The sequence below is a fragment of the Candidatus Regiella endosymbiont of Tuberolachnus salignus genome (assembly GCF_964020115.1).
Lineage (GTDB): Bacteria > Pseudomonadota > Gammaproteobacteria > Enterobacterales > Enterobacteriaceae > Regiella > Regiella insecticola.
The window spans coordinates 3,226,549-3,284,219 of sequence record NZ_OZ026542.1 but is presented as its reverse complement, the minus strand read 5'-3'; the positions used below and the strand labels follow the sequence as shown (position 1 = coordinate 3,284,219).

General features: G+C 43.5%; 61 protein-coding genes, 3 tRNA genes and 4 pseudogenes (2 of these 68 only partly in view). 41 read left to right on the top strand and 27 right to left on the bottom strand.

Going from position 1 to position 57,671, the window contains the following annotated elements:
* On the bottom strand, positions 1-694 hold the 5' portion of the coding sequence (gene istA / locus AACL30_RS16235; RefSeq protein ID WP_339056344.1) for an IS21 family transposase. Its footprint begins 485 nt before the window's first position; only the first 694 of its 1,179 coding nucleotides appear in the window; it begins with the start codon at positions 692-694; its stop codon lies beyond the left edge, outside the window.
* Between istA (AACL30_RS16235) and AACL30_RS16230 the strand changes: the two genes are divergently transcribed.
* From AACL30_RS16230 to AACL30_RS16175, 12 genes are all read left to right on the top strand, one after another.
* Positions 693-929 (top strand): hypothetical protein, encoded by a 237-nt coding sequence (locus AACL30_RS16230; protein ID WP_339057362.1) that lies wholly within the window; start codon positions 693-695, stop codon positions 927-929. The genes istA (AACL30_RS16235) and AACL30_RS16230 overlap by 2 nt on opposite strands.
* An 81-nt stretch (positions 930-1,010) precedes the next feature.
* Positions 1,011-1,694: an ATP-binding protein gene (locus tag AACL30_RS16225; protein ID WP_339057361.1), complete on the top strand. Its 684-nt coding sequence runs from the start codon at positions 1,011-1,013 to the stop codon at positions 1,692-1,694.
* Positions 1,691-2,284, top strand: coding sequence for a DUF669 domain-containing protein (locus AACL30_RS16220; protein WP_339057102.1), 594 nt, complete (start codon positions 1,691-1,693; stop codon positions 2,282-2,284). The genes AACL30_RS16225 and AACL30_RS16220 overlap by 4 nt, the downstream gene beginning before the upstream one ends.
* 3 nt (positions 2,285-2,287) lie before the next feature.
* The gene (locus AACL30_RS16215) at positions 2,288-2,908 is read left to right on the top strand and encodes a lambda exonuclease family protein (RefSeq protein ID WP_339057101.1); all 621 of its coding nucleotides are present in this window, start codon (positions 2,288-2,290) and stop codon (positions 2,906-2,908) included.
* 103 nt (positions 2,909-3,011) lie between these two features.
* A complete protein-coding gene (locus AACL30_RS16210) occupies positions 3,012-3,992 on the top strand; it encodes an Rpn family recombination-promoting nuclease/putative transposase (protein WP_339057360.1) in 981 nt (326 codons plus the stop codon).
* A 149-nt stretch (positions 3,993-4,141) separates the two neighbouring features.
* On the top strand, positions 4,142-4,951 hold the full coding sequence (locus AACL30_RS16205; protein ID WP_339057359.1) for a KilA-N domain-containing protein: 810 nt from the start codon (positions 4,142-4,144) through the stop codon (positions 4,949-4,951).
* A 240-nt stretch (positions 4,952-5,191) separates the two neighbouring features.
* A complete protein-coding gene (locus AACL30_RS16200; protein WP_339057358.1) occupies positions 5,192-5,977 on the top strand; it encodes a Rha family transcriptional regulator in 786 nt (261 codons plus the stop codon).
* A 281-nt stretch (positions 5,978-6,258) separates the two neighbouring features.
* A complete protein-coding gene (locus AACL30_RS16195) occupies positions 6,259-6,552 on the top strand; it encodes a transcriptional regulator (RefSeq protein ID WP_339057357.1) in 294 nt (97 codons plus the stop codon).
* Between the two features lie 352 nt (positions 6,553-6,904).
* Positions 6,905-7,327, top strand: coding sequence for a PAS domain-containing protein (locus AACL30_RS16190; RefSeq protein ID WP_339057356.1), 423 nt, complete (start codon positions 6,905-6,907; stop codon positions 7,325-7,327).
* 208 nt (positions 7,328-7,535) lie between these two features.
* Positions 7,536-7,676, top strand: a complete 141-nt coding sequence (locus AACL30_RS16185) for a hypothetical protein (protein WP_339057355.1) — start codon at positions 7,536-7,538, stop codon at positions 7,674-7,676.
* On the top strand, positions 7,663-7,851 hold the full coding sequence (locus AACL30_RS16180) for a hypothetical protein (protein WP_339057354.1): 189 nt from the start codon (positions 7,663-7,665) through the stop codon (positions 7,849-7,851). The genes AACL30_RS16185 and AACL30_RS16180 overlap by 14 nt, the downstream gene beginning before the upstream one ends.
* 447 nt (positions 7,852-8,298) lie before the next feature.
* Positions 8,299-8,538 carry a DUF4224 domain-containing protein gene (locus AACL30_RS16175; RefSeq protein WP_339057353.1) on the top strand — a complete coding sequence of 80 codons (240 nt, stop codon included), beginning with the start codon at positions 8,299-8,301 and terminating at the stop codon, positions 8,536-8,538.
* Here the strand turns inward: AACL30_RS16175 and AACL30_RS16170 are convergent.
* A complete protein-coding gene (locus AACL30_RS16170) occupies positions 8,530-8,682 on the bottom strand; it encodes a hypothetical protein (RefSeq protein ID WP_339057352.1) in 153 nt (50 codons plus the stop codon). The genes AACL30_RS16175 and AACL30_RS16170 overlap by 9 nt on opposite strands.
* Here AACL30_RS16170 and istA (AACL30_RS16165) point away from each other — a divergent pair.
* The 3 genes from istA (AACL30_RS16165) to AACL30_RS16155 are packed head-to-tail and all read left to right on the top strand — an operon-like array spanning position 8,681 to position 11,685.
* A complete protein-coding gene (gene istA / locus AACL30_RS16165) occupies positions 8,681-9,859 on the top strand; it encodes an IS21 family transposase (RefSeq protein WP_339056344.1) in 1,179 nt (392 codons plus the stop codon). The genes AACL30_RS16170 and istA (AACL30_RS16165) overlap by 2 nt on opposite strands.
* Positions 9,856-10,653, top strand: coding sequence for an IS21-like element helper ATPase IstB (gene istB / locus AACL30_RS16160; RefSeq protein WP_339058365.1), 798 nt, complete (start codon positions 9,856-9,858; stop codon positions 10,651-10,653). Before istA (AACL30_RS16165) ends, istB (AACL30_RS16160) begins: the two co-directional genes overlap by 4 nt.
* Positions 10,654-10,710: 57 nt before the next feature.
* Positions 10,711-11,685, top strand: a complete 975-nt coding sequence (locus tag AACL30_RS16155) for a tyrosine-type recombinase/integrase (RefSeq protein WP_339057351.1) — start codon at positions 10,711-10,713, stop codon at positions 11,683-11,685.
* 104 nt (positions 11,686-11,789) lie between these two features.
* Here the strand turns inward: AACL30_RS16155 and AACL30_RS16150 are convergent.
* The 19 genes and pseudogenes from AACL30_RS16150 to AACL30_RS16060 form a co-directional block, all read right to left on the bottom strand.
* A tRNA-Leu gene (locus AACL30_RS16150) sits at positions 11,790-11,876 on the bottom strand.
* A gap of 147 nt (positions 11,877-12,023) precedes the next feature.
* Positions 12,024-12,097 (bottom strand) — tRNA-Cys (locus tag AACL30_RS16145).
* Between the two features lie 45 nt (positions 12,098-12,142).
* Positions 12,143-12,218, bottom strand: a tRNA-Gly gene (locus AACL30_RS16140).
* A 200-nt stretch (positions 12,219-12,418) separates the two neighbouring features.
* Entirely contained in the window at positions 12,419-12,967 is a 549-nt protein-coding gene (gene pgsA / locus AACL30_RS16135; RefSeq protein ID WP_339057350.1) for a CDP-diacylglycerol--glycerol-3-phosphate 3-phosphatidyltransferase, read from the bottom strand.
* Positions 12,968-13,020: 53 nt separating this feature from the next.
* Positions 13,021-14,856, bottom strand: coding sequence for an excinuclease ABC subunit UvrC (gene uvrC / locus AACL30_RS16130; protein WP_339057349.1), 1,836 nt, complete (start codon positions 14,854-14,856; stop codon positions 13,021-13,023).
* Positions 14,849-15,536 (bottom strand): annotated as a pseudogene (uvrY, locus tag AACL30_RS16125) (UvrY/SirA/GacA family response regulator transcription factor). The gene uvrC and the pseudogene uvrY overlap by 8 nt, the downstream one beginning before the upstream one ends.
* On the bottom strand, positions 15,533-16,522 hold the full coding sequence (gpsA, locus tag AACL30_RS16120; RefSeq protein WP_339057348.1) for an NAD(P)H-dependent glycerol-3-phosphate dehydrogenase: 990 nt from the start codon (positions 16,520-16,522) through the stop codon (positions 15,533-15,535). Before gpsA ends, uvrY begins: the two are co-directional and overlap by 4 nt.
* 233 nt (positions 16,523-16,755) lie before the next feature.
* Positions 16,756-17,232 carry a protein-export chaperone SecB gene (gene secB / locus AACL30_RS16115; protein ID WP_339057347.1) on the bottom strand — a complete coding sequence of 159 codons (477 nt, stop codon included), beginning with the start codon at positions 17,230-17,232 and terminating at the stop codon, positions 16,756-16,758.
* 219 nt (positions 17,233-17,451) lie between these two features.
* The gene (locus tag AACL30_RS16110; RefSeq protein WP_339057346.1) at positions 17,452-17,886 is read right to left on the bottom strand and encodes a rhodanese-like domain-containing protein; all 435 of its coding nucleotides are present in this window, start codon (positions 17,884-17,886) and stop codon (positions 17,452-17,454) included.
* A 180-nt stretch (positions 17,887-18,066) separates the two neighbouring features.
* Positions 18,067-18,429 carry a 6-carboxytetrahydropterin synthase QueD gene (queD, locus tag AACL30_RS16105; protein ID WP_339057345.1) on the bottom strand — a complete coding sequence of 121 codons (363 nt, stop codon included), beginning with the start codon at positions 18,427-18,429 and terminating at the stop codon, positions 18,067-18,069.
* Positions 18,430-18,445: 16 nt separating this feature from the next.
* Positions 18,446-18,574, bottom strand: a complete 129-nt coding sequence (locus tag AACL30_RS16100) for a hypothetical protein (RefSeq protein WP_339057344.1) — start codon at positions 18,572-18,574, stop codon at positions 18,446-18,448.
* Positions 18,575-18,623: 49 nt separating this feature from the next.
* A complete protein-coding gene (folK, locus tag AACL30_RS16095) occupies positions 18,624-19,154 on the bottom strand; it encodes a 2-amino-4-hydroxy-6-hydroxymethyldihydropteridine diphosphokinase (protein ID WP_339058505.1) in 531 nt (176 codons plus the stop codon).
* Positions 19,155-19,236: 82 nt separating this feature from the next.
* The gene (pcnB, locus tag AACL30_RS16090) at positions 19,237-20,682 is read right to left on the bottom strand and encodes a polynucleotide adenylyltransferase PcnB (RefSeq protein ID WP_422389610.1); all 1,446 of its coding nucleotides are present in this window, start codon (positions 20,680-20,682) and stop codon (positions 19,237-19,239) included.
* Between the two features lie 389 nt (positions 20,683-21,071).
* On the bottom strand, positions 21,072-21,527 hold the full coding sequence (gene dksA, locus AACL30_RS16085; protein ID WP_339057342.1) for an RNA polymerase-binding protein DksA: 456 nt from the start codon (positions 21,525-21,527) through the stop codon (positions 21,072-21,074).
* Between the two features lie 743 nt (positions 21,528-22,270).
* Positions 22,271-24,160, bottom strand: coding sequence for an exodeoxyribonuclease V subunit alpha (recD, locus tag AACL30_RS16080; protein ID WP_339058504.1), 1,890 nt, complete (start codon positions 24,158-24,160; stop codon positions 22,271-22,273).
* Positions 24,160-27,750 carry an exodeoxyribonuclease V subunit beta gene (gene recB / locus AACL30_RS16075; protein WP_339057341.1) on the bottom strand — a complete coding sequence of 1,197 codons (3,591 nt, stop codon included), beginning with the start codon at positions 27,748-27,750 and terminating at the stop codon, positions 24,160-24,162. Before recB ends, recD begins: the two co-directional genes overlap by 1 nt.
* A 16-nt stretch (positions 27,751-27,766) precedes the next feature.
* The gene (gene ptrA, locus AACL30_RS16070) at positions 27,767-30,688 is read right to left on the bottom strand and encodes a pitrilysin (protein WP_339057340.1); all 2,922 of its coding nucleotides are present in this window, start codon (positions 30,686-30,688) and stop codon (positions 27,767-27,769) included.
* A gap of 112 nt (positions 30,689-30,800) precedes the next feature.
* Positions 30,801-31,127, bottom strand: a complete 327-nt coding sequence (gene bolA / locus AACL30_RS16065; protein ID WP_339057339.1) for a transcriptional regulator BolA — start codon at positions 31,125-31,127, stop codon at positions 30,801-30,803.
* Between the two features lie 102 nt (positions 31,128-31,229).
* The gene (locus AACL30_RS16060) at positions 31,230-31,985 is read right to left on the bottom strand and encodes a YciC family protein (RefSeq protein WP_339057338.1); all 756 of its coding nucleotides are present in this window, start codon (positions 31,983-31,985) and stop codon (positions 31,230-31,232) included.
* 317 nt (positions 31,986-32,302) lie between these two features.
* Between AACL30_RS16060 and pilW the strand changes: the two genes are divergently transcribed.
* The 8 genes from pilW to der all read left to right on the top strand — a co-directional run bounded on the left by pilW (position 32,303) and on the right by der (position 40,755).
* Positions 32,303-33,046, top strand: a complete 744-nt coding sequence (gene pilW / locus AACL30_RS16055; RefSeq protein WP_339057337.1) for a type IV pilus biogenesis/stability protein PilW — start codon at positions 32,303-32,305, stop codon at positions 33,044-33,046.
* Positions 33,036-34,040 carry a cytoskeleton protein RodZ gene (rodZ, locus tag AACL30_RS16050; RefSeq protein ID WP_339058503.1) on the top strand — a complete coding sequence of 335 codons (1,005 nt, stop codon included), beginning with the start codon at positions 33,036-33,038 and terminating at the stop codon, positions 34,038-34,040. Before pilW ends, rodZ begins: the two co-directional genes overlap by 11 nt.
* 179 nt (positions 34,041-34,219) lie before the next feature.
* Entirely contained in the window at positions 34,220-35,344 is a 1,125-nt protein-coding gene (gene ispG, locus AACL30_RS16045) for a flavodoxin-dependent (E)-4-hydroxy-3-methylbut-2-enyl-diphosphate synthase (RefSeq protein WP_339057336.1), read from the top strand.
* Between the two features lie 254 nt (positions 35,345-35,598).
* Positions 35,599-36,879 carry a histidine--tRNA ligase gene (gene hisS, locus AACL30_RS16040; RefSeq protein WP_339057335.1) on the top strand — a complete coding sequence of 427 codons (1,281 nt, stop codon included), beginning with the start codon at positions 35,599-35,601 and terminating at the stop codon, positions 36,877-36,879.
* 157 nt (positions 36,880-37,036) lie between these two features.
* On the top strand, positions 37,037-37,675 hold the full coding sequence (locus AACL30_RS16035; protein WP_339057334.1) for a YfgM family protein: 639 nt from the start codon (positions 37,037-37,039) through the stop codon (positions 37,673-37,675).
* Between the two features lie 67 nt (positions 37,676-37,742).
* Positions 37,743-38,951 carry an outer membrane protein assembly factor BamB gene (bamB, locus tag AACL30_RS16030; RefSeq protein ID WP_339057333.1) on the top strand — a complete coding sequence of 403 codons (1,209 nt, stop codon included), beginning with the start codon at positions 37,743-37,745 and terminating at the stop codon, positions 38,949-38,951.
* Between the two features lie 180 nt (positions 38,952-39,131).
* The gene (locus AACL30_RS16025; protein ID WP_339057332.1) at positions 39,132-39,254 is read left to right on the top strand and encodes a hypothetical protein; all 123 of its coding nucleotides are present in this window, start codon (positions 39,132-39,134) and stop codon (positions 39,252-39,254) included.
* Between the two features lie 25 nt (positions 39,255-39,279).
* Positions 39,280-40,755, top strand: coding sequence for a ribosome biogenesis GTPase Der (der, locus tag AACL30_RS16020; protein WP_339057331.1), 1,476 nt, complete (start codon positions 39,280-39,282; stop codon positions 40,753-40,755).
* A gap of 356 nt (positions 40,756-41,111) precedes the next feature.
* Here der and AACL30_RS16015 read toward each other — a convergent pair whose 3' ends face one another.
* Entirely contained in the window at positions 41,112-43,991 is a 2,880-nt protein-coding gene (locus AACL30_RS16015) for a hypothetical protein (protein ID WP_339057330.1), read from the bottom strand.
* Here AACL30_RS16015 and istA (AACL30_RS16010) point away from each other — a divergent pair.
* From istA (AACL30_RS16010) to AACL30_RS16630, 3 genes and pseudogenes are all read left to right on the top strand, one after another.
* Positions 43,990-45,168 (top strand): IS21 family transposase, encoded by a 1,179-nt coding sequence (gene istA, locus AACL30_RS16010; protein ID WP_339056344.1) that lies wholly within the window; start codon positions 43,990-43,992, stop codon positions 45,166-45,168. The two genes, AACL30_RS16015 and istA (AACL30_RS16010), sit on opposite strands and share 2 nt — an antisense overlap.
* Positions 45,165-45,962 (top strand): IS21-like element helper ATPase IstB, encoded by a 798-nt coding sequence (gene istB, locus AACL30_RS16005; RefSeq protein WP_339058365.1) that lies wholly within the window; start codon positions 45,165-45,167, stop codon positions 45,960-45,962. The genes istA (AACL30_RS16010) and istB (AACL30_RS16005) overlap by 4 nt, the downstream gene beginning before the upstream one ends.
* Before the next feature lie 187 nt (positions 45,963-46,149).
* A pseudogene (locus AACL30_RS16630) lies at positions 46,150-46,221 on the top strand (hypothetical protein); the annotation flags it as partial.
* Here the strand turns inward: AACL30_RS16630 and AACL30_RS16625 are convergent.
* The 3 genes from AACL30_RS16625 to AACL30_RS15990 all read right to left on the bottom strand — a co-directional run bounded on the left by AACL30_RS16625 (position 46,213) and on the right by AACL30_RS15990 (position 48,599).
* Positions 46,213-46,638, bottom strand: a complete 426-nt coding sequence (locus AACL30_RS16625; protein ID WP_422389609.1) for an NEL-type E3 ubiquitin ligase domain-containing protein — start codon at positions 46,636-46,638, stop codon at positions 46,213-46,215. The pseudogene AACL30_RS16630 and the gene AACL30_RS16625 sit on opposite strands and share 9 nt — an antisense overlap.
* 1,518 nt (positions 46,639-48,156) lie before the next feature.
* Complete coding sequence (locus AACL30_RS15995) at positions 48,157-48,465, bottom strand: hypothetical protein (protein ID WP_339057328.1); 309 nt, start codon at positions 48,463-48,465, stop codon at positions 48,157-48,159.
* The gene (locus AACL30_RS15990) at positions 48,456-48,599 is read right to left on the bottom strand and encodes a hypothetical protein (RefSeq protein ID WP_339057327.1); all 144 of its coding nucleotides are present in this window, start codon (positions 48,597-48,599) and stop codon (positions 48,456-48,458) included. Before AACL30_RS15990 ends, AACL30_RS15995 begins: the two co-directional genes overlap by 10 nt.
* Before the next feature lie 408 nt (positions 48,600-49,007).
* On the opposite strand from AACL30_RS15990, the gene AACL30_RS15985 reads away from it, so the two are divergent.
* Both AACL30_RS15985 and AACL30_RS15980 read left to right on the top strand, forming a co-directional pair.
* Positions 49,008-49,205, top strand: a complete 198-nt coding sequence (locus tag AACL30_RS15985; RefSeq protein WP_176487595.1) for a class II holin family protein — start codon at positions 49,008-49,010, stop codon at positions 49,203-49,205.
* A pseudogene (locus tag AACL30_RS15980) lies at positions 49,202-49,435 on the top strand (glycoside hydrolase family protein); the annotation flags it as partial. The gene AACL30_RS15985 and the pseudogene AACL30_RS15980, both read left to right, overlap by 4 nt.
* A 37-nt stretch (positions 49,436-49,472) precedes the next feature.
* Here the strand turns inward: AACL30_RS15980 and istB (AACL30_RS15975) are convergent.
* The gene (gene istB / locus AACL30_RS15975) at positions 49,473-50,270 is read right to left on the bottom strand and encodes an IS21-like element helper ATPase IstB (protein WP_339058365.1); all 798 of its coding nucleotides are present in this window, start codon (positions 50,268-50,270) and stop codon (positions 49,473-49,475) included.
* The gene (gene istA / locus AACL30_RS15970; RefSeq protein ID WP_339056693.1) at positions 50,267-51,445 is read right to left on the bottom strand and encodes an IS21 family transposase; all 1,179 of its coding nucleotides are present in this window, start codon (positions 51,443-51,445) and stop codon (positions 50,267-50,269) included. The genes istB (AACL30_RS15975) and istA (AACL30_RS15970) overlap by 4 nt, the downstream gene beginning before the upstream one ends.
* Between istA (AACL30_RS15970) and AACL30_RS15965 the strand changes: the two genes are divergently transcribed.
* The 13 genes and pseudogenes from AACL30_RS15965 to AACL30_RS15905 form a co-directional block, all read left to right on the top strand.
* A complete protein-coding gene (locus AACL30_RS15965; protein ID WP_339057326.1) occupies positions 51,444-51,569 on the top strand; it encodes a hypothetical protein in 126 nt (41 codons plus the stop codon). The genes istA (AACL30_RS15970) and AACL30_RS15965 overlap by 2 nt on opposite strands.
* Positions 51,545-52,033: pseudogene (locus tag AACL30_RS15960) on the top strand (DUF6651 domain-containing protein); the annotation flags it as partial. The gene AACL30_RS15965 and the pseudogene AACL30_RS15960, both read left to right, overlap by 25 nt.
* 30 nt (positions 52,034-52,063) lie before the next feature.
* Entirely contained in the window at positions 52,064-52,894 is an 831-nt protein-coding gene (locus AACL30_RS15955) for a DUF6651 domain-containing protein (RefSeq protein ID WP_339057325.1), read from the top strand.
* 30 nt (positions 52,895-52,924) lie between these two features.
* Positions 52,925-54,067 (top strand): P22 phage major capsid protein family protein, encoded by a 1,143-nt coding sequence (locus AACL30_RS15950; RefSeq protein ID WP_339057324.1) that lies wholly within the window; start codon positions 52,925-52,927, stop codon positions 54,065-54,067.
* A 14-nt stretch (positions 54,068-54,081) separates the two neighbouring features.
* Positions 54,082-54,252, top strand: a complete 171-nt coding sequence (locus AACL30_RS15945) for a hypothetical protein (RefSeq protein WP_339057323.1) — start codon at positions 54,082-54,084, stop codon at positions 54,250-54,252.
* A gap of 1 nt (position 54,253) precedes the next feature.
* Entirely contained in the window at positions 54,254-54,736 is a 483-nt protein-coding gene (locus tag AACL30_RS15940) for a DnaT-like ssDNA-binding protein (RefSeq protein ID WP_339057322.1), read from the top strand.
* Between the two features lies 1 nt (position 54,737).
* Positions 54,738-55,085, top strand: a complete 348-nt coding sequence (locus tag AACL30_RS15935; RefSeq protein WP_339057321.1) for a hypothetical protein — start codon at positions 54,738-54,740, stop codon at positions 55,083-55,085.
* Position 55,086: 1 nt separating this feature from the next.
* A complete protein-coding gene (locus tag AACL30_RS15930) occupies positions 55,087-55,542 on the top strand; it encodes a hypothetical protein (RefSeq protein WP_339057320.1) in 456 nt (151 codons plus the stop codon).
* Positions 55,539-55,823, top strand: coding sequence for a phage tail terminator-like protein (locus AACL30_RS15925; protein ID WP_339057319.1), 285 nt, complete (start codon positions 55,539-55,541; stop codon positions 55,821-55,823). The genes AACL30_RS15930 and AACL30_RS15925 overlap by 4 nt, the downstream gene beginning before the upstream one ends.
* A gap of 251 nt (positions 55,824-56,074) precedes the next feature.
* Positions 56,075-56,329, top strand: a complete 255-nt coding sequence (locus tag AACL30_RS15920) for an AbrB/MazE/SpoVT family DNA-binding domain-containing protein (protein WP_339057318.1) — start codon at positions 56,075-56,077, stop codon at positions 56,327-56,329.
* On the top strand, positions 56,323-56,676 hold the full coding sequence (locus AACL30_RS15915) for a type II toxin-antitoxin system ChpB family toxin (RefSeq protein ID WP_339057317.1): 354 nt from the start codon (positions 56,323-56,325) through the stop codon (positions 56,674-56,676). Before AACL30_RS15920 ends, AACL30_RS15915 begins: the two co-directional genes overlap by 7 nt.
* Positions 56,677-56,756: 80 nt before the next feature.
* A complete protein-coding gene (locus AACL30_RS15910) occupies positions 56,757-57,419 on the top strand; it encodes a phage tail protein (protein WP_339057316.1) in 663 nt (220 codons plus the stop codon).
* Positions 57,420-57,429: 10 nt separating this feature from the next.
* On the top strand, positions 57,430-57,671 hold the 5' portion of the coding sequence (locus AACL30_RS15905) for a phage tail assembly chaperone (protein ID WP_339057315.1). It continues 70 nt past the right edge of the window; only the first 242 of its 312 coding nucleotides appear in the window; it begins with the start codon at positions 57,430-57,432; the stop codon falls past the right edge of the window.

Here is a 57,671-nt window from a genome sequence, read left to right as displayed (position 1 = left end):
CGGTTTTGCCTTTCGTTTGCGGTCGATAAGGCTTACAGGCGCGAGGGCTAAACCCATAGTGATTAGCCAGTTGCAGGAAGCCCGCATTGAACTCGATGTGGCCATTTTGTCCATGTTTGATAACAGCGGCTTTTTGGTTATCTACCAAGACATTTTTTACGCTGCCACCGAAGTAATTGAAGCTGCGAACCAGCGATTCATACGTGTGCTCAGCATCTTGCTTAGGGGCAGCAAAGACATGAAAGCGACGCGAAAAACCGAGCGTATTAACGGCAAAATTAACCGTACAGGCAGAGCCTGCCACCTCAACGATGATTTCTCCCCAATCGTGTTGAAGTTGATAACCGGGGAGGGTTTCAAAGCGTACCGTGTTTTTCGAGGCCCTGAGCGGACGTTTGGGATGTATATAACGTCGGAGCATCGCACTCCCACCCCGGTAGCCTTTTTCACGGATTTCCTCAAAAATAACCGCCGCATTCCAAACCTGTTCACTCAACCTTGAATCGATGTAGTCTTTAAAGGGCTCGAGTTTAGCAACCTGTTTTTTACCGCGTTTTGCTGTTGGCGGCGCAGGATAGCTAATGTGCCGTCTCACCGTTTTTTCTGAACACCCTATCTGATGGGCAATATCAACAATAAATGCCCCCTGTTGATGGCGTTGTTTTATCATGTAGTGGTCCTCTCTTCTTAGCATGCTTATTTCCCTCATGGCTTTGTCACCACAAAGGAAACTGCATTCTGGCTTGAGTGGACAAATTAAATTAGCAATTTACGGTCTTTTATCATTAGCGCTGACAAACCAGCAGGAACAAAAAAGCGATCACCGCATCGGCTTAACACCCGCCATCAAAGATAACGTCTTGCTCATCATGAGCAACGGCGCGATCCCTTATTTTATTAACAATGCGTGGGGGATTCACAAATGTTGAGTCTGTACTGCCAAAGTCAGGGACGATGACGATAAGCAACGGACAGGCGCTTAAATTAACCACAACAGAAAGGAGTTAACAATGGGAACCGCCACATTAATACTCGGTGAATCGGGAACAGGAAAATCAACGAGCTTGCGAGCGCTCAACCCGAAAGAATGCTTATTAATCCAAACCATTAACAAACCGCTGCCCTTTCGCTCGACAGGGTGGCAACGGTGGGATAAAAACGTCCCTGAAACCGCGCTTTATGTCACCGACCAGTGGCAAGCTATTATTCTTGCGATTAAAAATGCGTCTTTATACGGCAAGAAAATCGTGATTATTGATGATTTTCAATACGTGATGGCAAATGAGTTTATGCGCCGTTCGCATGAAAAATCATTCGATAAGTTTACTGAAATTGGTCATCACGCTTGGTCAATTATCGATAACGCCATTAAAGAAACCCCGGCTGACCTGCGTCTTTATTTTTTATCGCACACCGAAGAAACCACCTCAGGAAAAACCAAGATTAAAACCATCGGGAAAATGTTGGATGAAAAAATCACCTTGGAAGGCTTGTTTACCCTGGTGCTACGTACTTTGGTTCAGGACGGAAATTATTTGTTTACGACACAAAATAGCGGCGCAGACACGGTTAAATCCCCTATAAACATGTTCGATAGCCATGAAATTGACAACGACCTTGCCAAGGTGGATGCCACGGTTTGCCACTATTACAACCTTGATAAGGTTCACCACACAGAAGGACAGGCAGCATGAATGACGTCATCTTTACGTATCACCAAGAAACTGCGCTCGCCGCAGGCCAAAGTGGATTTATCAGTGAGTCAGGTGCCTATATTTTCAGCATCACAGAAGCCAAATACATGAACAGCCCCAGTGGCGCCAAATCGATTGAATTTTCTGTTGAAACGGACGATGGGCGCAAAGCCAACTATCTGAACCTCTATTACGAAAAGAAAGACGGCACCGCTAATGCCTACGGTGTCAACCTGATTAATGCCTTAATGGGCTGTACCGGCATTAAACAGCTCACGCGGGTAATAAAGAGCAATCTCCTTCTGGCGCCGGAATTAAGGGGTAAAAAAGTGGGACTGGTGCTGCAAAAAAAGCTGAAAACCAAAAGCGACGGCAGCGATACCTACAGCTTTGATATTCAGCTGCCTTTTTTCGCCCAAACGAGACAAACCTTACCAGAAAAAATAGCAGGAAAACCCGCAACCCACATCGACAAACTTATCACGATGCTGAAAGATAAAGATGAACGCCTATCGCCTATTGCTCAGCAGACTTCAGCTGCCTACCCGGGGGATGATCAATTTTTTGGCGAATCGCAATTATCGAGGTGACACATGGAACAACGAACAGAAGCCTGGTTTGCTGCCCGCTGTGGCAAAGTGACCGCCAGCCGATTAGCGGATGTGATGACGAAAACCAAAACGGGCTATAGCGCGACCCGACAAAAATACCTGGCAGAGTTGATTTGCCAGCGGCTCACCGGGCAACGGGAAGACTTCTTTATTACCGCTGACATGAGACGAGGTACCGAACTGGAAGCGGTTGCCCGTCAGGTGTATGTGTTTAATGAATTTGCGTCCAATGTCACGGAGGTAGGGCTGATTGATCATCCCCGCATCAAAGGATTTGCCGCCAGTCCTGACGGATTAGTGAATGATGATGGCCTGGTCGAGATTAAATGCCCTAAAACCTGGACGCACTTAGAAACAGTGAGAACAGGGAAAATCAAAAATCAATATGTATTGCAAATGCACGCGCAAATGCTTTGTACTGGGCGTAAATGGTGTGACTTTGTCAGTTTTGATAATCGACTGCCCCCGGAACTGGCTTACTTCAAAACCCGCGTTCAGTTTGATAAGGCGCTGGGGAAGGAAATGGAAACCGAAGTACGCCTGTTTTTAGCTGAACTGGAAAAAGACATCGCCGCCATTCAACGTTATAGGCAGGTGGCGTAATTGCTGATGAAAAAATTCAGCGTCTATGAATCATAATGCGTGTAAAGTTATTCGGTGATAAATCGACACCGTAAGGTAACCATAATCAGAGAGAAAACACGGAATGTCTAGCATATCAAAGCCCCATGACGCCCTTTTCAAGCGGTCGTTACAGCATAAACAAATTATGGTCGATTGGTTGGTGCATCATCTTCCAAAGGAAACATTAGCATTGATTGATACTGCTACATTAGTGATGACCCCCAACGAATATGTCCCCAAATGGCCTGATACGCTGTACAGCGATATTGTTTACAGTTGCAAGATAGGCGGAAAGCCGGGCTATATCTACCTGGCGGCGGAGCACCAGAGCAGTGATGATGAGATGATGGCGTTTCGCATCCTGTGTTACGTTGTCGAGTTGATGAATAATCACCTGAAGCAAGGGCATAAAAAATTACCGATTGTGTTACCCCTGGTACTGTATCACGGAGAAAAATCGCCTTATCCTTACTCAACCAAGATATGGGATTGCTTTGAGAATCCCGAATTAGCCAAAGCGATAGCACTCAAGCCCTTTCAACTGATTGATTTAACGGTCATGTCAGATGAAGAGATAAATCAACACGGTTTAGCGTCAGTGATGGAAATCTTATTCAAACACTATCGCCAAAGGCAGTCACCTTTTAGCTGGTTAGGAGCCTTGTTATCGAAAGGCAAAATGACTACAATTTACACACAAGTGAGCCCAGATTATTTTAAAGATGTCCTGCGGTACTTTATTGAAATATGTGGTAAAGCCAATGAAACCGGCACAGATGAGCTCGATAAAGCATTGGCACTGTGGGTTCAATCCGTTCCAGAGCAGGCACAGGAGGACATTATGACATTTGCACAACAACTCGAAAAACGCGGTGAAGAGCGCGGTGAACAACGCGGCATGCAAAAGGGTATGCAACAGGGCATGCAACAGGGCATGCAACAGGGTCGTCAGGAAAGAAATGTAGAAATTGCCAAACAGCTTCTTGCCAGTAATGTTGATCGCTCCGTGATTAAAATGTCTACCGGGCTTTCGGATGAAGAACTTGACATGCTGTTACATTAAGTTTCTTTTCGTTCCCGCTACCTATTTCCTCAGCTAACCGATACCGCCTACGCCAGTACGCGGTTTTTTTACGCCTGTTGATTCAATTAGACCATTACTTAAACACACTCAATCCTTTCACGATAGGCAATAATCAAGGAGAACTCACTATGCCTAAAGAAAATCTTCCCATCGTGGCCGGCATCATTGTCACCACCGATGCAATCGACCGTTTTAACCTTAATGCCATTCACAAAGCGAGTGGCGAAGGTGAACATAAAAAACCTAGCCAGTGGTTGCGTCGTGAAGAAACCAAAGCACTCATCGCTGAATTAGACGCTAACTTATTGAAAAATAATCAAGGTGTAAATTCACACCTTGCTCATAACGTCATCGAAGTAAAACATGGCGGGAAAGATCCAGGTACCTATGCCCATGAAATCCTCGCAGTTGAATACGCTGGTTGGATTCGACCTGATTTCCGTATTAGGGTTAATCAGACGTTTATTGATTATCGCCGCGGAAAACTCACGAAAGAGACGCCAAAAAGTCAGCCACACCGTGATGAGGGCAGCGGATTACCGGAATTTCGGAAGGCCAAAGCGATGCAGATGGCGATGGAAGTAGCAGAAAAAACCTTTGCCTGGGCAACTTTACTTTCTCCACTATCCCGACAAGGGGTTATTGCTGGACTGATCAACCCATTAGCCGGGTGTGAGGTCGTTCCCCTGCCGCTACTTGTTGAAAAACTGTATACCGCAAGTGAAATTGGCAAATTGTTTGATGTCTCAGCGAATAAAATTGGGCGGATCGCAAATGATAATGATATGAAAACCGAGCAATATGGCGAGTATCATTTAGATAAATCTCGTCATAGTGATAAGCAAGTGCAAGCCTTTCGCTATAATAACCATGCCCTCAACACCTTCAGGCACATTCTTATTGCCGAGCAAGAGGCGAAAGAACATGCTTTGGTTTAACCAGTTGACGACAGGAACATGCTTGGGCTATATTCACTACAGGTGCTCAAAACATCCTACCAAGCGGTACCCGCTCCCGACAGAATGCGGATTTTTTATGTCCAAAATATTTTGATATGGTCGGGCGTGTGGCTAATACAATACCCGTAAGGGGAATATGCCCGCCGGCTTGGTACGGTTTTGAGCACCCGACCACCCTCTCAAAAGGGGTAAATCAAAATATTACCAAGGACATATCTCATGACTATTCAACTTCCTATTATTCCAGAAGTCATCATTCGTAACGACAAGGTTGTAACTACTTCTCAAGCTGTAGCAAATTACTTTGTTAAGCGTCATGATAACGTGTTGCGTGCTATTGCCGCCCTAGATTGCTCTAAAAAATTCACTGCCCTCAATTTTGAGGAGAGTGAATATACTGACGTAACAGGCCGTAAATTACCCGTGTACCAAATGACCAAAGACGGTTTCGTTTTCCTGGTTATGGGATTTACTGGAAAGAAAGCCGCAGCATTTAAAGAAGCCTACATTACTGAATTTAATCGTATGGAAGCTGAACTAAGTAGCGTACCAAAATACCACCCGCAATCCCCCGAACTGCTCAGCCATGACGATTTAAGCCATCTCACCCGCTTAGTGTGGTGTATGAGTAACGGCTTTCATTTTAATCAATCGTGGAGTAATGCCATTTGGTATGCGCTGCGTCAGGTGACAGGTATTCCTTCTCCTCAGAGGTTCGAGGTGCAAAAAATCCCGCTGCTAGCAGAAGAATGTCGCCGGATTTATACGATCACGAATCAATTTAAAGCAGTTATATTTGAAGCGGAAAAACAGGTTATCCGGCGTTGCCTCCGCAAGCGTGAGAATGCAGAAAGGGTCATCAGCGAAATGCAGCAATCACTCGAGGGGGCAGCACAATCGAACGTTTCTACGCTCAACTCAACACTGGCACAGTGGGAAGAACGTGAAATTAACTTATTCGCTCAACGTAGCCACTATCGTGTAGCGCATCATTCTAGTTATTAATTGATCTCTCCCCTGATAACTATTTCTGGGGTTTATTAATCACAATATATTTGTGGAGAATTTCTGCATGCAAAATTTACCCTTGGGACGAGCATTTCACTCACGGCAACGAATTTAATATCGCATCATCAACCCACGGAGTAATACATCATGAAAACATAAATATTCACAAACAATAACGGTGACGCAATCACCGTTGATATCAATTAACCTTAGCGCTAACAGCGGTGGCTCGAACCACCCCTGTCAGCTCACCATCACAACCTAGATAAGAGGTCATCATGGCTAACATCGATATTACCCAATTTTCCGAGTTTCGAAAAGTGTTTCCTGAGTTAACAGCGGTGCAATTTGAAACAGCGATGCTGTTTTCCTTGGGAATATCCCAAAAAGAAATTGCCACACTGCGCGCGGTATCCTATCCAGTGGTCAACGAAACATTGGAAGAGATAAAAGTGAAGATGCACTTTTGTTCACTCAGTAATTTGCTCTCTGTTTTTCAGATACGCCTCGTCTTTTTTGCGCTGCGGGGAGGCGTGCTAAAAAAACGTACTGAGACACGACAAACAACATAAAACCAAGCTGAAAAAATCCAAGCGGAGGGATGATGTTTGGATTTTTTATGTGTTTTCCAGCCTCTTACCATAAAAATAAAAAATAAACTACCCTCTATTTTTCAGGGTAACGCACGGTTTTTTTTTCAGGTAGCATCAGCACACCCAGGTATTTTGTGCAAAAAGACATCATGTTTAACCTTTACCTCAAGAGAGAAACACGTATGAATCCCTCGATGATGGAGAACCTGCTATTTTGGATAACATTGCCTTTTTTAACCGTATTTTTTCCGATTATTGTTATGTTTATTTTTACTTTTATTCGCGATGTCCGCACCCGGAAAAAAACTCAACACAATGGGTGGAATAAGGGATGAATACGATGACCCACAAATTATCTTCATTCCCCTTAACCGCGCTGATGGACAATAGTCAAGATAGCTGGGGAATCAAAGACAGGCACTCGCGTTTTATTTATACCAACCGCGCTTTTCTGGATTGTTTTAATTTACCGCCGGGAGTCGATATTATCGGCAAACGGCATGATGAACTGCCGTCCTGCGTGGCAGAATTTTTGGCTAATCTACGCCAGGAAGAAAAAAACGTCATTAAAAGCGGACAAAGAACGACGCTGATAAAAGTGCATTTATTGAGGCATAAGCAAAAACGCCACCCTTATTTATACGAAATCTTCCCACTGTATAATCAAGAAGGCCGCTGTGTGGGCACGGTTTTTTATGGCAAAAAGCCCGATACTTTTTCATTACCTCCCATCAGATATTTTTACGCTATCTGAAGGGCAGATTATCTTTTATTTATTACGCACTTTTAACACCAGGGAAATCACGATAATAAAAAATAGAATAGGTATTATCGACCCAAAGGCAAAAGTAAATTCATTGCGGGAATTTAAAACCTTTTGTCATCAAACTAATTTTAATCGTTATTTTTCCAAGACGTTATCTCACGTGAAATACGGTGTATTGAAGAGAGGAGAGATTGTAATGAGTAACAGACAAGGCAGAATCAGAAAACGCGCATTAAGGAATAAGCTATTAGCTGCCAAACGGAGAGAAAAAAATAAAACCTGGTTTACTCGATTAATGTGTTTATTTAAGCAGGAGAAAACGCATGTTATCTTCTGAGACGGAAAAGAAAATAACTATTTCCACCCCACTCTACCAAACACTGGAAAAATCCGCCGCTTCGGTGAGCGTTCATTGTGATTGCACGGTCACGCCAGATAATTTCATTCATTACCTGATCGAGCATTATGCTGAAAGCGCTTGCGATAATATTATTGCCAAGCTGGGAAATTAAAAACAGATCCCTATTTCATGACTATTTTTAATATAAAATAGAACAAATCGATAGAACAAATCGAATGCATTTCAATTCATTCATTGAATAGGTTTAATTAATTATATCAATTAACCAATTTTGATCACGATATCTCCAGTCACTTTATCCAGATAACATTTTTATCAGGCAATACCCCTATCTTGGCAGAGATAATTTGCCAAGATTTTTTATTTTTTAAATAAAAGTGAGGTTTATTGAATCTGACTCATTCCCACTGGCTAATAGCATTGCCTACCGAGAGGAACGATGGCAGACCTAAGAAAGATTATCAATGCTCAAATAATAAAGAATTGATACTAATTTTCACAGGAAGATGTAATGAAATAATAAAATTGGCCAATTTACCTCACGTTAACCGAAATTCCACTCTCACTTAATTATCTATCTCATAACAAGGATAAGGAAATGACCATGTTTCAACATGATGCCAATGAGATAATTAGTACTGAAGATTTAATAAAGCTGACGGGCTATAAAATACCCTCAAAACAATGTGAATCATTACGTTTAGCAGGAATATTTTTTATTACTCGCCGTGATGGACGTCCACAGACTACATGGGGACACTTCCAAAATCCACTCAGTTTACGGCCTCGAAACCCAATCAAAGAAACAATTGAACCTAATTTTGGAGCGCTAAACTGATGGGGAGAAAACGGAGCAAACCAGCAGATAACTGGATGCTGTCAGCGCTAATGATAAAAGACCGTAAATTGCTAATTTAATTTGTCCACTCAAGCCAGAATGCAGTTTCCTTTGTGGTGACAAAGCCATGAGGGAAATAAGCATGCTAAGAAGAGAGGACCACTACATGATAAAACAACGCCATCAACAGGGGGCATTTATTGTTGATATTGCCCATCAGATAGGGTGTTCAGAAAAAACGGTGAGACGGCACATTAGCTATCCTGCGCCGCCAACAGCAAAACGCGGTAAAAAACAGGTTGCTAAACTCGAGCCCTTTAAAGACTACATCGATTCAAGGTTGAGTGAACAGGTTTGGAATGCGGCGGTTATTTTTGAGGAAATCCGTGAAAAAGGCTACCGGGGTGGGAGTGCGATGCTCCGACGTTATATACATCCCAAACGTCCGCTCAGGGCCTCGAAAAACACGGTACGCTTTGAAACCCTCCCCGGTTATCAACTTCAACACGATTGGGGAGAAATCATCGTTGAGGTGGCAGGCTCTGCCTGTACGGTTAATTTTGCCGTTAATACGCTCGGTTTTTCGCGTCGCTTTCATGTCTTTGCTGCCCCTAAGCAAGATGCTGAGCACACGTATGAATCGCTGGTTCGCAGCTTCAATTACTTCGGTGGCAGCGTAAAAAATGTCTTGGTAGATAACCAAAAAGCCGCTGTTATCAAACATGGACAAAATGGCCACATCGAGTTCAATGCGGGCTTCCTGCAACTGGCTAATCACTATGGGTTTAGCCCTCGCGCCTGTAAGCCTTATCGACCGCAAACGAAAGGCAAAACCGAACGGATGGTGGGCTATGTTAAACACAATTTTTTCACTCGCTACCGTCAGTTTGAGAGTTTCGCTCATGTTAATCAACTGCTAGCGATGTGGCTGGCGAAAGTGGCAGACCAGCGTCATCTTCGTCAATTCAAGCAGACACCGGAAAATCGTTTTGCTGAGGAAAAAATAGCCTTGATGCCACTCCCTGCGACTGATTTCGATACCAGCTACTTCGACCTACGACAAGTGGCATGGGACAGCTATATCGATGTCAGAGGTAATCGCTATAGCGTGCCTTCATTCTGGTGTGGTCGTGCGGTTAATATTCGTATCGGTTTAGATAATACGCTACGTATTTACGGCGATGAGCAACTGCTCGCGACGCATCTCTTGCAGGAGGTAACGCAGGGCTGGCAAAAGGTGCCAGAACATCATCAAGCCCTTTGGCAACAGGTCAATCGAGTAGCGTCTCGTTCGCTCAGTGTGTATGAGGAGCTACTCTGATGGAAATGGAAAACTTGTTGATACGGTTAAAAATGGATTACCTGGGCGATGCGTTGGAGAGTTTATGTGAAGAAGCCACCAAGAAAGCACTGAACTACCGTGAATTTCTCCAGCAGGCATTAGCCCAGGAATGGAACGGGCGTCACCAAAAAGGCTTGGAATCGCGGTTAAAACAAGCACGTTTGCCGTGGATAAAAACCTTGGAGCAATTTGACTTTACTTTCCAACCAAGTATAGACAGGAAAATTATCCGCGAGCTGGCGGGGCTGAGGTTTGTCGAACATCATGAAAACGTCATTTTGTTAGGCCCACCTGGGGTAGGGAAAACGCATTTGGCGATAGCGCTGGCTGTCAAGGCAGCTACAGCTGGGCATCGGGTATTGTTTATGCCTCTGGATAGACTCTGCTGTACCTTAATGAAGGCAAAGCAAGAAAACCGTCTGGAACGCCAACTTCAGCAACTGTGCTATGCCAGGGTATTAATACTGGATGAAATCGGGTATTTACCGATGAATCGCGAAGAAGCTAGCCTATTTTTCAGGTTATTGAGCCGTCGTTATGAAAAGGCGAGCATCATTCTCACATCAAATAAAAGTTTTACTGATTGGGGGGACGTATTCGGTGATCACATTTTAGCAACTGCGATTTTAGACAGGCTTTTACATCATTCAACCACATTGAATATTAAAGGAGAAAGCTATCGACTCAAAAATAAACGCAAAGCAGGCATGTTGCCTATAAAAACGACTGATATTATCCAGGCGCCTGGAATAGAAACCCAACAGGAAAATTAGCAAAAACTGGACATTTTAAAGTAGCAAAAAGTGGTCAATCTAAAGTAGCGTTGACAGATGCCTCCTCGGACTTACAGGGGGCGTTCAGCCTATGAGTTTAAGCCCAAGTTAGGCGGCACCCTGAGACTGTGTGATTTGACAGCAACACCTTCACAAGTATGGACAGCTTATGAAGTGTTATTAAATCATAAGCAAGACGAAAATATTTTCTCTGGTTTGGTTGAACAATTTTTTAACTCAGGTGATTTTGCTGAATTGGCGGGGGAAACACAGAAAGATTACCGAAAATATGCCCAAAACGCGCTTGCTGTTTTCGGTAAGATGCCCGCTGATAAAATAAAACCCGAGCATATTAGAAAATACATGGATCGCCGAGGTGTAAAAAGTCGGATACAAGCGAACCGAGAAAAGGCATTTATCTCCCGTGTATTCCGTTGGGGTTATGAAAGAGGCAGAGTAAAAATGAATCCTTGCCAAGGCGTCAAACAGTTCAAAGAAATAGCGAGAACCCGGTACATCACACACAAAGAATATGAAGCATTATATCAGGTTTCACCTTTAGTGGTTCAAATTGCTATGGAGTTGGCTTATTTATGTTGTGCAAGGCAATCAGACATTCTTGCGTTAAGAAAAGAGCACCTACTTGAAGAAGGCATATTGCTGCAACAAAGTAAAACAGGGGTCGCACAAATAAAAGGTTGGACTGACCGACTTAGCGCTGCGATTGAACAAGCAAAGGAGTTGCCACTGAACACGGGAATGAGCAGCATTTTTGTTGTTCATCAGGTTTCAGGCGCACGGTATACAAGGGATGGATTTAACAGCCGGTGGCTAAAAGCAAAACAAGAGGCAAAAACGAAATACCCTGAATTGGCGTTTGATTTCACTTTTCACGATTTAAAAGCGAAGGGGATTTCCGATCTCGAAGGGTCATTGCATGAGAAACAGACTATTTCAGGTCATAAAAACGCGGCACAAACAGCGCGTTACGACAGGAAAATTAATGTGGTTCCGGTGGTGGGTGGTCAATAATATTCTGAAACGATATTCTGAAAACCCTGCTGCTGACTAAAAAACTCACTTTTGATGCCTAAAAATTTTACATCTAACTTATTGATTTTAAAGCTAAAATTTGATGGTGCCCGGGGCGGGACTTGAACCCGCACAGCCTTGAGGCCGAGGGATTTTAAATCCCTTGTGTCTACCGATTTCACCACCCGGGCTGAGAATTTTTTCAAAGTCTTTTGTGTAGGCTAATACGTTGACAAGAGAGGCGTAAGGAGAATTATTTACCTCATTTAGACAGCGCTTTTTACCTGTTTTTTCTCGTCTTAGTGTTGTTAAGAAACAAAAAATATCTTGAGAAAAATTGGAGGCGCGTTCCGGAGTCGAACCGGACTAGGCGGATTTGCAATCCGCTACATAACCGCTCTGTTAACGCGCCCGACATTCCGTGCTCTTGATTAGAGTTAACGATTTTTTAATAATTTGGAGCGGGAAACGAGACTCGAACTCGCGACCCCGACCTTGGCAAGGTCGTGCTCTACCAACTGAGCTATTCCCGCAATATTAGGCTGATTAAGTTAAAGGCATCAGTCTTTGCCGTTCTTTAGCAATCTATTTCGCCCTTTATCGTGCCGTGCATTTTACTTACCTGGTGCATCTAGTCAATAAAATTATCCAACTTAAGTGTTTGTTTGCTGCTTTTTAAGACATTTATACCCTTCTCCCTTGAAGCTGCCGCGTTGTTGGCTGTGGGTATAGCTCAAAGCTCGGCTAAATTTTTCCGTACTATATTTAAATATTGGAACATCGACCAGAAAGTTAGCACCACAGCAATATAAAGTAAGACAATACTTATCATTTCAATCATTGGTATTGGACGCCACAATAAACCAATGAGTGACAACATTTGTGCCGCCGTTTTTATTTTACCCATCCAGGAAACACCGACACAACTACGTTCTCCAATTTCCGCCATCCATTCACGTAATGAAGATACGATAATTTCACGTGCAATCATTGTCGCTGCCGGTAATGTGATCCACCAAACGTGGTAGTATTCAGTAACCAGTATTAATGCAATGGTCACCATGATTTTATCCGCAACAGGATCAAGAAAGGCACCGAAACGTGTCGTTTGTCCCCACCGCCTTGCCAGAAAACCATCAAACCAGTCTGTCATTGCAGCAAAGATAAAAATAATAGCTGACACCATAGGTGCCCATTCTAAAGGTAGGTAGAATGCTAAAACGAAAAACGGGATAAGTATGATACGCAGTAAAGTAAGCCAAGTTGGTATATTTAATTGCATGATGCAGGCCAATCACCTAATTTGGTGTGAAATATGATAAGTATGGTGCAACATTAACTCCTGTGTTTCAATGTATTGAAAATTCTTTTTGCTAATGTTTGCGAGATACTGGGTATTTTTGCAATTTCTTCGATGCTGGCATTCAATAATGGTTGCAGTCCCCCCATGTGTTTTAATAACATCTGCCGGCGTTTAGTACCGATGCCTTCAATCATTTCTAACACACTGGCCATTTTTACTGTTGATCGGCGCTTCCTGTGTCCTGTTATCGCATGGTTATGTGCGTCATTACGGATATGCTGAATGAGATGTAAGGCAGGCGAATCTGACGGCAATGAATCCCCTTTTCCTCGTGTAGATAAAAACAAAGTCTCTAATCCTTCCTTACGATCACTTCCTTTTGCAATACTTATCAGTAACGGTTTTTGTTTATTCCAGGAGACATTTAATGAAGAAAAAACGTTTACGGCTTGAGCTAATTGCCCTTTCCCTCCATCAATGAAAATAACATCAGGGATATTATTTTCATCAACGGCCTTGTCATAGCGTCGCATTAATACCTGTGATATAGCTGCATAGTCATCACCTGGTTTAATACCATTGATATGGTAACGTCTATATTCAGAACGTAGTGGGCCATTGCTGTCAAATACCACACAAGCTGCTACTGTCTGTTCGCCCATAAGATGACTAACATCAAAACACTCTAGCCGATTGATCGATGCAAGCTTTAGTACTTTAGCTAATTCTTTCATCCTTTGTTGTATGGTTGAACGTTGTGATAAACGTGTCTTTAGTGCTACAGCAGCATTAGTCGCTGCCAATTTTAAATAGCGAGCACGCGCCCCACGAGGACGGGTTTGTATTTGAATTTTACGTCCGTTAAGTTCACTCAACGAAGCTGAAAGTAACTCTTTTTCCGCCAAATGAAAATCCAGTAAAACGCCCTCCGGTAAGGTGCGTGATTGGTTACCTTGTAGATAAAATTGACCGATGAATGTCTGTACTATTTCGTTTAGTTCAGTCCCGCTGGGGATGTGAGGAAAATAGCTACGACTGCCTAATATTTTACCCTGGCGGATAAATAAAACGTGGATACAGGCTAAGCCCGTATTAAATGAGACGCCGATTACATCAAGATTTTCATCATTTCCGGAAACAAATTGTTTTTCTGTTACCCTGCGAATGGCTTGAATTTGATCGCGAAGCTTGGCCGCTTCTTCAAAATGCAATAAGTGGCTGGCTTTTTCCATCCGAGAAATTAAATTTTTTAAAACTTGCTGATCTTTTCCAGATAAAAATAAGCGGACATAATTTATCTGCTGTTGATATTCTTCTTCGCTAACTAAACCCGTTACACAGGGGCCTAAACAACGTCCAATTTGGTATTGCAAACAGGGACGAGAACGGTTGCGATAAACGCTATTTTCACATTGCCGTATTGGAAAAAGTTTTTGTAGCAGTGCTAAGGTTTCTCGCACAGCATAAGAATCAGGAAATGGCCCGAAATACTCCCCTTTTTCGTGCATGCTACCACGGTGTATCGCTAGACGCGGGTGAATATCGGCACTAAGAAAAATAAATGGATAGGATTTATCATCACGCAAGAGAACGTTATAGCGTGGTTGATGTAGTTTAATATAATTATGTTCGAGTAATAATGCTTCAGTCTCAGTATGTGTGATAGTGACATCAATCTGAACGATATTTTTAACCAAACTTTTTGTCTTAAGATTATTTTGTATACCAAAGTAGTGAGTTAAACGTTTCTTGAGATTTTTCGCTTTACCCACATAAATAACAGCACCCTCGGCATCATACATGCGATAAACACCTGATTGCGAGGTCACCGTTTTTAAAAACTCTTTCGCATCAAAACAATCAATCACTGTTTAATAGTTTCTCCTTATTAAAAAATCCATGACGAATAGCCAAGTGTGTTAATTCAACATCGCCGTTAATTTTCAGTTTGTCGAACATCCGGTAACGATAACTATTGACTGTTTTTGGGCTAAGGTGCAACTGTTCAGCGATCTCATTGACTTTTTTTCCTTTTGTGATCATGAGCATAATTTGTAATTCACGATCTGAAAGGCAATCAAATGGAGCCTCCGCTTGCGGTTGCAATTGGCTTAATGCCATTTGCTGTGCGATATCTGATGCGATATAGCGTTTGCTGTGCGATATCTGATGCGATATAGCGTTGACCCGCATGGACAGATCTAATGGCATTGACCACCTCTTGCAGAGCAGCACCTTTGCTAAGATAGCCGTGTGCGCCGGCTTGCATCACTTTTTTTGGCAGGGGATCCTCTGTATGTATGGTTAGCATAATAACCTTGGTGTCTGGTGAAAAGCGCACAATCTTTCGGGTTGCTTCCAATCCACCGATACCAGGCATATTCATATCCATTAAAACGATATCAACAGGATGATTTCTGCACCATTTTACCGCATCTTCACCACATTGAGTTTCTCCCTTAACTTTGATGCCTTTGATATCTTCAAGAATACGACGTATACCTGTACGTACTAATTCGTGGTCATCAACAAGCAGAACATTGATCAAAAAAGTTCTCCAAAAGTAGAGGCGGCAGTATCTGCCTTTTTATCGCAATATAATATTTGATATATTTTTTCAATAATTGGTGCATTCACGCTATGACGTTGTGCTAAATCCCATACCTCTTTGGTATTGTAATAACCTTCAACGACTTGGCCAATTTTTTCCTGTGCTTGTTGTACATTCAGCCCCTGACCCAGCAGGGTGCCAAATCTACGATTACGGGATTGATCATCAGTGCAAGTAAGCACTAAATCACCTAACCCTGCGATACCAATGAATGTGGCTGCTTCAGCGCCCAAAGCCTGACCTAAGCAACTCATTTCATTAAGACCCGCGCTAATCAGTGCAGCACGTGCATTAGCCCCCGCCTTAACACCATCAGAAATACCTGCCGCAATGGCTATCACGTTTTTCATCGCTCCAGCGAGCTGTACTCCGATAATATCAGTACTTAAGTATACTCGAAGCGTTTCACTACGAAATAATTGTTGGAGATCTTGACGAAAATTGATATCAGTAGATGCCAACATGATCGCCGTAGGTAGTCCTATCGCCAATTCTTTGGCAAAAGTAGGGCCGGAAATAACAGCTAAAGGTACCGTTTTTCCCACAATTTTTTGTGCAACTTGGTGCAATAATCGCCCTTTTTCCGCTTCTAATCCTTTAGTCGCCCACACAATCCGAGCGTCAGATCGCAAATGGGATTTTAATTTCTGCAATACAGAGCCAAAAACTTGACTCGGCACTACCAACAATACATTACGGCTGGCCGCTAGCGCTTGAGCTAGATCAGTTTGTAGTAGCAATTTTTCGGGTAATGCGATATTGGGTAAATTAGCCTGATTACAGCGGGTGTTTTGCAATGCTGCAATATGTTTTGGATCGCGTCCCCATAATACAACTTTATTATTACGCGCTAACATTATGGCTAGCGCGGTACCGTAAGATCCGGCACCAATGATTGTCATAACACTATCAGTTATGTTCATCAGGTATCCTGATATTGTGTGATGTTTGGCTGTCTATACCCTTCGCCTTTGTGTTGGCTGCGGGTGTTCGCCGAATCACGTAGTTTATCTACGCTCATCGGTCGGTCGCCCTGGCAGCCGAAGGCAACTTCAAAGACGAAGGGTATATAGCCAAATCATTTTAATTTGATTTAAGTGTTGTCGTCGCTTGCCGTACTATTTGTACTGTCTGCGCTCCTCCGCCTTGAATCACATTAAACTGATTCGGCTATATCTTGATCTTGCTTTTTTTGTAAATAATTCATAAACAGGGCATCAAAGTTAACGGGCGCTAAATTTAACGGTGGGAAAGTGCCTCTGGAAATCAAATTTGAGATACATTCTCGCGCATAAGGAAAAAGTAAATTCGGGCAATATGCACCTAAACAGTGCTCTAATTTAGCATCGTCCATACCTTCAATGGAGAAAATCCCCGCTTGCTTAACCTCACAGATAAATGCCGTTTTTTCATCAAAGATTGCTTTCACTTCGATGCGGAGTACCACTTCAAATAAATTATCCGCTAACTTTTCACCCTTTAATTTTTTAGACTCGGTTGCTAGGTCAACTTTAATCTCTGGTTGCGTGTCTTTTTGAAAAAAATCCACGGCATTAGGCGCTTCGAAAGAAATGTCTTGAGTGTAAATACGTTGGATTTGGAACATCATATCGGTTTTGTCTTGTGTTGACATTGGTATGCATACCCTTAGATTTAAAAATTAGATATACCTTTCGCTTTTCAAGTTACGGCGGCGTTGGCAGCGATCACTCATCCTCAGTCATGTACCGATTCGATTGATTGCCGCCTTGCCGTAACTCGAAATTCATTGGGTATACGCGTTCATTGGTCTCACACCCTGGCCGCCTAGCGGCAACTTCAAAGGCGAAGGGTATAGAACCCTGTAAAATTTTTATTTACCTCGTACTAGGGGCAAATTTTCTCCACTCCAACCTGATATCCCCTCTTTTAAAACTAACACAGACTCAAATCCTGCCTTGTTGAGATTTTTAGCCAGGCTAATTGCTGTTGTGCCAGTGGCACAAACCACGATAATAGGCCGCATTTTATGTTTTTTTAATTGCTGTAAATTATTATTTTTTATCTCTTTGGTGGCAAGATTAATCGCCCCAAGAATGTGGCCTCGGCGATAATCTTCAGGTGCTCGGATATCAACCACTGTTGCATTTTCTTTATTAATTAAATGTATTGCTTCCGCTCGAGTAATTTCTTTAATGTTAGAAAAAAAACTTTTAAAGATACTAACAATAAAAATGATAAATAAAGTTATCCAAGCGATGCTCAGAATGGGATGTTGGCTAATAAATTGGGTTATTTCTTGCAACATAATGCTCGCAATTCCTCCATGGGTTAAAAGAAAATAGACGGCTATTCAAAGTCAAAGCATTTGAAGATGGTATATGTCGTGTTGTTGGCTGCGTGGGTTCGCCCTCATGGTATGTCTATGCTCATCAGCCTCACCCCTGGCAACCGAAGGCAACTTCAAAGGCAAAGGGTATAGAATATACTATTCACCCCTATAAACGCAGCCAGCAGAACAGGTTTCTTTTATTGTCACCGCACTCAATTCAGGCAGCTTTGGCTTCAGCTGTTGCCAAATCCAAGCGACGAGTACTTCACTGGTGGGATTTTCTAACCCCTCTATATCATTTAAATAATGATGATCTAAGCGTTGTAAAATGGGCTCAAATTGAGTTTTCAATGCAGCAAAATCCATGACCCAACCGAATGTAGGATCGACCTCACCTGTCACTTCCAGCCTGAGCGAAAAAGAATGGCCATGCAAACGACCACACTTATGCCCTTCAGGTACATTGGGCAGCCGATGAGCCGCTTCAAATTGAAAATCTTTAAACAAAGTGGTAGTCACAATTGTAGCCTTCTTTTTATAAGCCAATATACCCTTCGCCTTTCAAGTTACGACGGCGTTGGCTGCGGGTACTCGCCGAATCACATAGTCTGTCTACGCTCATCGGTCGGTCGCCCTGGCCGCCTTGCCGTAACTCGAAACTCATTGGGTATACAAGAAATTTCGAACCGCTTTTTAGGCGAATTTAATACGGATCACCAAAGTACTAAACCATTTTTAGGTAATTTTTCTAGCTTTTCGGCTATCGATTCACCGTTTGGTAAAATTAATCCAGGAGCGATATCCGCTAAAGGGTAAAGCATAAACTCTCGCTCTAGCAAACCATAATGAGGAACAGTAAGCCGCTCAGTATTAATAGTCTGATCAGCATATAACATAATATCTAAATCTAGCTCTCGGGGAGCCCATCGCTGATTGTTACGTACTCGCCCCTGGGCGCGTTCAATAGCTTGGCTATGATCCAGTAATTTTTCGGCGGGGAGTAATGTATCTAACGCAACTACGGCGTTAAGATAATCTGGCTGTTCTTGTGCTCCTAAAGGCTTACTGCGATAAAATGGAGAACATTTTATCAGTGTAGTATCAGGTAAAAGTGCCAATGCCTCTAAGGCAGAATTTATTTGTAGTAGAGGGGAGGCCAGATTACTACCCAACGCGATATATACCCTTCGTCTTTGAAGCTGCCGCGTTGTTGGCTGCGGGTGTTCACCCTCATCAGGTAGTATGTCCACGCTCATCGGTCGGGCGCCCTGGCCGTCTAGCGGCAACTTGAAGGATCCCAGGTATAAACAGGGATCATGTCGATTCTTATTCACTGTGATGTACGGATTTTTGCTTTGTGGGGCGACGTGGGCGGCGTGATGTTGCTAAAGTTGCTAGCATTGATTTTTTTTGTTCTAACGTCGCTGCTTGAAATTGAATCCACCAGTGACTTAACTTCTGTAATATTTGATTATTCTCAGCTTCAGCACGTAGCATCAGCAGATCATAGGCGGCGCGAAATTTTGGATGTTGCATCAACTTATACGCTCGCCCCCCTTCACGGCGTGGCAAGCGTAGCTGCAACGACCAAATCTCTCTGATGACGATAGTGATGCGTTTCGGAATAGCTAATGAGCGATTCTCTAGTTCCAACACATCGTTCATCGCCAAAGAGAAAGCCTCATGATATGCCAAACCACTTTCCTGTTTTAGCTTCTGCGCATGTTCAATCAATGGATACCACAACATCGTCGCAAATAAAAATGCCGGATTGACTTGTTTATCATTGTGTAAACGATCATCGGTGTTTTTTAGCACCTGAACTAAAATACGCTCCATTGGTGAATCTTGGCGTTCAGTAAAGTGATTAAATATTAATGGAAATAACGGTTGGAAAAGCTGGTACTCACACAGTTTTAGATAGCTTTTATAGCCATAACCCCCTTGCAACAATTTAAGTGACTCTTCAAACAATCGCGCTGGTGGAATATGACTCAATAATGAAGCCATACGCTTAATAGGCTCTGCTGTCTCAGGGCTAATGGTCATATCCAATTTGGCTGCAAAACGCACGGCACGTAACATTCGTACCGGGTCTTCCCGATAACGCACTTCAGGATCGCCGATTAAGCGAATCACACTTTGTTTTAGATCATGGAGTCCACCACAATAATCCCTCAGTACAAAATCTGAACTGCCATAATAGAGACTATTGATAGTGAAATCACGACGTTGGGCATCTTCTTCAATAGATCCAAAGATATTATCTCGCAACAACATCCCGCTTTGCGCTTGCTGAGAAGCATTCTTATCATTATTTTTACTCAATTCTTGCTCATGATGACCACGAAAAGTAGCGACTTCAATAATATCGCGTCCAAACATAATATGCGCTAAACGGAAACGGCGACCAATCAGACGACAATTACGAAATAGTTTACGTACCTGTTCTGGTGTAGCGTTAGTCGCAATATCAAAATCTTGTGGTTTTTTACCAAGCAGTAAATCGCGGACACCACCACCGACTAAATAAGCTTCATAGCCTGATTTATTTAGCCGATACAGCACTTTCAAGGCATTATCGCTGATATCTTTACGAGAAATGTTATGTTTATCTCGCGGAGTGGTGGTCATAAGGTGCTTTTTTTCTGGCAACGACTGCGTATTGCTTTTATTGAGGGGGTTATGCGTACTAGCAATATTATCTTTACGAAATATTTTATTTTTATATATCAGCACATTGCGGTAGATTTTAGCTACTCGGGTAAAAATGGTACACCTCGACAGTAATGAATAAAAAAACATAATTACAGAAAAGTAATGGTTAATAGTAACCTACTGTGCTTCTTTTGAGAACGTTGTGGGGTTTTTAAAATAAACAATCATGGGTTCGCGTAAAGAGCAAAATACCAGCAGCCTAGGTAATAAAAAAATGATAGTTTTTATTACGTTAAGGGATACCAAAAACAAGTTTTGGCACCCCTCGTTGTCGGCATTAACAACGGATGTATTTTACCATGTTTTTACCCTTTATACCCTTCGCCTTTGAAGCCGCCGCGTTGTTGGCTGCGGGTGCTCGCCGAATCACATAGTAGGTCTACGCTCATCGCCCGCCCGCCCTGGCAGCCGAAGGCAACTTCAAAGACGAAGGGTATAATACTTTAACCTGTCATCTGTTTTTCCCTTATTTCAGCTAGGGTTTTACAGTCAATGCACATAGTTGCGGTAGGCCTTGCTTCTAAACGGCGAATACCAATTTCTACACCGCACTCTTCACAATAGCCAAAATCGTCACCTTCAATGTTGTTCAGGGTTTTTTCTATTTTCTTGATAAGTTTACATTCACGATCGCGGCTTCGTAATTCAAGGCTAAATTCTTCTTCTTGAGCTGCTCGGTCAATGGGATCAGGGAAGTTAGCTCCGTCATTTTTCATGTGGCTGATCGTCTTGTCTGCCTCATCTCTGAGCTGATGACTCCATGCTGTTAAAATTTTTTTGAAATGCGCTAGCTGATCAACATTCATGTACTCTTCGCCGGGCTTTTCTTTATAAGGCTCCACCCCAGCGATAGCGAGAATGCTCAGGGACGAATTCGGATGTTTTTGCCCTTTTTGCATGATGCTTCTCCTACATTTACACGTACAATGAATTGGTAATACGTATATTGAACCCCCCTAAGCGGGGAAAATTCAGGCCGCTTTGACATCCTCCCCGACCCTAAATGGCGAGGATTCCTACAGTTCAGACCGAAGCCTGACTCGCCTCAGTGGGTTCCTGCTTCATATACCCTTCGCCTTTGATGTTGGCTGCGGGTGCTGCTCGCCCTCATGGTATGTCTACGCTCATCGGTCGGTCGCCTTGGCAGCCGAAGGCAACTTCAAAGACGAAGGGTATAGAGTGACCTAACTGCGCCTACTCTCCACAGGCTTAAAATCCCGCATGCCCTGCGGTACCAATTGCCGTCATAGCTAGGCCGAAGCCTTCGCTATTAGCCACAAAATTTTAACACAGGTTAGTTGGAAAACCATGCCTTATATCCCCAGCATAAACGCCAAGGTTTTACAGCATACTGGATAAATTGGCAATTACTCTTGCTGGTTTCTTGACAAACATTACCAATAATTTTTATTTGTTTAGAGCCTGTTCAAAATTTTCTCTGAGCGACACGCAATTTGAGAAAAAAAGGGGAAAAAAAGTGCCCAACGCACAGCAACCGCTGTGTATGCGAACACAAGAAATTTCGAACGAGCCACTACAGCAACCTGCTAGGCTTTAATATAGCACCCAGGCATGCTCTTTTCCTGCAACAATAAATCTATACGGTTATTTTTATCATGATCTTTAATTTTATATAGCCGAATCAGTCTGATTTGATTCGGCTATATAAGCGATCAATCAAGCCACTACGTCTTAACGTTGATGTATTAATAGCGTGATTTAAAACCTGATGAGACGCATAAAGCGTTAGTTTCCTTCGTGCGCGGGTAATGCCAGTGTAGAGTAATTCACGTGTTATTAACGGTGAAAAATGGGGGGGGAGTACTAAAGCAGTATGCTCAAATTCTGAGCCTTGAGATTTGTGTACGGTCATTACGTATGCCGTGTCGTGGTAGGGTAAACGGTTAGGTTGTACTGATTTAATATCACCATTTGGCAATTGAAAATAAACACGCAGATGGCCATGAGCACCAGGTAACGCAATGCCAACATCACCGTTGAATAATCCAAGTGCGCTATCGTTACGTCCAATCATAATAGGACGTCCGCTATACCAGTCGTTAGATAGCCTCTTTGAACGTCGAATCAAGCCTTTGTTCCGTAACATGTGTTCAATTTGCTGGTTTAAACCACTGACACCAAAGGGTCCAGCGCGTAGCGCGCAGAGCAATTGATAACGGTTAAAAGCGGCTAATATCTCAGCTGCATCATTACCTTGCATAACCTGTTCAAGATAGGTCTGATACCCTATCACACTGGCTTGCAGTAAGGCTTTATAATTTTCAGCTTCAGTTAATACCACATATTCAACGTCAGTGTGGTTTCTTTGCAAAACAGATAAAGCCCGTTGATATTTGCCTGTGTTCACGGCTTCAGCAAGTTGTCCTATGCCTGATTTTTTATCAAAGCGGTAACTTTTTTTCAATAAACAGAGGCTATCACCAACACGGGTTTGTGTTGTCAACGTCTCATTTTTCTTTTCCCGATGATAATTACAGAGCTGATCTAATCGGTAACCGGTCACGCGGGCTAATTGCTCAGCACGGGGCGCACTGTAACCTAAGACAGCCAAACGACAGATATCACCAAAGACTGCACCGGCTTCTACTGATGCTAATTGATCTCTATCACCGAGAAAAATCACGCGGGCTTTAGCGGGCAATGCAGCAATTAATTTTGCCATCATGGGCAAATCAACCATTGAAGCTTCATCGACCACCAAAACATCAAGATTTAACGGATTAGCGGGATGATAGCGCACCCCTTGGCCATTAAGCTGTATCCCAAGTAAACCATGCAGAGTTGAAGCTTGATCAGGCAATAGCTTACGTTCTATTTCATTAAGCGCTAATTGTTGCCAGGTTTTCCCCAAAGACTCGCTTAAACGTGCGGCGGCTTTACCGGTAGGTGCCGCCAACTGAATACGCAGCTGAGCCCCTGCGGTTAAGCGTACTAAGGCAATGAGCAATTTTGCTACCGTGGTGGTTTTACCGGTGCCTGGTCCACCTGAAATGACCGATATTTTTCCTGTTACTGCCACTGCTGCTGCTATTTTTTGCCAATCGACCTCATCAGTATCAGTACCAAAGAGTTGATCTAAAATATTTCGCAGCTGATTTTCATTGATCGCCTCATTAACTCTGCTACCGGCAATAAAACGGACGACATCGCCTTCACTTTGCCACATCCTTTGCAGATAAAGCCGATCATACTGTAAAACTAAGGGAGTGGGTTGTGAGCCATCACTAACAGAGGGCGAGCATTGCAAACTGTCACGCCAACATTGTACATCCGGCGCTTTGGCGGCATGCCACAGTGCTCGAGTAAGCTCAGGTTGACGGCCAGCAAATAAACATTGAGGTTGCAAACTTGTTATGGGTAAACAGATATGTCCAGCGCCTACTTCAGCGCTAAGGTAGGCGGCGGCCAGCTGTAACGCAGGACAATGATCCGGCGCGATCATGCGGGCAAACTGCACGTCAATAGGACGTAATAATCGCTCACGGATAGCCTGATCTAATAATTCCATCATCATGTGGCAGTGATCTCTCTGCTAAATAGATCATCTAATGCGTGAATTAATTGTTGTTGAGGGCGGTAGGAAAAAACACCATTACCTGGGTAGTTAGCATCAATCCCACGTAAAAATAAATAGATCACCCCGCCGAAATGTCGCTGATAATCATAATCAGTTAAGCGATGACCTAGATAACGATGCAATGCTAAGGTATAGAGCTGATATTGCAAATCATAGCGATGTTCAGCCATGCTCATGGTCATTGCTGTAGGGTGGTAAGCACGACTGTCTTCACCTAACCAATTCGATTTATAATCCAATAGATAAAATTTCCCTTGCCAGCAAAACACCAAATCAATAAAACCTTTTAGCATTCCTTGCACTTGTTGAAAATTCAATGCCTGACAACGCGCTGATATGGGATCATATTGTTTGATCAAATTATCTAATTCATTTGCTTGCAATAGACTATTGATCGGTAGATGAAATTGTAATTCTGCCTGTTTATTCGCTGGCGTCAAACTCGCCAAGCTTACCCCTGTTTCGTTCAATGGGGTATGTAAAATATCGGTTAACCATTGGTGTAATACCGGTGACCAAATAGTGTCAAAACCCTTTTGTAGGAGTTGATCGGTTAGCCATTCCAGGTCGATGGGTTGACTAAAATCAAGCAGCTCGAGTAGCCCATGCAAAAATGTTCCCGCTATTGCACCACGAGGGAAATGGTGTGGTGTCAAATTATTTACCAGCGATACCGTTTTACTCACGGTATCATTGTTTAATGGCGTTAACCACGTTGGTTTGTCTACTGATTTAACGACATCTTGCGGTTGTGATATTGGCTCTACGGATGATTGGAAAGCCTGTTGTAACCCTGAATAACTGGTCACGCGCCAATGATCTTGTATTTGTCGCGTAAATATTTTTGCTGCAAGTGGAATTTTTGTCGATTTTTGCGGTTGCCAAATTTGTTTATCCAGTGTCGCCACCACAGATACGGCAATATCCTCGCTTTTGCTGTCTGTTGTCATCAATATTGCTAATTGTTCTGCCAAATAATCAGCATCACCTGACTCCCCTCTTTGCAACAAATAACCGATAGCGGTTTGATGTAAATCACTGTTACCTTGTTTACGGCTGCCTTTGGTTAAAGGTGCGATCCCTATACTACAGTGGTAAACCGAACGGGTTAAGGCCACATAAAGTAAACGTAAATCTTCCGCTAGGCGTTCCTGCTGAGCCAATTTTTTACTTTCATCATTAGGATTAAGATCCAGCATAGCGGTAAAATTTTGACGATCATGATAAAACGCTTCATGTTGTTGACGAAAATTAACGATAAACGGCAACCAGACCAAAGGATATTCTAATCCTTTTGATTTATGGATAGTGACCACTTTAACCAAAGGCGCATCACTTTCCAGCCGCAGTTGTTGATGTTCAGCGTGTCGTTCAGGCTGTGAGATTTGTTGCGCTATCCAACGGACTAATGCATGTTCACTGTCAAGCTGTGTTGCTGCTGTTTGTAACAGTTCTCCCAAATGGAGTAAATCAGTCAAGCGCCTTTCACCCCCTGGGCTGGCTAACAAATTCTCGGCCAGTTCGCGCCGGGTTATGATCTCTCGTAACATGGGTAAAATGCCATGTTTCCGCCAATGTTGGCGGTAACCATCAAATTCATCGACCAGTGCATCCCAAGCTTGTTCATTATGGTTTAATTGATCTAATTTTTTTATATCAAGTCCCAGTAAACTGGTCGCCATTGCACAACGTAAAGTGCGTTCTTGCTCTGGAGCCAACACGGCTTGTAACAACCAAAATAAATCTTTGGCTTCTGGAGTATCAAAGACACTGTCCTGACTCGATAAATAAATAGAGGGAATAGCCAGCATATTTAACGCTTTTCTGACTACCATGGCCTCAGTACGATTACGGACTAAGATAGTGATATCTGATGCTTGAACGGGGCGAGACCCTTTTTGGGTGATTAAGTTGGCGCGTCCAAGTTGTCCTGCCGTAAGCCAATCGCGTATTTGTGTCGCGCATTGCTGAGCCATGAGTTGTTGGTATTCACCGAGATTGACTTTTTCTCCAGGTTGTAACCAAAAATGGAGTGCAGGTTGTATTTTTTTATCGATTTCGAAGGCTAATTCGGCATTTTTTTTCGCCGCAATAACATTAACAAAGGGAATTTGCTCAAATAAAAAAGGCACATTAACTTGATTAAACAATCGATTGACAGATCGCACCATCTGATGAGAAGAACGCCAGTTAGTCGATAAAGTGTAATGGGCATTAATTTCAGCGCGGGCACGAATATAAGTAAAAATATCGGCGCCGCGGAAGGCATAAATGGCTTGTTTGGGATCACCAATCAACAACAGTCCACAATGCTCTTGATTAGCGTAAATACGATTAAAAATACGGTATTGTTGCGGATCAGTATCCTGAAATTCATCGATCATCGCGAGGGGATAATTGCTACGGATCGCGGCGGCTAACGACTCTCCTGCCGATTGTTGTAAGGCCGTGTCCAAACGACTTAATAAATCATCAAAACCCAGTACTGCCCGTTGACGTTTTTCTTGTTGAACCGCTTCGCGGATCTCCCTGATGGCCTTTGTGATAATGAGATCACGTAACGTTAGGGGGTCGGAAAATAGTTGGTCGATGGCCAAAAATAGCGCATCTTCTGGGGGATTGTCTTGTTTAGTTTTATCATACAAAACGGACTGACGGAATTTAGCCAGCGCTTGGGGTAAAAAATAATCACGGGTTTCCTGCTCTGCCCATTGGGTGACTATGGTTAACCAATGAGGGAGATTTTTACTGCTATAGCTGCGTTTGTCGACAGCAGAATCGCTGATTAATGCAGCCAATTTATCGGCTTTTTGGCACCAATGTGTTTTCAGTTCATCAATTTTGGTCACTATTTGTTGGTGACGCTGACTAATACTTTGATCCTTTGGCGCTTGGCGAAATTGTGGCACTTCACCTTGTAAATACGGAGAGAGATCATTGAGTAGTTGTTCAGGCCCTTGCCATTCTTGGCTTACCGCTCGCGCTTCATGCAAGGAAAGTGGATAACAATACCGGCGCCAAAAATCGGCACAAGCTTGCCGACGTAGCGGTAATTCATCATGGATTAAGGTTTGTTCAAATAAAATGCCAGATTCGAAAGCATTAGCCGCTAATATTCTTTGGCAAAAGCCATGAATAGTATAAATAGCCGCTTCATCCATTTGCCGTTCCGCCGCTAACAATTGCGCTGCCGCGTCAGCCAGATCCGTTATCTCATTTAATAATGCCTGATCCATCGCATCATCGCTGGCTCCACGTACACAGGCTATCCGCAAGCGATGAATATTGCTGCGGATCCTCCCTTTTAATTCCTCTGTTGCCGCTTCAGTAAAGGTGACGACTAAAATTTCTTCCACTGTTAAGCGGCGTGGATAAGCCGTGTCGCCACCCAGTCCCAACAGTAAACGTAAATACAGCACACCTATGGTAAATGTTTTACCTGTTCCGGCAGACGCTTCGATGAGGCGTTCTCCCCACAATGGTAAGCTTAGTGGCTCAAGTGATTGTGGGGAGTTCGCTTTCATATATTTGTTGGTATTCTTAATGGCTGGTTTGAGGGGATCCCGCTGGCGGTGTAACTCTGGGCATAGTAGCTTGCAGAGCTGAAATAGTAGGATAGGTGATCCATTCCGTCATCGTTGCATAATCACCATTTTTCAATAACGCTGGTTCCTGGCTTTTAACCTGAGAAAGTAAGGCTAATCCTTGAGGTTTTATCACCGCCTGCTGAAAATAATTGACTAATGATTTTTGATTAAGCTTTTTCACTTGTTCAATCATATTGTGACGATGATCAAAGGTAAAACGATGGCGATTAAAATCACTTTCATAACGATTTGCTTCTTCCGCTAACGTTTGAGGCCGTTGTTGTAGTGTATTAATTAACCCCTGTTGATATTGTGAAAAATCCGCCGGTGTCATTTCTTCTAAACGTTTTAGTATTTGAGGATAAAATGCCAGATACCGCTGATAAAGGTAATCGGGTTGTTTGCTGCTACTCTGTAGTATGAAACCCACTCCCCACTGTTTCCCAATCACTATTGGCGCTGAAAAAACGGCATAACCAAGTTGCTCTTGTGTTCTTAACTGCTCAAAGAACCAGGGGTGAATGATTTGAGTCAGCAAATGACTGTAAGCTTTACTTTCGATTTCACTGTAACCGATTGGGACGTAAACTGCAGCTAAAGCGGTATCGGTGCTGCCACTGATACGTTCAAGGTTGGCTAATTGTGTTTTATCAATAACAATATCTTTTTCTATCGACCAAGTGGTTCCATTAAACGCGAGTTGTTTTTTAAGTGATTGCGCTAATACATTGACTTGTTGAGGCAATATATTACCTATAGCTAATATTTCAACCGCCGCCCGTTGTAGTAAATCATTCCGATAATTGACAATATCTTGCACGTTAATATGATCAAGCGTTTTTTGCCGCTCAGCCCGTTCGGTATAAGGAACCTGAGATAACATCTTAACGGGATAAATTGCGAGTTCAAACGCCCGTCTTTTTTCATTAATCTCTAATTGTTCACGATAATAGGATTTGGCTTGCTCTAGCTGCTCTTTCGTCGGTGTAAAAGCAGAGTATTGTTTTAATAATGTGAGCAATAAATTAGGCAGTCGCTGCGTGAAACCATGGGCATTAATATACAACCCCTGGTTCGATCCAATCGAAAATTGTATCCCACCAACATCTGCTTGAGTACGAAGCTGATTAAGAGAGCGATTTGCCAAATAATGGGTTAGGGCAAAGAGTACTTGATGGCGTGCCGAATTTTGGGCGGCTTCAAAACGAAAAGCGATAGAGATGTCAGCTTTGGGTTCATTGGCAAAGTATTGACTCGGCATGTGGAACACCCGCAATCCGGGTTCATCAAGGATCTTGTGTGGATGTACAATGCCTGATTTTTTATTTTCAATTAAAGAAAAATCATTGGCAATATAGGGGTTTAATGTGGGTAATGAGAAAGTAAGATCGTTAGCCAATTGTTTCCAGTTAGTGAGCTGCTGAGTACTCATTTTATCAACCTGATAAGGGGCATTGAGAAAATACGCCACTTTATTATGAGGCTCTTCAGGGCTGATAAACCAAATGCGGGCTTTTTCAGGCGTCATTTCCGCGAGTCTTGCTGTGATGGCTTCAGGATCGAATCGATCGGCCAAATAGGGTGCGTCTAACACGTGAGTGACGGGTACACGCAACATCATATCGACCAATTCATGTATATAATTCATGTCTCGTGTAACGGAGAGGTAACGAAAATCTAAATTCAGCATACGCGCCATTTCATCAAAATAACTCTTTTTAATGCCATTTTTATGTAATAGATTTAAATAGTTGAAGATGGCTGCAATAATTTTATCCCGCTGTGCTAATCCTTTATCAGTTAAGGAAACCTCAATAGTAAATACCCCGCCGTTACGTGCACTCATTGGATCCACTTCTGCCTTAATCGCATCGGCTAATCCTTGTTTTTGTAACCAGTCAGAAAGCGTATTGTCGCTGGTATTACTGATCAAATAACTAATATAATCATCTGTTTTACTGCGGAAAGCCGCACTATTATTATCAATACGGAAATCTATTTTTAGCTGTTTACGGGGTTGCGCTGGGACAGTATGGATAATAATCCCCGTTTGTTCAGAAGTTGCAACGGGCACTGTAATTAAGGGAACTTCCACATTGCGATTGCTTATTTTTCCGAAGGTGTTAGCTGCCAATTCTGCTAATTTTGCCAATGATTGATTGCTATAAAGTACCGCAACCATAATATTTGCTGAATAATAGCGTTGATGAAATTTGATTAATTCATCCTGCAATTTACTGTCTGGTTTATCTTGTAGGGTATCTAAGTTGCCGATCGGAAAACGCGCAAAAGGGTGCGCTGGATTAAGTGTTTCACCGTCTATTAACCACATGCGAATACCATCGCTGGAACGTGCCATTGACGCCTCTGCATGAACCGCATGACGTTCTCGATCAGCGTTAATAGGCTTGAATAACGGTGCGGCAATTGCATCAGCAAGACGTTCAACGGCAGGTGTTAATGCTTTGTTTTCAACTTCAAGATAATAGCCCGTACGGTAAGACGCAGTACTTGCGTTATAGCTGCCACCATGTTTTTTCAGAAAGTTAGCAAAGTCATCCGATTCAGGAAAACGTTGCGAACCCTGTAAAACCATATGCTCTGCATAATGTGCTAAACCCAATTGTGTATTAGGATCCTCCAAAAAACCAACCGGCAGTGCCAATGCCGCTAAGGACTTTGGTGCCATCACATCAGAAATTAACAATACGGTTATACCATTAATTAATTTTACAGCCTGATATTGACGAGGATCATCTGCACTTTTATGAATGGTTTCTGTCAACGGTTGCCAACCCTTACTCGCCCAACTTGCTGGAATCAGCAAAAATAAAAAAATACAGGTTTGTAAGATCCGCTGAAATTGTTTCGACATCTATTCTCTCCATTCACTACAGATAAAACTAACAATCAGGCATTCTAATACAAACAGTATCTTTATGAAATCATACAAAATTGATTAATTAATAAGAAATGTATCTTTATATTTAATTCAAATCGAAGGGTCCTGCGTCACGGCAAGGTGGTGAAACGAGGACGGTATCTTGCAAATTTTCCCACTCTTTCTCAGTATAAGTATGTAAGGCAAGTGCGTGAACGCCCCCTATAAACTCCTCTTTCAATAAACTATAGACTTCCCGATGGCGTTGTAAATGGCGCTGGTTAGAAAACTGATCACTGACAATCACAACTTTGAAATGACTTTCAGAGCCTGCGGGAACATTATGATTGTAGCTTTCATTAATAACCTCTAGATGAGTGGGGTTAAATTCTTTTCTAAGTTTTTCTTCAATTTTTTCACGAATTAAAAACATCGTTCACTTCCGTAAACTGCAAAGGGGACAGAAAGCCATGTCTATAGTGTAATCTGATAACTGATAATCTGCTCCAATCCTATTTTGTTTCTAATCCAAAAATTAACGATTATGTAGCAGCATATGCAGGCGAAATAGGTAAACCAGCAACAACGTCGATACCACATTATTTAATGTGCTTAATATTATATCTGCTACCACCGGAAAATATAAAATTATCTTGCTAATTATAAGTAATATTAATAATTTTACACTAAACCACAATATCATCGCCGGTACTATTAAGCGAATATTGGCGAAAGCTAATGTTGCACTGGCTTTAATTGCTGCAAAAATGCCGATTTTTTCATTGGTGATAATGATAGGAGCTAAAGATACCGCTAAAGCAATAACAACACCGGGTACAATAAAAAGTGCCAGTCCGCATTGAACCAATAGTGTACAAATAAAGGTCAACAAACCCAATCGGGGTAATGTTGGCAAAGCCACACCAATGACTTGCCATAAGCTGAGGTAGTTGCCTTGAGAGACTAAAGTGATCAGGGCTAATGTGCCACCGATAAGTAACACATTCCCTAACAATGCCGAAAAAGTAGCAACAGCTGATATTTTAAGCAAAATTATCTGTTGTTCAGGTGTCATCAGCTGCACCATTTCTTTAATCCCCATTCCCGAAGAAGAGGTCAAATCACGGCTCGCTATCTCTAAACTGTTTAACGGTTCAGCATCAAGAAGAAAAATCTGATTCAATATGACGGTAATCAATGCACTCAATAATGCCAGCAACAAAATGCTAGGTAACTGATTTTTTAAAAAATTAAAACTGTCACGGTGTAAAATGTTAGCCGTGATAGGCATACAAGCTCCTTAGAATCGAAAATAAAACAGAACATTTAGAGAGGCTATTATACTCTGTTTATCAATTTTTTCTGTGCATGAAATTAGGCGCCTTCGAAATCTCTTGTGCTCACTGATACTTTAGACGGCTTGTATACCCTTCGCCTTTCAAGTTACGGCGGTGTTGACTGCTCGCCTCATCATGTACTCGCATGTTAACGAAAATTGCTGCTATTGCAATCAACATAAAAATAATTTAAATCGGGTTAGGGATTTACATTTAAATAACTAACTGTTATTTAAATTGTCATATAAGCTTTCAAGGACGATAAAAAAGCATGAAGCTAATATTGTTGGTAATGTATTTGACAGCGAGCATCTTAACCGGCTGCTCAGTAGCGCCCGAGATAACAAGCCAAGTAACGGCAGGGCAAGCGCGTTTGCAGCTCAGTTTAGAATATTTGGCGAGGGGTGATCTCAATGCCGCTCGGCAAAACATTATTAAAGTGTTGCGTGCTCATCCACAGAATTACCGCGCTCATTTAGCCATGGCGCTTTACGAGCAACGCATTGGTGAAAACAACGCTGCACAACTACGTTATCAGCAGGCAATGAAACTGGCTCCAAACAATGGTATTATACTAAATAATTACGGTGCGTTTTTATGTAGTTTAGGGCAATATATATCCGCACAGCAACAATTCAATACCGCGGCATTGTTACCTGATTATGGTCAAGTCATCAATAGTATTGAAAATGCAGGCTACTGTTTTTTACAAGCTGATCAAAATGATAAAGCTCGTGTTATGTTAAGCCGTGCATTGAAATATGACCCTGATAAAAGTGCAGTATTATTGGCGGAAGCTGAAAGGCAATTTAGACATAAAAATTATGTGAAAGCACAATTATTACTTGATGTATACCTAGATATTTTACCAAAAAATGCTAAAAGTCTATGGTTACAAATTCGTTTCGCCGCGTTGGCTGGTAGTCAGGATAGCGTACAACACTATGGACAACAGCTGGCGCAAAATTTCCCACAATCTGAACAATACCGGCATTTTCTCGCCCATGAATACTGAAACTGGCCAAGATAAAATTGTTACAGAGACGACAGGTACACGCCTGCGTCAAGCACGTGAAGCCTTAGGGCTTACAGAGCAGGCAGTCGCAAAACGTCTGTGTCTAAAAATGTGCACCATACGTGATATTGAAGAAGACAAAATGCAAGAGAGTCTGGCTTCAACATTTCAACGGGGCTACATTCGTTCTTATGCCAAACTGGTTCATATTCCAGAAGACGAGTTGTTGCCGAGACCCAAACAAGACACAGCAATAGAGATCATGAGATCCCCGTCGATGCAAAATTTCTCTCTTGGGAAAAAACGTCAAAAACGTGATGGTTGGTTAATGGGATTTACATGGCTAATTATATTGGTTGTACTTGGTTTGACTGGTGCCTGGTGGTGGCAAAATTATCAAATTCATCAGGAAGAAATCGCGAAAATGGCCAATCAATCTCCCATGTCTTTGCTGCAAGGAGAGGAGTCTGCGCTACCGCAGCACGAGAGTGGTAATCTTACTGATAAACAAAAAAATGCAAAACGTTGGTCTGCTGATAATGCAAACGAAGAAGTGTTCACCTCTCCTCAGTCAACTTTGAGTTCAGCCGTTATTTTAACGAATACGGATAATTCAACCGCTAGCAGCCAGGATATGATACCGAGTACTCCAAAAATTTTGGATCCAGAATCGACAGATAATGCACTAATACAAGCATCCGTATCCAATACCGATACGGATACTGCACTCGATAATGCGTTACCACTGACGAATAACTTAACAATGAATTTTTCTGCTAATTGTTGGTTACAGATTATTGATGGCAGTGGTAAAAAATTGTTTAGTGGTATGCAAAAAAAAAATGCAACGCTCAACGTGGCAGGCAAATCACCTTATAAACTGATTATTGGTGTACCTAGTGCGGTTACAGTGGTGTATCAAGATAAACCCGTAGATTTAACTCGATTTATCAAAACGGATAGAGTAGCCCGCTTCACTCTAGGTGAAGAATAGCCATTTTTCATGATCAAATGGGATATTATATACCCAGTGAATTTCGAGTAGTTACGGCAAGGCGGTAATCAATCGAATCCCAGGAGTGTACAAATAGTACATGACAGAGGATGAGTGCGAGAAGTCAACACAAAGGCGAAGGGCACTGCCAAGTAACGTAGATAGGAGGAGAAAATTAAGTGCAGAATCCATGCCCCATTACACGCCGTAAATCGCAACGGATTTATGTTGGTAAGGTTCCTATTGGTAATGGTGCACCGATTGCTGTGCAATCCATGACCAACACCAAAACGACTGACGTAGAAGCTACCGTCAAACAAATTCTTGCTCTGGAACGTGTTGGTGCCGATATTGTACGCGTCTCGGTTCCAACAATGGATGCAGCCGAAGCGTTCAAACTGATCAAAGAGCAGATTAATGTGCCGCTCGTTGCTGATATCCATTTTGACTACCGTATCGCTTTAAAAGTCGCTGAATACGGCGTTGATTGTTTGCGTATTAATCCGGGCAATATCGGCAACGAAAATCGTATCCGCGAGGTAGTGGCTTGTGCTCGCGATAAAAATATTCCCATTCGTATTGGTATTAATGCTGGCTCATTAGAAAAAGATATTCAGGAAAAGTATGGAGAGCCAACAGCAGAAGCACTGGTAGAATCCGCCATTCGTCACGTGGATATTCTTGACCGCCTTAAATTCAATCAATTTAAAGTCAGCGTAAAAGCCTCTGACGTTGCTTTAGCCGTTGCTTCTTATCGTCTATTGGCAAAAGAGATCGACCAGCCATTGCATTTAGGCATTACTGAAGCCGGTGGGCTGCGTAGTGGCGCGGTGAAGTCTGCCATAGGTTTAGGCTTGTTACTCTCTGAAGGTATCGGTGACACAATACGTGTCTCGCTGGCTGCCGATCCAATAGAAGAAATCAAAATCGGCTTTGATATTCTCAAATCGTTACGCATTCGTTCGCGAGGGATCAACTTTATTGCCTGTCCAACTTGTTCAAGGCAAGAATTTGACGTTATCAAGACGGTGAATGCTCTCGAACAACGGTTAGAAGATGTGATCACACCCATGGATATTTCCATTATCGGTTGTGTGGTGAACGGCCCAGGTGAAGCCTTGGTTTCAACGATGGGTATTACCGGTGCCAGTAATAAAAGTGGCTTTTATGAAGATGGTGTACGTCTTAAAGAACGTCTTGATAATAATAATATCATTGACCAACTTGAAGCTAAAATTCGCGCAAAGGCCGCTGTATTAGATAAAAAAAACCGTATTGAAATTGATCAACGCGAAAGCCTGTAAGCTAACATAAAACCCTTTTTCACTTTTCACTGTCACGTTATGTTTTAATCCATCAATAATGAGACAGTTGAGAAGACGCAAAGCATACTTTGTACCTTTGACTGAAATAAGCGCAGAAAAATACCGAGTTGGATTATACCCAATGAATTTCGAGTTACGGGATGAGCGTAGACATACTACGTGATGCGGTGAGCACCCGCAACCAACACGACTTCAAAGGCGAAGGGTATATAGAGATTGATTAGAGAGAAAATGTGACAAAGGCAAAAAAAATCCAAGCTATTCGTGGTATGCACGACAGCTTACCGACAGAAACAGCATTATGGCAACATGTTGAAGATGTAGTTAAACGGGTACTTAGTCGTTATGGTTACAGTGAAATACGTTTACCGATTGTCGAGCAAAGCCAGTTATTCAAACGCGCCATTGGTGAAATGACCGATGTGGTAGAAAAAGAAATGTACAGCTTTGATGATCGTAATGGCGAAAATCTAACGCTACGCCCAGAAGGCACCGCCGGCTGTATACGCGCGGGAATAGAACATGGTTTGCTATACAATCAGCAACAACGTTTATGGTATATCGGTCCGATGTTTCGTCACGAACGACCCCAAAAAGGGCGTTATCGGCAATTTCATCAATTAGGTGCTGAAGTATTTGGTTTGTTTGGGGCAGATATAGATGCGGAATTAATCATGCTAACAGCGCGTTGCTGGCGTGAATTGGGAATTGCAGATCATGTTGAACTTGAACTGAACTCCATTGGTTCTTTGCAAGAAAGAGCCAGATATCGTGATGCTCTAGTGGCATTTTTAGAAATACATAAAAACAAGCTGGATGAAGACTGTCAACGTCGTATGTACGTTAACCCATTAAGGGTGCTCGATTCTAAAAATCCCAATATTCAACAATTACTTCATGATGCTCCGGCGCTTTCTGAATACCTCGATGAAAAATCAAAACAGCATTTTGCGAGTTTGTGCGCATTTTTAGATCAAACCAATATAAAATACAAAGTTAATCCTCGGTTAGTACGTGGATTAGATTATTATAATCACACCGTGTTTGAATGGATAACAAAAAACTTAGGGGCACAAGGCACCATTTGTGCGGGTGGTCGCTACGATGAACTGGTAGAGCAATTAGGTGGACAAGCCACGCCCGGGATAGGTTTTTCGATGGGGCTGGAACGGCTTATTCTTCTGGTGCAAGCAGTTAATCCCAATTTTACTGCGGCAAAAATGATTGATGTGTATCTTATTGCTTCAGGTGAGGGGACACAAAGTGCTGCTATGCAATTGGCCGAGGATTTGCGCAATAAAATACCCAGCTTGAAATTAATGACTCACCATGGCGGCGGTAAAATAGCCAGACAGTTTTCCCGAGCAGAACAATGTGGGGCACGTTTGGCTTTGGTATTGGGTAGTAATGAGTTATCAACTCGAAAAGTGACGCTAAAAAATCTTGCAACAGGTGAACAAGAAACACTACAGCAAGCTGATATCGCTGTACATCTCGCAGCGCTGTTAACTTAGAGCCTGTTCCAAATCTTCTTGAGCGACACTCAATTGATGAAAAAACGAGCTAAAAAGCACAATCTACATAGAGTAAATGAGCATTTTTAGTTCTTTTTTGACGAAGTATCGGCGAGCATAAGCGCTCTCGAGCAGGCTCTTAAAGGAGAAATATACCGTGGAAACCTATACCACTGAAAACGAGCAAGCGGATGCTGTGCGGCGTTTTTTTAGTGAAAATGCCAAGATACTCGTTGTGAGTGTGCTACTCATCATCGCTGTTTTAATTGGTTGGCACTATTGGCAAAATAATCAAAATACAGCAATGAAAAATGCGGCTTCTTCTTATCAGCAAGTAAGTGAAATATTGACTGATAATAAAAAAGCCGCGGTTACAAAGTCTGACGATAATACTAATGATGTTGCTGAACAGTTTGTCCGAGAGAATGATAATAATTACGCTGTTTTTATCGCGTTGGAATTAGCCAATCGTTTTGTTGAGCAGAAGCTTTTTGATAAAGCAGAGCAGCAACTTATGCTAGCTTTGACGAAAACCAAAGATAAAAATCTTTTATCATTAACGAATCTGCGTTTAGCAAGGCTACAGTTACAATTGAAAAACTCAGACCAAGCACTGAAAACGCTTAATAGCGTAGAGGGTGAAGCTTGGGTAGCAATGGCTGAAGATGTGCGCGGTGATATATTTTTAAACAAAGGCGATATACCCGCCGCCCGAGCCGCTTACACTAAAGCTACTGAAGTCAATGCAGCTCAAACATTACAGACATTGTTGCGGTTGAAATTAGATAATTTATAAGACTTCTTGCAAAACCGTCGTATCAGCGAGTACAAAAGATTTCGAATAGGCTCCTAGAGGAATTCCCATGCAATTATGTAAAATACTCTTACCAGGACTGCTATCAATGGTCTTTTTGAGTAGTTGTTCACTGTTTAATCGTGACGAGGATACAGCGGCTGTATCGCCATTGCCGAAAATAACAAATCAATTCACCCTGACAAAAATATGGAGTGTTTCGGTAGGCAGTGGTACCAATAATTATTACTCTCATTTACGCCCTACTTGGCAGGGATCATCCCTGTTTGCTGCTGATCGAAAAGGTTTGGTCAAAGCGATCAACCTAGATACTGGTAAAGAAATATGGCAAAAGAATCTATCTGAAAAAACGACATTTACCATGAAAAACCAATCAGCGATGTTATCTGGTGGGTTAACGGTGAAAGGAAATAATCTCTACATTGGTAGCGAAAAAGCGATAGTTTACGCATTACATACTGATGATGGTAGAGTCTTATGGGAAACCCCTGTGGCAGGAGAGGCGTTATCTCACCCTGTAGTGAGTGATGGTTTGGTACTGATTCACACCAGTAATGGTATGTTACAAGCCCTCGACGAAGAAAATGGTGCAATAAAGTGGATGCTGAATCTGGGCATGCCATTGTTGTCTTTACGTGGGGAATCGGCTCCTAGTACGGCATTCGGTGCCGCGATTATTGGTGGTGATAATGGTCGTATTAGCGCGGTTACAATGAAACAAGGCCAATTAATTTGGCAACAGCCTATTGCTAAAGTAGCTGGAGCGAGTGAAATTGATCGTCTGAACGATGTGGATACTCCCCCAGTGGTAGTTGACAACATAGTTTATGCTGTAGCTTACAACAGCAATTTAACTGCGTTGGATTTACGTTCTGGTCAGATTTTATGGCAACAGGAAATAGGTTCGGTTAATGATTTTATTGTTGATAATAGCTGTATCTACTTGGTTGATCAAAATGATCGCATTATGGCATTGAAAGCAGAAGGGGGACGCAATCTGTGGAATCAGAGCGACTTATTACACCGCAATCTAACAGCTCCCGTAATCTATAGTGACGATTATCTGGTGGTCGGCGATAGTAAAGGATATTTGCATTGGATAAATAAAAGTGACGGTCGTTTTGTAGCACAGCAGCAAGTGGATAGCTCGGGTTTTCTCAGTGCACCCATCATCGCTGACAATAAATTGATTATCCAAGCTAAAAACGGCACAGTTTATGCGTTTGCACGTATCGGTGGTCAAAAAACTGAAATATAACGGCAAAAACTTTTCCTCGTTCATATTTCTCCAAATTCGTTCAAGAGCCTATTCGAAATTTTCTTTAGCGTGGCTCAATTGATGGAAAAAATGAGCTAAAAAGTGCAGTTTACATAACGTAAATGAGCATTTTTAGCTCGTCCTTGGCAAAAGACTTCTTGCAAAACCGTAATATACTCAATGAATTTCGAGTTACGGCAAGGCGGCCAGGGGGTGAGACCGATGAGCGTAGACCTACTACGTGATTCGGCGAGCACCCGTAGCCAACAACGCGGCGGCTTCAAAGGCGAGCGGTATACATAAAATTAAGTCAATAAAGGATATAACAATGATACCTGTTGTCGCGTTAGTTGGACGCCCAAATGTGGGTAAATCCACTTTATTTAACCATCTAACACGCACCCGTAGTGCTTTAGTTTCCGATTTTCCAGGGTTAACACGTGATCGTCAGTATGGCCGTGCTGAGTTTGAAAGCCATGAATTTATTGTTATCGATACTGGTGGGGTTGATGGCACTGAACAAGGGGTTGAAACACTTATGGCGAGCCAAGCTCTCTTGGCGATTGAAGAAGCGGATATCGTATTATTTATTGTCGATGGTCGTGCTGGAATGTTACCAGCAGATCAAGAGATTACTCAACATTTACGTAATAGACAAAAAGCGACTTTTTTACTTGTCAATAAAACAGATGGTATTGATTCTGATAGCGCTCTCGCTGATTTTTATTCATTGGGTTTAGGTGAGGTTTATGCGATTGCTGCTTCTCATGGCCGTGGTGTTGCACAATTACTCGAGCGAGTTATGGCACCATTTATACCCGCCAAAGAGCCTGTGGTATTAACAGATGAACAGTTTAATGCTGCTTATTGGGCTACACAGGAAGAAAAAAATAATGAAACGGTACTTGAAGAGAATAATTTTAATCCACAAGATTTGCCGATTAAACTGGCTATTGTTGGACGTCCTAACGTAGGTAAATCGACACTCACTAATCGTATTTTGGGCGAAGAGCGCGTGATAGTATATGATTTACCCGGTACGACCCGCGACAGTATTTATATCCCAATGACACGGAATGAACGCCAATATATTTTGATTGATACTGCGGGTGTCCGTAAACGTGGAAAAGTAACGGAAACGGTTGAAAAATTTTCAGTGATCAAAACATTGAAAGCGATTGAAGATTCCAATGTGGTATTGCTCGTTATTGATGCTCAGGATGGTATTTCTGATCAAGATCTGTCATTACTTGGTTTTATCTTAAACAGTGGCCGTTCATTAGTTATTGTCATCAATAAATGGGATGGGATGCAGGCAGAAGATCGTCAGCGAGTAAAAAATGATTTGGATTTACGCTTAAATTTTATCGACTTTGCCCGCATACACTTTATTTCTGCGCTACGTGGTAGCGGTGTAGGTAATCTATTCAAATCAGTGTGCGAAGCTTATGATTCGTCTACTAAACGTGTCAGTACTTCGTTACTAACCCGAATTATGCAAATGGCTGAAGAAGAGCATCCGCCAGCTAGGATCCAGGGTCGTAGAGTCAAACTAAAGTACGCTCATGCGGGGGGGTATAATCCTCCTATTATAGTCATACATGGTAATCAGGTGAGTAGTTTGACAGACGCTTATAAACGCTATTTGATGAATTATTTTCGTCGTTCATTAAAAATAATAGGAACACCTATCCGCATTCAATTTAAAGAGGGTGAAAACCCTTTTGCTGGTAAGCGTAACACCTTAACACCCACTCAAATTCGTAAGCGTAGACGACTAATCTCACATCTAAAGAAGAATTAAATTATTTAATATTTCATGGGACGTTTTACTATGGCACTGTTAACAAAGTGTATTCATATAACTTATTGAAATAATTATAATTTAAATACATTTAAAGTAAACGGTTCCTCTTTAAAAAAACAGATGAATCGATTTTTTATGGCAGCGATCGGCGAATTCTCTCAATGATAAAGCCGATCACAAAAAGTATTATTTTTATCTCATCATTATTTTATGCGTCCTAAATATTTTTATAAATTACTTGTTATTCAATAAGTTAACTTTGTTAACAGTGCCATAGCCGAATCAGTTTAATTTGATTCAGCTATAGAGCACAAAATTGACAGCAGGGGTTTTGCTCGCCCCGCTGGCGATCCTTAGGCTGAACTCGTGAGCAGCTCGCTTAAAGTATAGAGAGGATAGAACACTTCACCATAAAATGCCTCCGGCTGATTAGCTCGATGGTTATACTTTTCAATCAGTTGGTTTAAAGGTAGTGTCATCGTGATACTGTCATTGACGACCTTCAAATCAATGTTTTCATGCACAGACTCTGCATTCAATGCGTTAGAAATACAGAGAGCGAATTTTCTTTGCGTGTGGGAAATCCATAGGTTCTGCTCTTCCCTTTGTACCTTATAACTGCCCAAATCCTCATTTTCGATAATTAATTCAACATCTTCTTCAAGTGCCCTATTATGCGCCTGAATGACGAAAGTGATCGCTGACCAATGTTGTAATTGGATGAGGAGTGTGGCTGATTTTCGCCGCGGATACAGTGTTTTTATTCCTTTAATGTCGGTAAGAAAATAAGCAGAGAAAGGCAGGTTTTTTTGCAGTCCAGATAGCGTACTTCCCTTTTCAATATAAATCAGCTCGTCACCAAAGCGTTTAATACAGAGCAGATCTGCCACCTCTTGCGATTCAGCAGGCCAGCCTTGCACCATTTCCCATTTTTTTAACGCCGATATTTTATATACTTTCTTTTCCTCAGCACTGACATAGCTGTGGTATCCGTCTCGGCTCAGCCCTAAATACTGATAGTCGACCTGTTTATCTCTCTTTTTAGGTATCATGAAAAGTGCTGATAACTGTCTGTCATACCATCCATATTGACTAAATTGCAGGAGTTTTTTTTGCTTCAATTCAATATTAGCTGCACCATTTTTACGGATCCTAGTGAAGGCCTCGCTTATCATGTTGTTGATGTCGCCAACATGGAGTCGTGCTTTCGGCAGGAATTGAGCAAGATGTGCCGCTAAAAAAGTCCACATATTTTTTGGTGTAACCGATAGATCGTCTGGCGTTCTTTTAACTATTTTTTCTATTAGCATTTTCCGGATTTGTGTTTTTCTTTCAGTAAAATTGATCGCGAATAAATCTTGCACGCCAAGAGGGATATAGGGAATATGAGTTTGCCAAATCGCGTAGTGATCACCGCTATAAACACGATTTTCATCGCTGAAAATCCGGTAAAACTCTTTTTCCAAGGCACGCGCCAGTTGATAAGACAGCAAATAGGGGGAGAAGTATTCTTCAGTAATGTCCTGTAGAGAAAAATGATAGGGCGATTGGTTGAAATCAGAAAAAAAGATCAACTGATGAATTTTTAGATAGAGTAATTCCTCATTTTTCCAAGCTTTTTGCACACCATATAGCACGATCTCTACAGCTGGTAGTATATTTTCAGGGATCACAGGGTTAAATGTTTGTACTTCATCAAGAGATAGGCTGCTGATATAAAGGAGCGTTTTGTTATGCGGATCCCAAAAGGCGGCTTTTTCCTGTGTGTCATGAGCGAGATAGTGTAATTTTTGTCCGTGGGATGAGTAACAAAAATAAAATCTTTTTAACTTCGTCTCATACCAGGCTTGTAAGGACTTGGTATTGTCGGTGGAAACGCCGCAAGAAAATCCTTCGACACTCAGCACGGGAAGATGAAAGCGTTCGTCTGCTTCATTATCATTGATCGCCAGTAAAGCGGTAAAAGCGGCAGGGAGATCATCTCGATGTTTTGTTAACCATTTGCTGCCTATCGTCGATAAATACGCGCGTCCAGCAACATCGATGGCATAAACATTTTCTTGACTGTCTTCAGTATAAAGCCGTTCTGGCGTATGTCCGACATGTTTGAGTGAACCCAATTTGTTGTAATTGATATAAGGCTCTGTGTCGCGTTTTATGTAGAGCTTTTGCATGCTTTCTTCATTTTCATTGCTTACCGACATCCAAAAGCTAACTCTTTGATAATCAGTCTTTCCGCTCCATATCGGCTTGATTTTCTCCTGCTCTCCCGCTCGCAGCGTTATCGGAGCGAGGATCCCGCATGATTGACTCCACCAGTACTCGTCAGTATTTTCATTGTCAGTAATTTGAATTATTTCATCGGCGTAAATCTCTCCAGCCGGGGATTTTTCGTTCCATAGATCAACGTTTGCGGGATAATCATCCAGTAAATAAATGTCTAGCAATAGGGTGGATAGTAGCCCTCGCAACTGTTTAATGGTGGTTTGTAAAGAGCGTGCACCAACAAATAACTCGTCTTGTACTAACATGCTGAAAATGTCGCTGCTGCATTGAATTTTTCGTAACAAAAGCGGGCTGCTAGCAGTAGGAGTGATATTGATTGCGTAATGCACTGCTACCGATGAAGTCCCTTTTTGGAAATGTTCTACCAGTGTCAACTGCTTCCCCTCTTGCATAATTTTGACTCTCGTTTTTAATCCGTTCGAGGCGCTAAAGAGAGGAAAAAAAGAATAATTGATGAATTCTAATAGGGAAGATCGGCTATGGGTGATCCAGAAAGTAGGCTGAAAAGGGGGCTCTCCATTTTTCAGTTCCCCGTTTGCTTGCGTATCCAAATCAATATGAGCGTAGAAAAAAGCCTTTTCTGCTTCAATGGTTAATAATTGTGTGCAAGCGATAGAGAATTTAAAAATAGCGAATGCTGGTACCCACAATATGGCTTTATTTTTAATCGAATAATGGGCATTCCCCTGATAAGTCTCTTCCTGGTAATTTTTAATTAATAGAGAGGATAGTCTGTCAACACCAGGCAGCGTTTTTATTTGCTGTTGATATAAAAGATCAAGTTCTGTTTTTAGGTTGTTTGCGTGCGATTCACTGGCATCGAAGACTATTGACGCAATATCTGTCAGCGCTAATGATAAAAGACCGTAAATTGCTAATTTAATTTGTCCACTCAAGCCAGAATGCAGTTTCCTTTGTGGTGACAAAGCCATGAGGGAAATAAGCATGCTAAGAAGAGAGGACCACTACATGATAAAACAACGCCATCAACAGGGGGCATTTATTGTTGATATTGCCCATCAGATAGGGTGTTCAGAAAAAACGGTGAGACGGCACATTAGCTATCCTGCGCCGCCAACAGCAAAACGCGGTAAAAAACAGGTTGCTAAACTCGAGCCCTTTAAAGACTACATCGATTCAAGGTTGAGTGAACAGGTTTGGAATGCGGCGGTTATTTTTGAGGAAATCCGTGAAAAAGGCTACCGGGGTGGGAGTGCGATGCTCCGACGTTATATACATCCCAAACGTCCGCTCAGGGCCTCGAAAAACACGGTACGCTTTGAAACCCTCCCCGGTTATCAACTTCAACACGATTGGGGAGAAATCATCGTTGAGGTGGCAGGCTCTGCCTGTACGGTTAATTTTGCCGTTAATACGCTCGGTTTTTCGCGTCGCTTTCATGTCTTTGCTGCCCCTAAGCAAGATGCTGAGCACACGTATGAATCGCTGGTTCGCAGCTTCAATTACTTCGGTGGCAGCGTAAAAAATGTCTTGGTAGATAACCAAAAAGCCGCTGTTATCAAACATGGACAAAATGGCCACATCGAGTTCAATGCGGGCTTCCTGCAACTGGCTAATCACTATGGGTTTAGCCCTCGCGCCTGTAAGCCTTATCGACCGCAAACGAAAGGCAAAACCGAACGGATGGTGGGCTATGTTAAACACAATTTTTTCACTCGCTACCGTCAGTTTGAGAGTTTCGCTCATGTTAATCAACTGCTAGCGATGTGGCTGGCGAAAGTGGCAGACCAGCGTCATCTTCGTCAATTCAAGCAGACACCGGAAAATCGTTTTGCTGAGGAAAAAATAGCCTTGATGCCACTCCCTGCGACTGATTTCGATACCAGCTACTTCGACCTACGACAAGTGGCATGGGACAGCTATATCGATGTCAGAGGTAATCGCTATAGCGTGCCTTCATTCTGGTGTGGTCGTGCGGTTAATATTCGTATCGGTTTAGATAATACGCTACGTATTTACGGCGATGAGCAACTGCTCGCGACGCATCTCTTGCAGGAGGTAACGCAGGGCTGGCAAAAGGTGCCAGAACATCATCAAGCCCTTTGGCAACAGGTCAATCGAGTAGCGTCTCGTTCGCTCAGTGTGTATGAGGAGCTACTCTGATGGAAATGGAAAACTTGTTGATACGGTTAAAAATGGATTACCTGGGCGATGCGTTGGAGAGTTTATGTGAAGAAGCCACCAAGAAAGCACTGAACTACCGTGAATTTCTCCAGCAGGCATTAGCCCAGGAATGGAACGGGCGTCACCAAAAAGGCTTGGAATCGCGGTTAAAACAAGCACGTTTGCCGTGGATAAAAACCTTGGAGCAATTTGACTTTACTTTCCAACCAAGTATAGACAGGAAAATTATCCGCGAGCTGGCGGGGCTGAGGTTTGTCGAACATCATGAAAACGTCATTTTGTTAGGCCCACCTGGGGTAGGGAAAACGCATTTGGCGATAGCGCTGGCTGTCAAGGCAGCTACAGCTGGGCATCGGGTATTGTTTATGCCTCTGGATAGACTCTGCTGTACCTTAATGAAGGCAAAGCAAGAAAACCGTCTGGAACGCCAACTTCAGCAACTGTGCTATGCCAGGGTATTAATACTGGATGAAATCGGGTATTTACCGATGAATCGCGAAGAAGCTAGCCTATTTTTCAGGTTATTGAGCCGTCGTTATGAAAAGGCGAGCATCATTCTCACATCAAATAAAAGTTTTACTGATTGGGGGGACGTATTCGGTGATCACATTTTAGCAACTGCGATTTTAGACAGGCTTTTACATCATTCAACCACATTGAATATTAAAGGAGAAAGCTACCGACTCAAAAATAAACGCAAAGCAGGCATGTTGCCTATAAAAACGACTGATATTATCCAGGCGCCTGGAATAGAAACCCAACAGGAAAATTAGCAAAAACTGGACATTTTAAAGTAGCAAAAAGTGGTCAATCTAAAGTAGCGTTGACAAGGCTACCGTGCAAACGCCCCGCCCTCTCTCGCCACACCCTGTGTGAGCACTAAGACAACCGCTACCGATTGTTTGCCAGCGGCCGGGTTGCCATGCTAGATCGCATTATTGTTAACCGGAGCCAACAAAAATGGCCACATCCCGCTTTTTCCGCGCCGCCGTCGAGGGCGCTACCAGTGACGGTCGCCGCATTTTACGGCAACACATTATCGACATGGCCGAAAGCTACATGAATGATCTCTTTCACTCGATTGTCATATTCTCCTTGCTCAATTGCATGATTCAAATAAACGTTTTTGATTTGATTATAAGCCAGTGACACTCTATCTTCACAGGAAGAAGTTGCCTCCTCTGCGATTAGAAAAACGTGCGCTCGCAACTCCTTGCTCTCTGAAACCAACCGTGTTAAGAAAGTCGTCACGTTTTTTCTGAAATCGGGGTTGCTGAAGTTGATTGTCTGCCCCAATTTATGAATAAAACTCAAAAAATTCGGGAAATACGCTTCATTTCTTATATTTATCCAGGCTGCTACTGTCTCTGAGATTTCCCATTTAGCGAGTACTTCAGGCAAGGTTGGTTCGGTAGGAAATAATGGAAGAACCGCTGGTTCTGATTGCATAGAAAAGAGAATATGAGGTCCATGATAATCGGAAGCATTAAGTATTTGGTTAAGCCTGATAATGGTGTCTTCTGAAATCAGATTACCTGAAAGATCAACCTGGCAATTTTCTGATAGGCTTTCTAATGTTGAGTTTGTTTGTGTTATGAAATTATTAAGCATGTTCAGTTCAGTTAATGACAAAGGAAGTTCAAAAGGAATCGCAGCGAATAGGTTATTTTCTAAACTAACTTTTTGTAATGATAGTTCGGACAAATCAGGGAGCTCAGTCAGCCTGTTGTGTCCAAGAGACAGGGTGGTTAACCATGTATATTCATTTAAAATAGCAGGCACAGTATTTAATTGACGTTTATCGAGAAATAGTTCAGTATTTTTTGTAGCTAAATTTGCCAACAATAGCTCTAATGCCTCACGACGATTTTCATGTGAACCCGTGTCAGGTTCATGAACCCAATCATATAATTTTACTGCTTTTTGATTGAAATCAAGATGAGAGCCTCTTATGTCGTTGATAAAAACATCGAGGAGCGAGTTTATTACTAAGTCGGATTCTCCAAAGAATGCAATATCATGAGCAGATCTAAAAATATCCCATTTATCCTCAACATGAAAATCCTCACGGTCTTTATATTTATCTATATAACTATCAGTATAACCATTAGGGCGTACTACACACATAGCTTCGATTAAACGCTTTAAAGCGTCTTCTTTGTTTGTTTCAACTGCTTTTTTTCTGATTGGTTCGAATATTTTAATAAATTGATCTGAACGAATGAGATGAAAAATACTAAACCCTTTCTCATCACGCTTAAGAATATCATCGAATTCCATCTTATTGATTATATTCTCTATACACTGATTATTCTGTCCAGTCTCGAGTAATTTAATCAGTTCATCACGAAGTTGAAAAAATATTGCGTCATCGTTCTCCATTACTGGAGTGTTCTGGCTAGTCAGTAAATTAGTAACGGTCAGTGAAGATCCGGCACGATTCTCTATTCTTGTGATTGTTTGAAGCCTTGTTGGATTGCTATCTTGTCTTGGTACTGCTGTAAATGAAGGTGTTGAAAAACCTGATATTTGATTATGAACTGGCATTTTACTTTTCTCTTTTGCAATTAAATAAACCATAGCATTTTGTGCCATTAGATTAAAAACATAATGGCATTGATTAACGCGCTGATAATTAAAGGTATGAAATAACAATCAGACGATATAAATAATTAATAAATATTTACTTTAAATATCGGAATCATGACATATTTTGACGAATCCATACCAAGGAACGTTATACCGACTTGTCTTGTCAGGTGCTTGCAAAAAACGCTTGTTTTGCGAACAAAAAAAGACTCTATTAGCAGAGAGGTCTTTACCGTAAATTTTTCTTTGTCACCCACTTTTACGGTGTCAAAAGATGGCCTCTACTGGCCTTTTTTATGAGATTTTATACAGGTGGCGCCACTCGACTTACGGGTTAAAGGGAGTAGAAAATAGCGGTAGTTTGCCGCTATTGTGCTGCTACAGAAAAAGCGTCATCTTCCTCAATCGCTGCAATTCCTCTTTCCTTCGGGCAGAAGAAGTAGAAGACCCATTTTGATTTTCTGTACGAATTGTTGTTTGCTGTGCTGCCGTATCTTTTTCAGGACATCTTACTACGAGTATTTGGGAGAGCTTCAAAGGTTGAGGTACCATACGCGCTGTACAACCATTAGGGAGCCAATCAGAAGAAAGCCCCCAATCAGGAGAGGCTAAAACAGGCACCGGTAATAATATAACCGGTAATATTCTGAAGAAAATTTTTATTGTCTGAATAGTGATTACCACCATAGCCACACCTTCCGCATTTTTGCTTTGAATTCCTCTTCGTGTTTTTGCATAGAAGAAGATGGGTTTTCTCCATGGAAGGAGGTTGCTTGCTGTTCAATAATTTTTTGTTGCTTACACACGGGGATGAGACCCACAAAAGTCATCTCCCACGTAGTGGCGTTACAAATAGGAAGAAGCCCAAGCCGGTGTGAGTAATGCTAATAATATAACGAATAAACTATTCAAGACTGTTTTTATTTTTTTCATCTGCCCCCCTCCTGTTTTCCGGTTAGCCTCATTTAACCGGTACTGGTTTTTGATCTGCTATTAGCATAGTCACCAGAAAAGCAATTTTCCCTTTCAATTTTTATTACCTGTTTATTATTTAATGTTATTGACAGCCTTTTATTTCAAAGGCTGCGCATCGCGCGGTCTTTTCACCTTTTAGCACCTCCCCCTGCCCATCAGTGTTCAACCTTTCTATCCACGAGAGGGTAAACGGGGGATGGCGCTATTTTTTTATACAACCTCATTCCATCCCCTACTAATAGACGAGACAGAGCATGGACAAAGTGACCACAGGCGCGACCTATGCGGCATGCGCCGGGAGTATTTTTAATGGTTTGCTGAGCAGCGACAGCTCGGAACAATGGAATGCCATTGGTGTGCTGGCGGGCGTCTTGCTGGCGGTACTCACCTATCTGACGAATTTGTATTTCAAGATTAAAGAAGACCGGCGTAAGAGCAGGGCAGGAAAATGAGCACGCTAAGCAAACCCCTGCTGGGACTGATTGTGGCAGGAGCAACAACAACCGCCATCCTGACGCAATTTTTGCAAGAAAAAGAAGGCAACCGGCTAACGGCGTATCGCGATGGCGCACATGTTTGGACGATTTGCCGTGGGGCGACGCGGGTGGAGGGGCAGCCGGTGAAGCCCGGCATGACACTCAGTCGCGAGCAATGTGAGCAAGTTGTCAACGCTACTTTAGATTGACCACTTTTTGCTACTTTAAAATGTCCAGTTTTTGCTAATTTTCCTGTTGGGTTTCTATTCCAGGCGCCTGGATAATATCAGTCGTTTTTATAGGCAACATGCCTGCTTTGCGTTTATTTTTGAGTCGATAGCTTTCTCCTTTAATATTCAATGTGGTTGAATGATGTAAAAGCCTGTCTAAAATCGCAGTTGCTAAAATGTGATCACCGAATACGTCCCCCCAATCAGTAAAACTTTTATTTGATGTGAGAATGATGCTCGCCTTTTCATAACGACGGCTCAATAACCTGAAAAATAGGCTAGCTTCTTCGCGATTCATCGGTAAATACCCGATTTCATCCAGTATTAATACCCTGGCATAGCACAGTTGCTGAAGTTGGCGTTCCAGACGGTTTTCTTGCTTTGCCTTCATTAAGGTACAGCAGAGTCTATCCAGAGGCATAAACAATACCCGATGCCCAGCTGTAGCTGCCTTGACAGCCAGCGCTATCGCCAAATGCGTTTTCCCTACCCCAGGTGGGCCTAACAAAATGACGTTTTCATGATGTTCGACAAACCTCAGCCCCGCCAGCTCGCGGATAATTTTCCTGTCTATACTTGGTTGGAAAGTAAAGTCAAATTGCTCCAAGGTTTTTATCCACGGCAAACGTGCTTGTTTTAACCGCGATTCCAAGCCTTTTTGGTGACGCCCGTTCCATTCCTGGGCTAATGCCTGCTGGAGAAATTCACGGTAGTTCAGTGCTTTCTTGGTGGCTTCTTCACATAAACTCTCCAACGCATCGCCCAGGTAATCCATTTTTAACCGTATCAACAAGTTTTCCATTTCCATCAGAGTAGCTCCTCATACACACTGAGCGAACGAGACGCTACTCGATTGACCTGTTGCCAAAGGGCTTGATGATGTTCTGGCACCTTTTGCCAGCCCTGCGTTACCTCCTGCAAGAGATGCGTCGCGAGCAGTTGCTCATCGCCGTAAATACGTAGCGTATTATCTAAACCGATACGAATATTAACCGCACGACCACACCAGAATGAAGGCACGCTATAGCGATTACCTCTGACATCGATATAGCTGTCCCATGCCACTTGTCGTAGGTCGAAGTAGCTGGTATCGAAATCAGTCGCAGGGAGTGGCATCAAAGCTATTTTTTCCTCAGCAAAACGATTTTCCGGTGTCTGCTTGAATTGACGAAGATGACGCTGGTCTGCCACTTTCGCCAGCCACATCGCTAGCAGTTGATTAACATGAGCGAAACTCTCAAACTGACGGTAGCGAGTGAAAAAATTGTGTTTAACATAGCCCACCATCCGTTCGGTTTTGCCTTTCGTTTGCGGTCGATAGGGCTTACAGGCGCGAGGACTAAACCCATAGTGATTAGCCAGTTGCAGGAAGCCTGCATTGAACTCGATGTGGCCATTTTGTCCATGTTTGATAACAGCGGCTTTTTGGTTATCTACCAAGACATTTTTTACGCTGCCACCGAAGTAATTGAAGCTGCGAACCAGCGATTCATACGTGTGCTCAGCATCTTGCTTAGGGGCAGCAAAGACATGAAAGCGACGCGAAAAACCGAGCGTATTAACGGCAAAATTAACCGTACAGGCAGAGCCTGCCACCTCAACGATGATTTCTCCCCAATCGTGTTGAAGTTGATAACCGGGGAGGGTTTCAAAGCGTACCGTGTTTTTCGAGGCCCTGAGTGGACGCTTCGGATGAATATAACGTCGGAGCATCGCACTCCCGCCGCGGTAGCCTTTTTCACGGATTTCCTCAAAAATAACCGCCGCATTCCAAACCTGTTCACTCAACCTTGAATCGATGTAGTCTTTAAAGGGCTCGAGTTTAGCAACCTGTTTTTTACCGCATTTTGCTGTTGGCGGCGCAGGATAGCTAATGTGCCGTCTCACCGTCTTTTCTGAACACCCTATCTGATGGGCAATATCAACAATAAATGCCCCCTGTTGATGGCGTTGTTTTATCATGTAGTGGTCCTCTCTTCTTAGCATGCTTATTTCCCTCATGGCTTTGTCACCACAAAGGAAACTGCATTCTGGCTTGAGTGGACAAATTAAATTAGCAATTTACGGTCTTTTATCATTAGCGCTGACACCGGGGCAGTCGATCAGGTGAAAGCGCAAATCACCCAAGCCTTTCAGAGCCAGCTTGATGAGGCCAGCAGCAAAAATAACACCCTGGAAGCGCAGTTATATCAAGAGATGATAGGCAGCCGTTTCAACAGTTCGACGTTTATCAAGGATAACCTGGCCATTCCGGCGGATTTGGTGCAGGCGCGATTCGGTCAAGCATTCAACATCGAGGCGGGTAAAGTGGTCGCGACGGATGCCGCAGGCAACAAAGTCTTCTCCCGCCGCCGGCCTGGCGAAATGGCGGAGTTTGATGAAGCCTTGGAATACCTTATCGAACAGTATCCGCACAAAGACCACATTCTGAAAGCGTCCGGCCACAGTGGCGGCGGGTCACAACAAACACAACCTCCATTAGGACAAAAAACCCTCAAACGCAGCGCCTTTGATGCCTTGGACAGTGGCAGTAAACAGGCCGCCCTCAAAGACGGTATGTCCATCGTCGATTAATTGTACCTCATTTAACCTTGGAGTCACCGCATGGCAAACACCTTAACGGGGTTGATCCCCACGATTTATACCGCATTAGACAGCGTGTCCCGTGAACAAGTCGGTTTTATTCCCGCTGTCGCCCGCAACAGCAAAGCAGAAGCCGCCGCGCTCGATCAAAATGTCACCGCCCCAGTGGCGCCGATTGCCAAAACGGTAGATATCGTCCCCGGTCCTACCGCGGCCGGCAGTGCGGAACAAACGATCAGCACCGTGGAAGTTAAAATCAGCAAATCCAAAATGGCACCGGTGCAATGGAACGGCGAAGAACAAATGGCCATGGGGTCGGCAGGCAGCTATAACCTGCTGCTGGCTGACCAATTTAAACAAGCTTTTCGTGCCTTGGCCAATGAAGTCGAAGCGCAAATCACCCAAGCCTTTCAGAGCCAGCTTGATGAGGCCAGCAGCAAAAATAACACCCTGGAAGCGCAGTTATATCAAGAGATGATAGGTAGCCGTTTCAACAGTTCGACGTTTATCAAGGATAACCTGGCCATTCCGGCGGATTTGGTGCAGGCGCGATTCGGTCAAGCATTCAACATCGAGGCGGGTAAAGTGGTCGCGACGGATGCCGCAGGCAACAAAGTCTTCTCCCGCCGCCGGCCTGGCGAAATGGCGGAGTTTGATGAAGCCTTGGAATACCTTATCGAACAGTATCCGCACAAAGACCACATTCTGAAAGCGTCCGGCCACAGTGGCGGCGGGTCACAACAAACACAACCTCCATTAGGACAAAAAACCCTCAAACGCAGCGCCTTTGATGCCTTGGACAGTGGCAGTAAACAGGCCGCCCTCAAAGACGGTATGTCCATCGTCGATTAATTGTATCTCATTTAACCTTGGAGTCACCGCATGGCAAACACCTTAACGGGGTTGATCCCCACGATTTATACCGCATTAGACAGCGTGTCCCGTGAGCAGGTCGGTTTTATTCCCGCCGTCGCCCGCAACAGCAAAGCAGAAGCCGCCGCCCTCGATCAAAATGTCACCGCTCCAGTGGCGCCGATTGCCAAAACGATGGATATCGTCCCCGGTCCTACCGCAGCGGGCAGTGCGGAACAAACGATCAGCACCGTGGAAGTTAAAATCAGCAAATCCAAAATGGCACCGGTGCAATGGAACGGCGAAGAACAAATGGCCATGGGGTCGGCAGGCAGCTATAACCTGCTGCTGGCTGACCAATTTAAACAAGCTTTTCGTGCCTTGGCCAATGAAGTCGAGCAGGATATAGGGGCACTGTATTACGGCTCGGCGCGAGCTGTCGGGAAAGCCGGCAGCACGCCCTTTGGCGTCAAAGAAGACCTGGCCGATTTTGCTGATGCGCGTCGGGTGCTGGAAGATAATGGGGCGCCAACGACCGATCTGCAAATGGTGTTGGGCTCCGCGGCGATATCAGCTATTCGCGGCAAACAATCGGTGTTATTTAAAGTCAATGAAGCTGGCAGTGAAAGCTTGCTGCGTGAAGGTACCATTGGGCGGATCGAAGGCTTTAACTTGCATAATTCCGCTGGCATCAAACGGGTAACCGCAGGGACAGGCAGCGGTTTTTTGGTCAACAAGTCAGGTGGGTATCAGGTGGGTGCGCAGCTGATTGCGGTGGATACTGGCAGCGGCACGGTGAATCGCGGAGATATTGTTACCTTTGCCGGTGATACGCATCAGTATGTAGTAGCAACTGCCAGCGCCTCCGTTATCACCCTGTCGGCACCGGGCTTGTTGCAAGACTTTGCCGATAACACTGCTATCACACTGGTGGGTAACTACACAGCGAATATGGCTTTTGATCGTCATGCCTTCTTGCTCGCTTCGCGAACCCCCGCCATGCCCGACGGGGGAGATACCGCCGATGATGTGATGAATGTCACTGATCCGGTCTCTGGTATCACTTTCCAAGTGGCGCTCTACCGCCAGTATCGTCAGATCCGCTATGAAGTGGGGCTGGCCTGGGGGATGGCGGCAGTGAAACCGGAGCACAGCGCCTTGATTTTAGGCTAATAGAAGGAAAGCCCGTGACGAAAAGCAAAAAAGAAACAGCAGTAACCAAACCACCCTCGACACTGATTGTAATGGTACGACCGCCGCGGTTCGATTCTGATGAGCCGATCACTGCTCATGTCCATGCTAATGAAGTGACCCGCTGGCAGGAGGAAGGGTGGCAACACAGTGAGCAGGGAAAATAACATGCTTATCACTGATATCCATTCACCCGAGCGGGAAAGTTATGCCAGTGTCGCCGATTTACGCCAGCTGGCGAGTAAACGGGGTGAGCCACTCCCCACGGAAGATATTGCTTGTGAAGCCTTGTTGATAAAAGCGATGGATTATCTGGCCGGATTGCACTGGCAAGGCAAACGTACCATCGCTTCTCAACCCTTGGCCTGGCCGCGTTCAGGGGTTATTGTCGAGGGCGATTTATTACCCCAAAATAGCCTTCCATCACAACTTATTCAGGCACAATGCCGTCTTGCTTTGGCAGCACAACAGATGGATTTAACGCCTGCTTTTGCCGGGGGCAAGGACGTGGTTCAGGAAAGTATTGCTGGCGCCGTCAGCGTGACCTATGCGGCAGGCTCGCCTGCCTTATCGCCCCATTTCAGTGGGTTAAAGGGATTACTGCGCGGCTTGCTTGTCAGCAGCAGCCAAATACCGCTCGTCAGGAGGTGAAATGGCGATCCATTATGCAGGTTTACGCCGTACTGCTGATCGTTTACTGCGTGAAAATGGCATATCCTATCGGTTAATCCGTCAAAATATCAAGCTGATCAGCGGCATTGAAGTGCAACTGCCCGAGCAGATCGCCACCGTAACCGGCATTATTTCCTGTTATACCCGCGGTGAGGTGGATGGTACGCTGATCCAACAGGGTGACAGTAAAATGATGGCGACAGCAGAGACGGCAATTTGTCAGGGTGATCGCCTTATTATCGATGACAAAGCGCATCGGGTGATACAGGTCAATCCAGTGAAACCCGCGGCGCTGCTGCTGTGCTATCAATTGCAGTTGAGGGGTTAAGATGGATGATAACAAAGGGTTTATGGCCTCCATTACGGCCTTTATCGATCAGGGCAAACAGGCACATCAACAGTTACCTCAGCTGCTGGGGATAAAAATACTCAACCGCTTGGTGATGATGTCGCCGGTAGGGAATGCGGATACCTGGCAAGGGAAAGCGCCGCCGGGCTACACCGGGGGGCGATTTCGTGGCAACTGGCAGGTGACTTTTGATATGCCGGCAGAAGGGGAAACCGGGCGCATTGACCCCAGTGGCCAGCTCACCTTGACTGATGGAAATCAGCAATTAACGCAGTTTACGCGGGGAACGCGCGCTATTTATTTCAGTAATACCGTGCCCTATGCCACTCGGCTGGAATTCGGTCACTCGAAACAAGCACCTAACGGCATGATCCGGATCACCGCCGCTGAATTTCAGCAATTTTTTAACCAAGCGGCGAAAACGGTGAAAAAATGATGACAGGACGTATCACGAGGCTATTAGAGCAGCATCTGGGCACCTTAGCGAGTAAAAAAGGGATCCCGATTGCCAGTCAAAACGTGCATTTTAGCGACACTGGCAGCCTGTACCTGCAATCGCATCTCTTGCCCGCCACTACCGAATGCTTGGATTTGGCGCAAGTATCACGGATTTATCAGGGCATTTATCAAATCACACTCTGTGCCCCGACAGGCAGCGGTCAATCGCCTATCCAAACGCTTGCTGACGATATCATCAGCGTGTTTGATAAGCGATAGCATTATCAGTTGCACTATCGTCAGCGTGCCCACGCTGTTTGCCGGCATCACCCACTGCACCACCTACAGTTTGCCTCTCAGTATGCGCTATCGGGCGCATGTGATCTGATCGGCAACTATCCCATGGTAAATGATGAGCGTGCTTTACATTTGTCTGAAGATACTTCACCTATAATGTATAGACTAAATATAATTATTGACTTCTTCTGTCACTATTATACGCTGTATAAACATCAACGTTCGGAGGTTTTATGACAGTCGCGATCAAAAAATGGGGCAATAGCCAGGGTATCGTCATACCAGCACCTTTTCTGAAAAAAATGGGGGCTTCTGTGGGGCAAGAGCTGGATGTAGAAATTAAAGACGGCGCGTTGGTTCTGACGCCTAAACCTAAACGCTACACATTGGCCGAACTAATTCAAAAATGTGATGCCAACGCCCCACTTGAGACGGAAGAAAGCGTATGGGGCACCAATCACTCCTCTGTAGGGGAAGAATTATGGTGACACGTAGAAAAGGATTTTCGCGCGGTGATATTGTCTTGTTAACACTTAACCCGACTCGAGGAAGGGAACAACAAGGCGAAAGACGACCGGTATTGGTACTCTCGCCTAAAAGCTTCAATGATCTTGGTATGGTTTTGATTGCCCCGATCACACAAGGCGGGGCGTTCTCAAGGTATCAGGGCTTCACTGTCACGCTCTTGGGGACAGGCGCTAAAACGCAAGGCGTGGTGTTGTTAAATCAATGCAGAATGGTTGATATCACTGCCAGATGCGGAGAATTCATTGAAAAAGTCGATCAGATCGTAATTGAAGATGCACTCGCCAAACTACACACCCTTATCGAATAAAAAAGATCGCCTAACGGCTTTATCTTGATCGACTTATCGCTAAACACCCTCTTACTTATCTCAACATTCGGAGACGCCTTATGGGCTTTGCTTTACCTAATGGTGCCCAGGTTTACCTGGCATCAGCGTATGAAACCGCGCTGCCGTTTACCGCTATCAGCAATGCTGCTCCTGCGGTGCTCACGGTGGTGGGCAACAACAACATTAAAAAAGATGACATCGTTCATCTCGCATCGGACTGGACGGGGCTCAATGAACGGGTGGCGCGTGTCTCTGCCGCCACCGTGACCAGTATCACACTGGAAGCGATTGATACCCGCCAGACCGATCAATTTCCAGCCGGGGGTGGCATTGGCCAGCTGCGCAAAATAAAAACCTGGACAGAAATCCCGCAAATCAAAGAGGTGTCCAGTACCGGCGGTGAGCAACAAACTGTCAGCCTGCAATTCTTATCCGATACCGTGCAACGCCATATCAACACCGTGAAAGCCCCGCGCACACTGACCTATACCTTGGGGCACGATGCTTCGTTAGCGGTGTATCCGTTGTTACGTGCTGCCGATCAGCATCAAGAGACAGTGGCAATGGCCATGTCGGTGCCACTGGCCAAGGAAAAGCGTTACTGGTCAGCAACGCTGGCTTTTAACGAGGTACCGACGACGGAAGCCAATGCGGTGGAAACCGTCTCATTGGTGCTGAATATGCAGAGCCCCGCCATGACCTTTTATAAAGAAATCACCTAAGGAACCCCCTATGTCGATTGAATTTACCTTACAGCCCCAGCCTCGCTTTAAGGCCGATGTCGCTATTCCGCGTGCCGGATTGGACGCGGGCATCCTCACCTTTACCTTCAAGCACCTCCCCCTTAATGAGGTAGCGGCGATGGAAAAACGCAAAAACCAAACCGGACTCGATTTTGTCGAGAGCATTACCGACGCCTGGGCGCTCCCCGATGACTTCACCCGCGACAATTTGACCCGCTTGGCGAATAATTA

Bases quoted from the DNA above. Each gene is read 5' to 3' on its own strand.
- AACL30_RS16230 (WP_339057362.1), top strand. From the start codon at position 693: ATGCTTATTTCCCTCATGGCTTTGTCACCACAAAGGAAACTGCATTCT.
- AACL30_RS16225 (WP_339057361.1), top strand. From the start codon at position 1,011: ATGGGAACCGCCACATTAATACTCGGTGAATCGGGAACAGGAAAATCA.
- AACL30_RS16220 (WP_339057102.1), top strand. From the start codon at position 1,691: ATGAATGACGTCATCTTTACGTATCACCAAGAAACTGCGCTCGCCGCA.
- AACL30_RS16215 (WP_339057101.1), top strand. From the start codon at position 2,288: ATGGAACAACGAACAGAAGCCTGGTTTGCTGCCCGCTGTGGCAAAGTG.
- AACL30_RS16210 (WP_339057360.1), top strand. From the start codon at position 3,012: ATGTCTAGCATATCAAAGCCCCATGACGCCCTTTTCAAGCGGTCGTTA.
- AACL30_RS16205 (WP_339057359.1), top strand. From the start codon at position 4,142: ATGCCTAAAGAAAATCTTCCCATCGTGGCCGGCATCATTGTCACCACC.
- AACL30_RS16200 (WP_339057358.1), top strand. From the start codon at position 5,192: ATGACTATTCAACTTCCTATTATTCCAGAAGTCATCATTCGTAACGAC.
- AACL30_RS16195 (WP_339057357.1), top strand. From the start codon at position 6,259: ATGGCTAACATCGATATTACCCAATTTTCCGAGTTTCGAAAAGTGTTT.
- AACL30_RS16190 (WP_339057356.1), top strand. From the start codon at position 6,905: ATGAATACGATGACCCACAAATTATCTTCATTCCCCTTAACCGCGCTG.
- AACL30_RS16185 (WP_339057355.1), top strand. From the start codon at position 7,536: ATGAGTAACAGACAAGGCAGAATCAGAAAACGCGCATTAAGGAATAAG.
- AACL30_RS16180 (WP_339057354.1), top strand. From the start codon at position 7,663: ATGTTATCTTCTGAGACGGAAAAGAAAATAACTATTTCCACCCCACTC.
- AACL30_RS16175 (WP_339057353.1), top strand. From the start codon at position 8,299: ATGACCATGTTTCAACATGATGCCAATGAGATAATTAGTACTGAAGAT.
- istA (WP_339056344.1), top strand. From the start codon at position 8,681: ATGCTAAGAAGAGAGGACCACTACATGATAAAACAACGCCATCAACAG.
- AACL30_RS16170 (WP_339057352.1), bottom strand. From the start codon at position 8,682: ATGCTTATTTCCCTCATGGCTTTGTCACCACAAAGGAAACTGCATTCT.
- AACL30_RS16155 (WP_339057351.1), top strand. From the start codon at position 10,711: ATGCCTCCTCGGACTTACAGGGGGCGTTCAGCCTATGAGTTTAAGCCC.
- pgsA (WP_339057350.1), bottom strand. From the start codon at position 12,967: ATGCAATTAAATATACCAACTTGGCTTACTTTACTGCGTATCATACTT.
- gpsA (WP_339057348.1), bottom strand. From the start codon at position 16,522: ATGAACATAACTGATAGTGTTATGACAATCATTGGTGCCGGATCTTAC.
- secB (WP_339057347.1), bottom strand. From the start codon at position 17,232: ATGTCAACACAAGACAAAACCGATATGATGTTCCAAATCCAACGTATT.
- AACL30_RS16110 (WP_339057346.1), bottom strand. From the start codon at position 17,886: ATGTTGCAAGAAATAACCCAATTTATTAGCCAACATCCCATTCTGAGC.
- AACL30_RS16100 (WP_339057344.1), bottom strand. From the start codon at position 18,574: ATGAGTTTCGAGTTACGGCAAGGCGGCCAGGGCGACCGACCGATGAGC.
- dksA (WP_339057342.1), bottom strand. From the start codon at position 21,527: ATGCAAAAAGGGCAAAAACATCCGAATTCGTCCCTGAGCATTCTCGCT.
- recD (WP_339058504.1), bottom strand. From the start codon at position 24,160: ATGATGGAATTATTAGATCAGGCTATCCGTGAGCGATTATTACGTCCT.
- recB (WP_339057341.1), bottom strand. From the start codon at position 27,750: ATGAAAGCGAACTCCCCACAATCACTTGAGCCACTAAGCTTACCATTG.
- ptrA (WP_339057340.1), bottom strand. From the start codon at position 30,688: ATGTCGAAACAATTTCAGCGGATCTTACAAACCTGTATTTTTTTATTT.
- bolA (WP_339057339.1), bottom strand. From the start codon at position 31,127: ATGTTTTTAATTCGTGAAAAAATTGAAGAAAAACTTAGAAAAGAATTT.
- AACL30_RS16060 (WP_339057338.1), bottom strand. From the start codon at position 31,985: ATGCCTATCACGGCTAACATTTTACACCGTGACAGTTTTAATTTTTTA.
- pilW (WP_339057337.1), top strand. From the start codon at position 32,303: ATGAAGCTAATATTGTTGGTAATGTATTTGACAGCGAGCATCTTAACC.
- rodZ (WP_339058503.1), top strand. From the start codon at position 33,036: ATGAATACTGAAACTGGCCAAGATAAAATTGTTACAGAGACGACAGGT.
- bamB (WP_339057333.1), top strand. From the start codon at position 37,743: ATGCAATTATGTAAAATACTCTTACCAGGACTGCTATCAATGGTCTTT.
- AACL30_RS16025 (WP_339057332.1), top strand. From the start codon at position 39,132: ATGAATTTCGAGTTACGGCAAGGCGGCCAGGGGGTGAGACCGATGAGC.
- der (WP_339057331.1), top strand. From the start codon at position 39,280: ATGATACCTGTTGTCGCGTTAGTTGGACGCCCAAATGTGGGTAAATCC.
- istA (WP_339056344.1), top strand. From the start codon at position 43,990: ATGCTAAGAAGAGAGGACCACTACATGATAAAACAACGCCATCAACAG.
- AACL30_RS16015 (WP_339057330.1), bottom strand. From the start codon at position 43,991: ATGCTTATTTCCCTCATGGCTTTGTCACCACAAAGGAAACTGCATTCT.
- AACL30_RS16625 (WP_422389609.1), bottom strand. From the start codon at position 46,638: ATGCAATCAGAACCAGCGGTTCTTCCATTATTTCCTACCGAACCAACC.
- AACL30_RS15995 (WP_339057328.1), bottom strand. From the start codon at position 48,465: ATGGTGGTAATCACTATTCAGACAATAAAAATTTTCTTCAGAATATTA.
- AACL30_RS15985 (WP_176487595.1), top strand. From the start codon at position 49,008: ATGGACAAAGTGACCACAGGCGCGACCTATGCGGCATGCGCCGGGAGT.
- AACL30_RS15965 (WP_339057326.1), top strand. From the start codon at position 51,444: ATGCTTATTTCCCTCATGGCTTTGTCACCACAAAGGAAACTGCATTCT.
- istA (WP_339056693.1), bottom strand. From the start codon at position 51,445: ATGCTAAGAAGAGAGGACCACTACATGATAAAACAACGCCATCAACAG.
- AACL30_RS15955 (WP_339057325.1), top strand. From the start codon at position 52,064: ATGGCAAACACCTTAACGGGGTTGATCCCCACGATTTATACCGCATTA.
- AACL30_RS15950 (WP_339057324.1), top strand. From the start codon at position 52,925: ATGGCAAACACCTTAACGGGGTTGATCCCCACGATTTATACCGCATTA.
- AACL30_RS15940 (WP_339057322.1), top strand. From the start codon at position 54,254: ATGCTTATCACTGATATCCATTCACCCGAGCGGGAAAGTTATGCCAGT.
- AACL30_RS15935 (WP_339057321.1), top strand. From the start codon at position 54,738: ATGGCGATCCATTATGCAGGTTTACGCCGTACTGCTGATCGTTTACTG.
- AACL30_RS15930 (WP_339057320.1), top strand. From the start codon at position 55,087: ATGGATGATAACAAAGGGTTTATGGCCTCCATTACGGCCTTTATCGAT.
- AACL30_RS15925 (WP_339057319.1), top strand. From the start codon at position 55,539: ATGATGACAGGACGTATCACGAGGCTATTAGAGCAGCATCTGGGCACC.
- AACL30_RS15920 (WP_339057318.1), top strand. From the start codon at position 56,075: ATGACAGTCGCGATCAAAAAATGGGGCAATAGCCAGGGTATCGTCATA.
- AACL30_RS15915 (WP_339057317.1), top strand. From the start codon at position 56,323: ATGGTGACACGTAGAAAAGGATTTTCGCGCGGTGATATTGTCTTGTTA.
- AACL30_RS15910 (WP_339057316.1), top strand. From the start codon at position 56,757: ATGGGCTTTGCTTTACCTAATGGTGCCCAGGTTTACCTGGCATCAGCG.